The sequence below is a fragment of the Roseomonas nitratireducens genome, from assembly GCF_017813355.1.
Lineage (GTDB): Bacteria > Pseudomonadota > Alphaproteobacteria > Acetobacterales > Acetobacteraceae > Neoroseomonas > Neoroseomonas nitratireducens.
In genome coordinates this window covers 1-42,564 of the sequence record NZ_JAGIYZ010000030.1, presented here as the reverse complement: position 1 = coordinate 42,564, position 42,564 = coordinate 1, and the positions used below count along the sequence as shown (strand labels likewise).

The window sequence follows — 42,564 nt, the reverse complement described above, 5'->3', positions numbered from 1 at the left end:
CCATCGCCGCCGCCCCCGGCACCGGCCCGGAGCTGGTCGCGCGCGGCCCCGCCGCCGCGCTGCGCCTTGCCGCCGCGCATCCGCGCGCCGAGGTGCAGGTGGACAGCGCCGCCCTGGCGGCCGCATGGCGCGGGGCGCTCGGCGCGCGGCTGCGGGTCGTGCCGGCGCCCGCCTTCGAGGATGCGCTGGAAATGGAATTCGACACGCTGGCCGGGCCGGAGGTGCCGCTGCCCGGCGGCGGGCGGCTGCTGATCCACCCGACGCCGGCGCTGGCGGCCATCGACATGGATGCCGGCAGTTCCGCCGGCGCGCGCGGCCCGGGCGCGGTCGCGGCGATGAACGCGGCGGCGCTGCCGGAACTCGCCCGGCAGATCCGGCTGCGCAATCTGGGCGGGGCCATCCTGGTGGATTTCGCGGGTCTTTCCCCGAAGCGCCGCGCGGCGCTGGAAGGCCCGCTGCGCGCGGCGCTGGCGCCCGACAGGCTCGCGCGGCTGGTGGGCTTCACGGGGCTGGGCATGGCCGAGATCGTGCGCGACCGCGTGCATGCGCCGCTGCATGAGGTGGTGGGCTGGCCGCCATCCCCCCTCACCCGTGGGCTCGCGGCGCTGCGCCAGGCGGTGCGGGATGCGGCGGCGCGGCCGGGGGCGCGATTCGCGCTGCGCGCGACGCCCGCCGTGATCGCGGCGCTGGAAGGCCTGCCCGGCGCGCTGGAGGAAGCCGGCGCGGCGATCGGCCGGCCGCTGCTGATGCGCCCCGACTCGCTGGCGGGCGAGGCCCTGGTGGAGGAGGTTCCGCGCGATGGCGCAGAAGGATAGGCCGCGCCGCTGCCCGATCTGCGGGCGCGCCGCGAGCTTGGAGGCGAAGCCCTTCTGTTCCCCGCGCTGCGCGCAGGTGGATCTGGGCCGCTGGCTGACCGGCGCCTACGCGATCCCGGCGACGGAGGAGGAGCCGGGCAGCGCGGAGGATGACGAGGAGGCGCGCTGAGGCGGCTGGACAGGGGGCGCGGGCTCGGCTATCTCCCGCCCCCTCTCCGGCGGCCTTCGGGCCGCGCATGGGCCCAGGTAGCTCAGTTGGTAGAGCATGCGACTGAAAATCGCAGTGTCGCTGGTTCGATTCCGGCCCTGGGCACCATCTTCCTTCAAGGCGCTGCGGCCGGACCGGGCGCTCCATACGAAGCATCGCTGAAGGTGCCGCGAGGATGCGGATCCTCGGCGGATTCATGTGGCGTCGAAGGCGCGGAAGGCCGGTGCGTATCGCGGGCGCGGCGGCGCCCTGCCGGAACGCCCCGTCGCGGCGCGTTCCGGCCCTCGCGGGGTCAGGCCCGGATGGTCACTCCGGCTGGATGCGCGTGATCTTCGAGCCGTTGATCGACAGCGACGCCATCAGCCCCTGCTGGCTGAAGCTGATCGCGTAGACAGGCGCCGTCAGCGTCGTCGAGGTGATGTTGGCCTGCATCCCCTGGTCGACGGCCACGACGGTGGGGCCGGTGCCGATCTCCCAGCCGCTCGCGGCATCGAGCGCCGCGCGGGCCGCATCCGTCATGAAGAACATGGCGAGGCCCGCGACCTGCGCGCCGATGGTGAAGCCGAAGGACGCGCCGGCGATGTTGTAGTAGCCGAGCGTCCGTTCGCCCGCGATCAGCGCGCCCTGGCCGTACTGGCCGCCGACGATGAAGCCGCCGCTGAGGATGCGCGGGAAGACCAGGACGGACTTCGCCCCGGCGAAAAGGGGGCGCGTATTCTCCTGCGCGCGCAGGGTGCGCAGCGCGTTCGCGACCTCTCCGTCGATCTCCGCGCGCGTCGCGGCCCGCGCCTGGCGCGACGAGACGGCGAGGATGGAAGGCGCGATCGCGATCGCCGCACCCAGGGGAAGCAACTGGCGTCGGGTAGCCTCGGTCATGATGGCCTCCTCACATGTGGCGCGGGGCGCCACGCGATGGGCGGGGGACAGCCCCGCCTTCCCGCCGACAACGCGCGGGGACCGCGGGAGTTTCGTCCGCGCGCGGCTTCGACATCCGGGCAGCGGGCCATGGCCGCGCGCGATCGCGGCGCGACGCGGAGGACGGCGCCCGTCCCGCGTGCCCGCTCAGCGGAAGCCCAGCGCTCCCAGGATGAACAGCACGATGACCACCGCGCCGACGATGTAGACGATGTTGTTCATGACCGCTCCCTCCGCACCGGCATCGGCGCGATGGCCTCGATGGCGACCGGACGGGTCGCGACCCGCCGCGGAGCCGGCGCCGAAATCCTCCGGCCGCGTGACTCCGCCACCATCAACGCGCGGGCGCCGGCTTGGTTGCGCACCGCGCCGGTCGCCGCCGGAAAAGAAGTTTCCGCGGGCGGGAAACCGCCCTGCCATCGGCGCGTTGAACGCCGGATGCAACGACGCATCGGGCGGGGCAAAGGATTGAAGGCCATGGCCAAGCCGACCGACGTGCCTGGCGCCGCCTCCGCTGATCCGGCCCGCGAATGCGCTGACCGCGTGGGCCTGCGCAGCGCGCTGCCCTTCCGCCTGGAAAGCCTCGGCACCGTGCTGCCGGGTCCCTCCGTCGCGCAGGGAGAACAGGCGCGGCGAGTTGACCCGGCGAAGGCGTCGCGCGCCGCCGACGCCACGGCCGATGCCGGGCACAGGCATACCCTGAACGCCGTCGATACCCATGTCGGCGCGCGCATCCGCCTCCGGCGCCATCTTCTGGGGCTCAGCCAGACCATGCTGGCCAAGGAACTCGGGGTCACGTTCCAGCAACTGCAGAAATACGAGCGAGGCCTCAACCGGATCTCCGCGAGCCGGCTGCACGATCTCGGCCGCGCGCTCGACACGTCGATCTCGTACTTCTTCCACGACATGCCGTCGGGGATCGGCGAGACGTCGGCGGTGCCGCTCGAAACCGGCGATGCCGGAGAGCTGGACAATCCGGAACTCGACAGGCTGCACCGGCGCGAGACGCTGAACCTGGTGCGCGCCTACTACACGCTCGAGGACCCCGAGGTGCGCCGCCACATCCTGGACCTGGTGGGAAGCCTTGGATCGCCGACCTAGGACCATGGCCGGGCCGCACATGCGGGCGCAGCGCGCGAGGCCAGGCTTGCCCGAAGGGCCGCGAAGGTGGCGCGGCTGACAGCCCCTGCCCTGCTGCGCGACGCGGCGCATCGGCGCCTGCGCGGCACGCCCCCGTGCCGGAAACGGCGTCAGGCGGCGGTGGGTGTCCCGGCGGCGTCCGCGATGGCGAGCGCCAGTTCCGCCTCGTCGAACGGCTTCGCGAGCACGACGCGTCCGCGCGTGCCGGCCTGGATTGGCGCGCCGCTCATGAAGATGTGCGGCACATGGCGGGTCCGCAGCACTTCCTCGACCGCCGCGATTCCGCTGCCTTGGCCCAGCGCCACGTCCACGATCATCAGGTCGGGGCGGTACCGCGCGGCGGCCGCCACGGCGTCGTCCTGGGTCGTCTCCACGGCGCAGATCTCGTGGCCCATGGACGTCAGCGTCCGCGCCAGCAGCATGCCGATCACGGCATTGTCGTCGACCACCAGGATGCGGAGCGGCTTCACCGTCCGTCGGCCTTCGGGGCCGTCGCGTCGTTGCGCGCTTGCGCCTGTCGGATGTTCAAGCAGCCTCCGTTGCGCCCCCGACGGGGCGAATGCGACGCTTGCGATGCGGGGCCTGCGCCCCGGACGCGGTGGCCCGTGCCGATGGGTCGGTACGGAAGCGGCCCCGACCAGCGCCAGCAGTATATGGCGGCGCGCATGTAGTCCCTATAGCCTTCCGATCCCGGCGGGGGGATGCGGAACGATCGCGCGCTTGCGCGTTTGCTTCCCCCGCCACCACCATGCGCGCCCTTGTTCGTCCGTGCGATCGAGGTCCAAGGCGGTGCGCGCGGCAGGCCGCGATGCGCGGAGAGTTGCGAGGATGACCTGAAGAAGCGCCCCAGCACCGCGGCCGGCACGCAGACCTACCCGAAGCCGCGCGCACGCGGCCGCGCCGCCGCGCCCGAGCCCGCGCCGGGCATGGGCGACGACATCCTTGTCGTGGGCATCGGCGCTTCGGCCGGCGGCCTCGATGCCTGCCGCCGGATGATCGAGGCGATCGCGGACGGCAGCGGCATGGCGCTGATCCTCGTCCAGCATCTCGATCCCGACCACGAGAGCATGCTGGTGGACCTGCTCGCGACGCATACCGGGCTGACCGTGTGCCAGGTCGTGGACGGCATGCCGATCGAACGCGGCCATCTCTATGTGATCCCGCCGGGCACCTATCTCTCGGTCGGCAAGGGCGCGCTGCACCTGACCGAACCCGCGGCGCGCCACGGCGCGCGGCTGCCCTTCGACTTCCTGCTCCACTCGCTTGCCGAGGAGATGGGACCGCGGGCCGCCTGCGTCGTCCTCTCGGGGACGGGCTCGGATGGCAGCCTGGGGCTGCAGGCCCTGAAGCAGAAGGGCGGCCTGGTCATCGCGCAGGACCCGGACGAAGCCGCCTATGACGGCATGCCGCGCAGCGCGATCGCGACCGGCGCGGTCGATCTCGTGCTGCCCGCCGCCGGCATCCCGGCCGGACTCGCGGACCATGTCCGGCGGAAGGGCCTTTCCTCCGGCGCCGCGGTCGAAGCCCCGCCCGTCGGCGACATGCTTCCGGCCATCGTCGATCTCCTGCATGCGACCACGAGCCAGGACTTCAGGCTCTACAAGCCCGGCACGCTGCGCCGGCGGATCGAACGGCGCATGTCGGCCGTGGCCATCGCGGCGGCGGACATGCACCTGTATCTCGAGAAGCTGCGGCACGACCCCGTCGAGGTCGAGACGCTCGCCAAGGATCTCCTGATCCATGTGACGAGCTTCTTCCGCGACGCGGAGGTCTTCGACCTTCTCGCCGAGACCGTCATCCCGGAACTGGTCGAAGCGGCCGAGCCGGGCCGCCCGCTGCGCGTCTGGGTGCCCGGCTGCAGCACGGGCGAGGAAGCCTATTCCCTCGCCATCCTGTTCCAGGAGCGGATCGCGGCGACGGGGCGCGACGTGAAGCTGCAGATCTTCGGATCGGACGTCGATCCGGACGCCGTCGCCGCGGCGCGGGACGGGCTCTATCCGCCGGCGATCAGGGCGGATGTGACGCCCGAACGCCTTGCGCGATTCTTCACGCAGGAGACCCAGGGCTACCGCGTCTCCTCCGACCTGCGCGCCAGCGTCGTCTTCACCGTGCAGGACGTGCTGAACGACGCGCCCTTCTCGCGGCTCGACATGGTGTCGTGCCGCAACCTCCTCATCTACCTGAGCCCGGAGGCGCAAGCGAAGGTCATCGCGCTGTTCCACTTCGCGCTGCGCCCGGGCGGCATCCTGCTGCTGGGCGGGGCGGAGACGATCGGCAGCGCGCCCGGCCGCTTCGAGGTGATCTCGAAGCCGGGCCGCATCTACCGCCATATCGGCCGCAGCCGGCCCGGCGAACTCGGCCTGATCTTCGGCGCCGGCACCATCGAGCGTGCGGGCCGGCCGCCGGCCAGGGCCACCAGCGCCGCCCGCGCGAACGCCTATGGCGAATTGTGCCGGCGGCTCGTGATGGAACGCTTCGCGCCCGCCGCCGTGCTGGTCGACCAGAAGCAGGAATGCCTCTACTCGCTGGGCCCGACGGACCGGTTCCTCCGCGTGCCGCCGGGGGCGCCGACGCAGGACCTGCTCGCCATGGCGCCGCGCAGCGTGCGCAACAAGCTGCGCGCGGCGATCCAGCGGGCGATCCAGGAGAACGGGCGGGTATCCCAGCCCGGCGGGCTGATCCGGCAGGATGGCCGGACCCTGTCCTTCTCCATCGACGTGCAGCCGATCCTCAGCGAGGGCGAGAGGCTGCTTCTCGTCTGCTTCGTGGAGGACAGGGCGCCGGACGCGCCGGCGATCCGCACCACCGTGCCGCGCGACGTCCCGCGCATCGCCGAGCTGGAGCAGGAGCTGGAGGCGACGCGCACCGAGTTGCAGGGCGCGATCCACAACCTCGAGATCGCCAACGAGGAGCAGAAGGCGATCAGCGAGGAAGCGCTGTCCGCGAGCGAGGAATACCAGTCGACGAACGAGGAGCTGCTGACCTCCAAGGAGGAACTGCAATCGCTCAACGAGGAGCTGACGGCGCTCAACACCCAGCTGCAGGAAACGCTCGAGCGCCAGCGCACGACCGCAAACGACCTGCAGAACGTGCTCTACAGCACCGACGTCGCCACGCTCTTCCTCGATACGGAACTGAGGATCCGCTTCTTCACGCCGGCGACGAAGGATCTCGTCAGCGTCATCCCGGGCGATATCGGCCGCCCGCTGTCGGACCTCAACCTGCTCGCCTCGGACAGCGAGTTGCTGGCCGATGCGCGCACGGTCCTGCGCACGCGCAAGCCCATCGAGCGGGAGATCATGACGCGCGGGACCACCTGGTATTCCCGCCGCATCCTGCCCTACCGCACCCAGGACGACGGGGTGGAAGGCGTCGTCATCACCTTCGTCGACATCACCGAGCGCCGCCTGGCCGGGCGGAGGCTCGAGGAAGCGAAGCGCCAGGCGGAATACGCCAACGGCGTGAAGTCCCGCTTCCTGGCGGCGGCGAGCCACGACCTGCGGCAGCCGCTGCAGACGCTGACGCTGCTGCAGGGGCTGCTGGCTAAATCCGCGAAGGGCGAGAAGACGCACGATCTCGTCAAGCGGCTCGGCGAGACGCTCGGCGCCATGTCGGGCATGCTCAACACGCTGCTCGACATCAACCAGATCGAGGCCGGCACCATCCGGCCCGAGATCGTCCGCTTTCCGGTCGACGACCTGCTGGAACGCCTGCGGGGCGAGTTCACCTATCATGCCGAGGCGCAGCGGCTCGGCTTCCACGTCGTGCCCTGCGGGCTCGCGATCGAGAGCGACCCCCGGTTGCTCGAGCAGATCCTGCGGAACCTGCTGTCGAACGCGCTGAAATACACCCGCCGCGGCAAGGTGCTGCTCGGCTGCCGCCGGCACGGCGGGCAGTTGCGCATCGAGGTGTGGGACACCGGCATCGGCATTCCCGACAGCGAGCGGCAGGCGGTGTTCGAGGAATACCACCAGCTCGACAATCCGGCGCGCGAGCGCGGCCGCGGCCTCGGGCTGGGCCTGTCGATCGCGCGCCGCATGGCGGAGCTGCTGGGCCATCGCATCTCGGTCCGTTCCTGGCCCGGCAAGGGGTCGGTCTTCGCGGTCGAGATGGCGCTGCCATCCGGCGCGGCCGCAGCAGCGCCCGGCCGCGTGGCCGAGGCGACGCCGGAGGCGCCCGCCGCGCCCGCCGGCCGCCATGGCGCCATCCTGGTCATCGAGGACGATCCCGACCTGCGCGACGCGCTCAGGATCTTCGTCGAGGACGAGGGCCATCGCGCCGTCTCGGCGGCGGATGGCGTCGCCGCGCTCGAGATGGTGGCGCAGGGGGTGATCCGCCCCGACCTGATTCTCGCCGACTACAACCTGCCGCGCGGCATGACCGGCGTGGAGGTCGCGAGGACGCTGCGGAAGCGGCTGCGCCACGAGATCCCGGCCATCATCCTCACCGGCGACATCTCGACCGCCACGCTGCGCGACATCGCGCTGCCGCGGTCATTGCAACTGCACAAGCCGGTGCGGCTCCAGGACCTCGCGCGCAGCATCCTCGATCTCCTGGCCGCGCAGGATGAAGGCCCCGCGCGGGGCCGATGAGCGGTCAGCGCCCATAGCCTTCGCGCAGCAGGTCGACGACGGGCAGAGGCTGGGCGCGCGGCGCCATCGCGGCCTGGCGCCTTGCATGGACCTCATGCAGCAGCACTTCGCCATCGGCGGCGCGCGTCAGCGTCAGCCGCCGACTGAAGTTCCCCGCCGATCCCGGATGGCGCCCGATCAGGACGATGCCGGAGCCCGGCAGCCGTTCCACCAGCAGCCCGAGCATGAGATCGGCCACGGCCGGTTCGAGCGCATCCGTCGCGTCGCCCAGCACGATCCAGTCGGGACGCAGCAGGAGAAGCCGCGCGAAGGACAGGCACTGCAACTCCGCCGCGCTCAGGCTGCGGCCCCAATCGGCGGGCTCGTCCAGCCGATCCACGAGGTAACCCAGGCCGACGCTGTCGAGCGCGGCCCGCAGGTCCGCATGCGAATGCGGCGCCGACTGTTCGGAAAAGGCGATGGCGCGGCGCAGCGAGCCTTCCGGCAGGAAGGGCCGCTGGCCGACCGCGACCATGTCCGCATCGGCGGGCAGGTCCACGCGCCCTCGCCCCCAGGGCCAGATCCCGGCAAGGACGCGGAACAGCGCGGACGCGGCCTCGGGATCGCCATCGACCAGCACGTGCTCGCCGGGCGAGACCTCGAGCGTCAGGCCCGACAGCATCGCGGTGCCGTCCGGCGCGGCGACCCAGAGGTCCCGCACGCCGAGCTGCGACGTCGAGGCGCGGTCGAGGTTGATCGCCGTCTCCCCCGTGCGGGCGGCCTCGAGGGCGACGACGCGGATCGCCTCGTCCAGCAGCAGGACCCGTTCCACCGAGGCGCGCCATTCGGCGATGCGCGCGAGGTTGTCGACGGGCCAGGACAGCGCCGCCGTGACCTGCTGGAAGGCGAGCCCCGACTGCATCAGCCGGCCGAGCGACAGCGCGCCTTCGAGGAAGCGCGGCGTGCCGACCAGGATGGGCAGCACGGCGGCCAGCGCGACATAGCCGGAGGAGAAGGCGAGAAGCCGCGCGAGCCCCATGGACTGGTCGCGCCAGGACTGGGCGATCGCCTCGAAGGTGGTCGCGAGGCGCCGGCGCTCCATCCCCTCCCCGCGCGCGATGGCGATGGGTTCGGCGTTCTCGTGCGCGCGCACCAGCCCGAAGCGGAAATTCGCTTCCCGTGTCTGGCGCGTGTCGGTGGCGCGGACCAGCGGGCGGCCGAGGAAGAAGGCGATGACCGCGCCCATGCCGGCATAGCCGAAGGCCAGCGCGACGAGATGCCCGGGCAGGCCGACATCCATCACGCGGATCCAGCCCGACAGGGACCACAGGATGCCGACGAAGGTGATCAGCAGCAGCACGCAGTAGAACAGGCTGGTGGCGAGCTCGATCGAGGCTTCCGTCGCGATGCGGATGTCCTCGGCGATGCGCCCGTCGGGGTTCGCGTGGTCGCCGGGGATGAGGTTGGCCTGGTAGTGCCGCGCATCCTCCATCCAGTCGCCGATGACCCGGGCCGTGAGCCATCGTCGCCAGTCGAGCTGCAGGTGGCGATGGATGACCATGTGCGCGGTGTTGGCCGACATGACGCCGAGGATGATCAGCGCGAAGATGCCGATCTGCGCCATGGCGCTGTCGGTCGAGCGCCGTTCCAGCGCGTCGAACAGGTCCGCGGTCCAGACGTTGAGGCGGATCGCGAGCGCCACCTGGCCGATGCCGATGATGGCGAGCGAGAGCGTCATCAGCCGCGGCCGCCACTGCGCCCTGCCCGACCAGTAGGGGCCGGACAGGGCGACGAAGTTGCGAAAGAAGCGCTGCGGGTGGCTCGGTCCTGCCGTGCGGCTCATCGTCGTCCCTCTTCGCGCATCAGGCTCGCCGCCAGAGACGCCGCTTCATGGCCGGCCGCGGGAACACGTGTCGGCTCGCTACAGGCAGCGCGTCACAAGATCGTGCCGAACATCATCCCGATGCCCGCGGTGACGGCCATTGCAAGCGCCCCCCAGAAGGTAACACGCACGGTCGCGCGCAACACCTGCGCACCGCCGGCCCGGGCGGCGATGGCGCCGAGCACCGCGAGGAAGACGAGCGATGCGGCGGAGACGACGAACGCCAGCGAACCGGGCGGCGAGACGATGACCATGAGCAAGGGCATTGCCGCGCCGACCGCGAAGGTCGCCGCCGACGTCACGGCGGCCTGGATCGGCCGTGCCGTCGTCATCTCCGATATGCCGAGTTCGTCGCGCGCATGGGCGCCGAGCGCATCATGCGTCATCAATTGCCGGGCGACCTCCCGCGCCAGGGACGGATCGACGCCGCGCCTCGCGTAGATCGCGGCAAGTTCGTCGAGCTCCGCATCCGCGCTGGCCCCGAGTTCCCGACGCTCGCGCGCGAGATCGGCCTGCTCGGTATCGGATTGGGAACTGACCGAAACGTACTCGCCCGCGGCCATGGACATGGCGCCGGCGACCAGGCCCGCGATACCGGCGATCAACACGTCGCTGCGTGCCGCCGCCGCCGCCGCGACGCCGACGATCAGGCTCGCCGTGGAGACGATGCCGTCATTGGCGCCGAGAACGGCGGCCCGCAGCCAACCGATACGGTCCACGAGATGGCGTTCGGGATGCACGCGAAGTCGGCTCATGCGATGGACCTTCCGCGACCCCCGGCACGGGCCGGGTCGCGCTCCTGGACGCCGCTATCTCTCCTGGATCGAGACACCGCGTCCGCCGATGGTGATGTCGACGCCCGAGCGGTGCCGCTCCTGGTAGAACCAGTAGCCGAGCGCCCCGGCGCCGATGCCGAGCACGCCGACCACGATGATGATCAGGTTGCGATTCATGGTCGTTGTCGCCTTCAGCTGGGGGGCACGGGCGCGATGCGCGTCCGGGCGGCCCGATGGTCCTTCGGTCGGTGCGCCATGCGCGGCGGCCGCGCGCCTGCGGTCAGAGCCGCCCCATCAGCACGAGAATCAGGACGACGATCAGCACCGTCCCCAGCACACCGACGCCGCCATGGCCGAAGCCGTAGCCATAGCCGCCGACGACGCCGGTGAAACCGCCGAGCAGCGCGATGACGAGGATGATGAGCAGGATCATTCCGAGCGACATGAGGTCTTCTCCTTGATGCACGTTCGTGCCGGCGATCGGCCCGCGGCCGTTCCGCGATGCCGGTCCGTCGCCGCGCCGCCGTCGCGGCGCGGGCGCGGTCGTCAGTAGTAAGGCTGCCGCGAGCGCTGCGACTGGTCGTAGAGGTAGCCGCCGACGCCGCCGACGCCGGCGCCGAGCAGCGCGCCCATCCCGGCATTGCCGCTGAAGGATCCGGCGATGCCGCCGAGGGCCGCACCGCCCAGGGCGCCGATGCCGACGCTCCGCTGCGTGGGCGTCATCTCGGCGCAGGCGGACAGGCCGAGGCCGGCCAGGAGCATGAGGGCAAGTCGCGTCGAGCGCATGGTCGTCTCCCGAATCTCAGCGCGTGCTGCGCGGGTTGCGGGCGGGCGCGCCCGCCGGGCATGGGAAGCTCGCCTGGGCCCAGCGCAGCAGGCCGTCGAGCGCCGGCTCGTTGCCATGGCGCGGGTTCTCCCGGGCCCAGGCGGCGAAGGCGAGGCCGGATTGCGCGACCGTCGGGCCGGGCACCGGCACGCAGAACAGCGGCCTGGCCGGCCCGCCGCGCGGATACAGCAGCGTGTGATACTGGCCGAAGCTGGTGAGGAAGCCCTGGCAATAGGCGATGGCCTCGAGCCGCGGTACGCCGCCCCAGGCGGGATCGCAGATGGCCGCCAGGTCGTTGGCCGTCTGCGCCTGGGTGACGATGGCCGTGCCGGCGGGCGCCGAGGCGGGCTGCGCCATGGCGCGCGGCGCCAGCACGGCTGTGCCCGACAGCGCCACGGCCAGTGCGAAGGCAGTCCCTGCTCGCATGATCATCTCCTCCGGTGATGCGGGGATCGGAGGCCTCGCCCGGCCCCGGTCCCGCGTTGTGGCCGTGGTGGCGTGCCATCGACCGATGGCGCCCGCCGCGACCAGCGATCCGCACGCGCTGGCGTCGTGGCGGTCAGAAATTCCGGCGATTGTCGTGGCCGGGACGGTTGTGGCGGTTGCGCTCATTGCCGTGGCCCGGGGGCGGGTAGCCGCGTGGCCACGACCCTTGCGACTGGCGGTAGACATAGGGCGTATAGCCGCGCGGATAGGCGTAGGGCGCGGTGAAGCCCGCATTGCCGGCGTAGGTGCCATAGGGCTGCTGGTAGGACCCGTCGCCCACCGGGACGCAGGCCGACAGGCCGAGTATCGCGAAGCCCGCCACGGTCGTCCGGACCATGCCGCGCGACACCCGAAACCACGCCACGGTTCGCACCTGCATCGGTGAATTCCTTCCGCCCTGGCGTCCGAGGCATCGCCCGAGGGCCGTGCCGCGCAACGCCTGCCGCACTGGAACGCCCGCGGCGGCGGGCGGTTGCACGAGGTTGCGGAAAATCCTCGCCGGGCCCGGCGCACCGCCCGCATGCGATGCGCCGTACGCCCGTCACCAGGCCCGTGCGATCACCTCGGCTGGAGTTGCGAGTACTCGAAGGCCGTGCGGGTCTGGAGCATCTCCTTGGTCACGCCGGGCAGGACGATATGCTCGTTCCCGGCGTTCCAGCGGAGGTCGGCCAGCGGCACGGTGATCAGCCGCCCACCCATGCCGAGAAAGCCGCCGACCTGCACGACGGCCAGCGGATAGGCCGAGGCGGGTATCGCCGCCGTCGCCGCGGCGCGCGCAGGCGCCGCGGACGCGGGCGGGCTCGCAGGCGGCGTCGTGGTCGGGGCCGCGGCGGACTGGGACGCGGTCGGCGCCGGCGGTGCCGCCGTCATCATCGGCGGCGCGGCGACGGAGGGAAACAGCAGGATGTCCTCCACCTCGCCGATCTTCTCCTCGCGATCGTTGTAGATCGTGCTGCCGATCAGCTGGCTCAGCCGCGGCCGCAGCATGACGGTCGAACCCGCCGTCGCGGTGAACAGGGGAACGAGCGTCGGCCGCGTCGCCGCGGCTCCGGCGGCAGGCGGGGCAGCCGGCGCGCTGCTGGTCTGCGCCATGGCGAGCATCGGCACGACGATGAGCCCGGCGGCGAGCGCCATCGGGACCACGGGCAGCCGGAAGTCATGGAGGGCGTTCATGGCCGATTCCTTGTTGTGCATGGCGGGGGGGTGGGGGAGCGCTCCGGGAGGATGCGCGGTGCCATTCACAACAACGGCCGACGGGGTCCGAAGTTGCATCTGCGTCGGTCCGCGCGATGCGGTCGGCTGGGCGCTGAGGCGGGATCAGTGCATCCAGCCGCGGTCGGCGATCAGCGTGACGAGGAAGAAGACGAGGAAGACCACGAACAGGATCTTCGCGATCCCACTCGCGGCGGAGGAGATCCCGCCGAAGCCCAGCACGCCCGCCACGAGTGCGACGACCAGGAAGACCAGGGTCCAGTAGAGCATGATGGCATCCTCCTGCCGCACGACGCGCCGGAACCGGCCGGACGTGCATGGTTGCCCGGACAGCGAAGCGCCGCCGGGGCGGACCCCGGCGGCGTGTTCAGGTCAGGATGACAGGCCCTTCTCCCAGGCCTTCACCTGATCTTCCGCATGCTCCTTCGCGACGCCGTAGCGCTCCTGGATGCGGCCGATCAGCTGGTCGCGCTTGCCTTCGACGACAGCCAGGTCGTCGTCGGTCAGCTTGCCCCACTTCTCGCGGACCTTTCCGTTCATCTGCTTCCAGTTGCCGGCGATCTGGTCCCAGTTCATCGCGATCTCCTTGTGCGGATGGCGCGCCCACCGGGCGGCACGGGAGAAACGCGCGACGGGCCCGCGGGTTGCCTTCCCCTACCGGATGGGTAGCCGGCCGGCGGTGATGGCCTGGTAGGTGGCGACAGCCAGCGCCAACGGATCGAAGGGCTTGGTGATGAGGAAGGCGGGTTCCGGTCGCTCGGCCGTCAGCAGCCTCTCGGGATAGGCGGTGACGAAGATGACCGGCACGGGCATCGTCCGCGCGATGCGCGTGACGGCGGAAATGCCGTCGCCGCCGCGGCCGAGGTTGATGTCCGCGACGATCAATCCCGGCGGGTGCCGTTCCGACAGCGCGACGGCGGCCGCCTCGCTCGCCGCCACGCCCACGACGCGATGGCCGCAGGCCTCGACCAGGCGGCGGATGTCCATCGCGATGACGGGCTCGTCCTCGATCACGATGACATCGGTGATCGAGGCTGCGCGGAGCGCGGCGCGCGCCACCTCGATCTCGAAGCCGGCTTCCTCAGCGCCGAGGCCGACGACCACGGCGGCTTCGTTCAACCGGAGGTCCTCGAGCGCCGTCAGCAGCAGCAGCTGCCGCTGGCGCGCGGTGAGAAGCGAGGTGTCGTGCGGTTCCGGTGCCGCCCGGGTGATCGCGGCATAGAGCGCAAGGCGCGGCGGCATGTCGGGAAGGCCGGCGCGCAGCACCTCCGCGACCAGCGCATCGCCATCCGCCTGCGTGCCCGTCAATGCGCGCGCGTACCGTCGCGCATAGGGCAGCGCATGCAGCAGCTCCGAATTGGCATGGTCGGTCACCGTGTCGTCCCCCTATGGTTGCCCGCCAATGTCCCGCCGGGTGAATCCCATGTGCCGGCGCATCGCATGACGGGCTCGCCCGTCGACTTCCGGAAGGCCCTGGCCGGGCTGCTGCCGCAGCTGCGCGCGTTCGCGAGGTTCCTGGCCAGGGACGCGGCGCGCGCCGACGACCTGGTGCAGGACGCCATCCTGCGGGCGATGACGGAGGAGGCGCAATGGGAACCGGGCACCGACCTGCGCGCCTGGGTGTTCCGCATCCTGCGCAACGCCTTCCTCGGGCAGCTGCGCCGCGGCGGCGCGGAACGCCGGGCGCTGGAACGCCTCGATGCCGGCGCGTCCTCGGCGCCGGCGCAGCTCGCATCGGCGGAGCTGCGCGAACTCGACCGCGCGCTCGACCGCCTGTCGGTCGTCCAGCGGGAAGCGCTGGTGCTCGTCGCCGCCCTCGGCTTTTCGATCGACGAAGCGGCGGCGATCTGCGGCGTGCCCGCCGGCACGGTGAAGGCGCGCGTGTCCCGCGCGCGGGCGGCGCTGGCGAAACGGTTCGGCGACGGCGCCTGAACGGCGCTCCTGGCCAGGGTTCGGTTGCGTTGCATCGGGATTGAATGCCCGAACCCGGCCGGCGGTTGCATGTCGTTCCGCATGCGGCGCCCGATGGCTGCCGTGCAACCATCCGGGCCCTTCGCGCGTTGGGTTCGCATGCCGCTCGATGATGCCGCCCGCGCACCCGCAACTGGCCGTGCCATCGCCGCCGAGGCGGAGCCATGCGCGTCCTTCAGCGACGGCCTCGTCGCGCTGCTGCCGCGCCTTCGCGTCCAGGCGCTGGCGCTGACGCGCAACCGCGCCGATGCCGACGACCTCGTGCAGGCGGCGGTCACCAACGCGCTGGCGGCGAAGGCGCACTTCACGCCCGGCTCGAATCTCGGCGCCTGGCTCTACCGCATCCTGCGCAACCGCTTCCTGTCGGACCGAAGGCGGGCCAGGGACACGGTCGAGCTCGACGACGCGCCCGCGGCGGCGCTGTCGCGCCCCGCGAGCCAGGAGGACCATCTCGCCCTTGGCGAACTGCGCAGGCATCTCGCGCGCCTGCCGCCCGACCAGCGCGCCGCGCTGATCATGGTGTCCGTCCAGGGCCTCAGCTACCAGGACGTGGCGGACGCGATGGGCTGCCCGGTCGGAACCGCGAAATGCCGCGTGTTCCGGGCGCGGCGGCAGCTCGAGGCCTGGCTGCTCGGCACCGAGGAACGCGGTCGCGGCAAGGCCGCGGCGGTTGCGTCTGGTGCCGGGACGACCGCGGCGGCTAGGCTGAAGCCGCTCGCGGGCAGTCGCCTGCGCGCGGCAACGTAGGACGCGATGGCAGACCGCGACGACCCCGACCCGCACCCCGAGGCGAAGATGCCGGATGCCGCCGCGCGCGACCGCAAGCGCAGGAAGGTGGCGCCGGATGTCGCCTTCGACATCTGGCTGCGCCGGGGGCTGCACGAGATGTTCGACGAGGTCGCGCGCGAGCCCATCCCCGAGGAGCTGATCCGCCTGATCGAAGCGGACCGGCGCAAATGACGCCGGGCGGCCCCGTGGAGGCCGCCAGCCTGCCCGCCTTGCGACGCCTGATGACGGGCGTGCGCGGACGGCTCCTGATCCTGGTCGGCGCGGCGATGATACCGGTCATCGGCATCGCCGGCGGGCAGGCGTGGCACGACCATGCGCAGGACCTCGCGACGGCCAGGCGCGCGGCGCAGGCCGTGCAGGAACAGGCCGTCGCCTATCATCGCGCGGAGTTCGACCTGATCGAGGAGATGCTGCTCTCCCTCGCCACCGAGCTCCCTCGCCTGCCGCCCGAGGCCTGCGACGCGACGCTGCGCGCCGCCCAGGCCCTGTTCCCGCGACGGCTTGCGGATGTGTGGCTGGTCGATCGCGACGGGCAGCTGCGCTGCGGCGCGCTGCCGGCGGCGCAACGCGGAGGACCCGGCTATGGTCCGCCGCCCCCGCACCCCCAAGGCCGGCTCACGCTCGGCGGTTTCGCGGCGGCTGCCGCGCCGGGCGATGCCGTGGTCCCGGCGGTCATTCCCCTCCCCGCGGAGGATGGCACGCCGCGCGCGGCGATCGGTGCCGCCATCAGGCTTGCCAACGCCGTCCCGGTCGAGACCGCGCCGCCGGGCGGCGGCCGGCATCATGCCTGGCTGATCGATCGCGACGGCGCGGCCGTTGCGCTGACCGCGGCGGGCGAGGCGGACCTGCCGCGCGGCGCGCCGCCGCGCGACGACGTCCGGTCCTTCGAGGGCGCCGCGCGGTCCGGCGGAACCCAGGCATGGTCGATCGGGACCGTTCGCCCCGGCCTGCGCCTGATGGTCGCCGTGCCGATGGACGAGGCGCGCAGCGCCGCGCGGGCGGCGCTGCGTTGGCGGCTGGTGGAGATCGCAGGCTTCGTCCTAGCCTGCCTCGGCGCCGTGGTGCTCGGCGTGGAGCTCAGCGTCGCGCGGCCCTTGCGGCGCCTCGCGGACCAGGTGCGCGGCTGGTCCCCCAGCGCGCCCTACGCCGCCATCCAGGACAGCCACGACCCGCGGGAGATGAAGGACCTCGACAACGCGCTGCTCGCGGCCAGCGGCGCGCTCGCGCAGCGCGAGGTCGCGCTGCAGGCGGCGCTGAAGCAGCGCGACCTCGCGATCGAGGAGATGAACCACCGGGTCCACAACAACCTCCAGATCGTCGCCTCGCTGCTCAGCATGCAGGCGGAGAACTCGCCGCAGGCCGAGGTGAAGGCGGAACTGGCGCTGACGCGAAGCAGGGTCCGCGCGCTCGCGACGCTGTATCGCCACCTGTCGCGCGCTTCGCGGCAGGGACGGATCCGCCTGCGGCCCTTCATCGCGGAACTCTGCCAGCAACTCGGCGAGCATGCCGGCGTCGCGCGGAACGGCCAGGTGCGGATGGCCGTCGAGGTCGAGGACATGGAGCTGGACGCCGACCATGCGGACTCGCTCACGCTGCTGGTAACGGAGGCGGTCAGCAACGCGGTCCAGCATGCCTTCCCGAAAGGCAGGCCGGGCACGATCACGGTGACCCTGCGGTCCGACGGCGAGAACGCCGTGCTGATCGTCGCCGATGACGGCATCGGCATGCCGCAGGGCGCCGACCGCGCCGATGCGCTGGGGCTGAACCTGATCCGCGGCTTCGCGTCGCATCTCGGCGGTGCCGCCGCGATCAGCGGCGACGACGGCACGCGGGTCAGCGTGACCTTCCCGCTTCGGCGCGACTAGCGCGGGGCGGCCGGGGCAGCTTCGCGGATCGCGGCCTGGCCTGCCGTGCCGCCGGTCACAAGGGTGCGACGGCGTTCACCCCACCAGCCGCTTCTTCCACCTCTCCCACCGCGTCGTCCGCACATTGAGGCCGGGGAACAGCGCCCGCGCATCCGACAGCGCGCCGATGGGCGTCAGCCCCGCCGCCGCCGCTTCCTCCCCCGCCGGGACGCAGAGCGCGTTGAGGTCGCCCGCGCCGCCATAGCCGGGGTCCGGCGCGCCACGAAAATTGTCGGGCCGCCAGCCGCGGGACGGGTGCCAGAAGGGGCGGTAGCCCATCTCCCGCACCAGGGCGACCAGCGCCTCACCGCCCGGATGGTCGTTCACCTCCAGGTACAGGAAGGGGCGATGCCGCGCGATCAGCGCCCGCGCGCCGGCGATCACGCTGCGCTCCATCCCCTCCACATCCGCCTTGATCAGGCGCAGCGAGGGCTCCTCGGCGAGCATGGCGTCGAGGGTGACGACCGGCACCGTCTCCGCGGGCGCGGCATCGCTCGCCAACACGGGCGTGCCGGCGAGGCTGAGGGCGGCGCCGAGCGCCTCCCGCCCGTAATCGACCTCCGGCACCGCGATCCGGCCGGGGGCTTCGCCCAGGGCGGCCAGATGCGCGCGCAGCGCATCCGCGCCGTTCAGCACGGCATTGGCCGAGAGCAGCCCATGGATGACCCGTTGCGGCTCGAAGGCGTGCACCCGCCCGGTCGGCCCGACGGCGCGCGCGAAGGGGATGGCATGCAGGCCGATATTCGCCCCCGCATCCACCACCCGGTCGCCCGGGCGCAGCAGCGGCAGCAGCAGTTCGAGTTCCGCCTCCGCCCATTCGCCCAGGGCATCGAGGAAGCGCCCGAGCATGTCGTTGCGGCTGTAGAGGAACAGGCCGCGGCGCAGCCCCGCGAGCACGATCCGCCGCGCATCCTGCACCTCCACCGCGAGCGGCCGTGCCCCGTCCATGCGCCAGCTTCCTCTTGTTCGGAACGATACGGGAATGGTTCCATGCCGGGCGGGCGGGGGGCAAGGGGCGAAACCCCTTCGCCGCCGGACCGCCTTGCCCTATGTCGGGCGGGTCTGGGGGAAGAAGGGGAAGCCCGTGGCCTATGCGCTGCAGCAGCTGATCAACGGCATCAGCCTCGGCATGATCTACGGGCTGATCGCCGTGGGCTACACGATGGTCTACGGCATCATCGGCATGATCAACTTCGCCCATGGCGACGTCTTCATGATCGGCGCCTTCATCGCGCTGATCTCGATCGTCATGCTGGTCTCGGGCGGGATCATGGAGGGGCCGGCGGCCATCCTCATCGTCCTGCTTGTCTCCATGTGCGTCACGGCGCTGTATGGCTGGACGGTGGAGCGCGTGGCCTACCGCCCGCTGCGCGGGTCCTTCCGGCTCGCGCCGCTGATCAGCGCCATCGGCATGTCGATCGTGCTGCAGAACTACGTGCAGGTGGCGCAGGGCGCGCGCGTGAAGCCGATCGAGCCCCTGCTGCCCGGCGGCGTCGAGGTGATGCGCGCCGACGCCTTCGTCGTGCAGTTCTCCTACATGCAGATGCTGATCATCGCGGTCACGCTCGCCGTGCTCGGCATCTTCACCTGGCTGGTGACGCGAACGCCGCTGGGCCGCGCCATGCGCGCCTGCGAGCAGGACCGCAAGATGGCGAGCCTTCTCGGCATCGACACCGACCGCACCATCAGCCTGACCTTCGTGATCGGCGCGGCACTCGCCGCCGTGGCGGGGTCGATGTACCTGCTGCGCTACGGGGTGATCGACTTCTACATCGGCTTCCTCGCCGGCGTGAAAGCCTTCACCGCCGCCGTGCTGGGCGGCATCGGATCGCTGCCCGGCGCCGTGCTGGGCGGGCTGCTGATCGGGCTGATCGAAACCTTCTGGTCCGCCTATTTCAGCGTGCAGTACAAGGATGTCGCCGCCTTCGCGATCCTGGTGCTGGTGCTGATCTTCATGCCGACGGGCCTGCTCGGGCGGGCGGAGGTCGAGAAGGTATGAGTGGCGAGGCCGCCGCCATCCCCCTGCCCGCCCGCCCGAAGCTCGCGGCCACGGCGGTGAAGGATGCCGCGATCACGGCGCTGGTCGCCCTCGGCCTGTTCATCCCGATCGTCGGGCTGCGCACGGACGTTTCCTCGGCCGGCACGCTCCATCTGCGCGCGCGCTGGGGCGATGTCGCGATCCTCGTCGCGCTGGCCTTCGCCGGGCGGCTCGCGCTGCTCACCTGGCGCGGGCTGCGGGGGGAAGCGAAGCCGGCCACCGCCGCGCGCACCGCGATGCTCGCCAGGGCCGGGACCTTCGTGGCGCCGCTACTGCTCGGCCTCGCCGTGGTGCTGCCCTTCATGCCGGGGACCGGGCGCTACGAGCTCGACCTCGGCATCCTCGTGCTGACCTATGTGATGCTGGGCTGGGGGCTCAACATCGTGGTCGGGCTCGCGGGGCTGCTCGACCTCGGCTACGTCGCCTTCTACGCGGTCGGCGCCTATTCCTACGCGCTGCTGGCGACCACCTTCGGCTGGTCCTTCTGGATCTGCCTGCCGCTGGCCGGCATCCTCGCCGCCTTCTGGGGCGTGCTGCTGGGCTTCCCGGTGCTGCGGCTGCGGGGGGACTACCTGGCCATCGTGACGCTCGCCTTCGGCGAGATCATCCGCGTCGTGCTGATCAACTGGGTCAGCCTGACCGGCGGGCCGAACGGCATCACCGGCATCCCGCGTCCCTCATTTTTCGGCCTGCCCTTCAGCGCCGGCGGCGGCCCGGGCTCCTTCGCCGATTTCTTCGGCATCGAGCCATCGCCGGTCCATCGCGTAATCTTCCTGTACTACCTGATCCTCATCCTCGCGCTGCTGACCAACTGGGTGAGCATCCGGCTGCGCCGCCAGCCGCTGGGCCGCGCCTGGGAAGCGCTGCGGGAGGACGAGATCGCCTGCCGGGCGCTCGGCATCAACATCACCAACACAAAGCTGACCGCCTTCGCGATCGGGGCGATGTTCGGCGGCTTCGCCGGAGCCTTCTTCGCCACGCGCCAGGGCTTCATCAGCCCGGAATCCTTCACCTTCATCGAAAGCGCGATCATCCTCGCCATCGTCGTGCTGGGGGGCATGGGCAGCCAGATCGGCATCGCGCTCGCCGCCATCGTCATGATCGGCGGGTTCGAGGTATTCCGCGACCTCGACGAATGGCGGATGCTGGTCTTCGGCGGGGCGATGGTGCTGATCATGGTGGTCCGCCCGCGCGGGCTGGTGGGCAGCCGGACGCCCACCATCGCCCTGGGCACGCGGCGCGCCATCGGCGCGGAGCATGTCGGCGAAGGGCGCGGCTGAACCGATGACGGCGCCGATCCTGCAGGCCGAGGGCCTGACCATGCGCTTCGGCGGCCTCACCGCCGTCGATGCCGTGTCCTTCACCGCCATGCAGGGCGACATCACCGCCATCATCGGCCCGAACGGCGCGGGCAAGACGACGATGTTCAACTGCATCACCGGCTTCTACCGGCCGACGGAAGGCGCGCTGCGCCTGATGCGGGACGGCGCGCCGGTGGAATTGCAGCGCCTGCCCGGCCACCGCATCGCCCGCGCGGGCGTCGCGCGCACCTTCCAGAACATCCGCCTGTTCCAGGGCATGACGGCGCTCGAGAACCTGCTCGTCGCGCAGCACAACACGCTGATGGCCGCGACCGGCTTCGGCATCGGCGCGCTGCTGGGTGCCCCCGGCTATCGCCGGGCGGAAAAGCTCGCCATCGCGAAGGCGGTGCATTGGCTGGAAGCGACCGGCCTGATCGACCGCGCGGACGACCCGGCGGGCGCCCTGCCCTATGGCCAGCAGAGGCGGCTGGAGATCGCGCGGGCCATGTGCACGGACCCGGTCCTGCTCTGCCTGGACGAGCCCGCGGCGGGGCTCAACCCCCGCGAATCCGAGGAACTCGCCACGCTTCTGCGCGCCATCCGCGACGGCGGCTGCTCCATCCTGCTGATCGAGCACGACATGGGCGTGGTGATGGGCATCTCCGACCGCGTCGTCGTGCTCGACCACGGCCGCAAGATCGCCGACGGCCCGCCGGCCGAGATACGCGCCGACGCCAAGGTCATCGCCGCCTATCTGGGCGAAGGGGACGACGCATGAGCGCGCCCATGCTCGCCGTCGACGCGGTCTCGACCGCCTACGGTGCCGTGCAGGCGCTGCGCGACGTCTCGATCGAGGTCGCGACGGGGGAGATCGTCACCCTCGTCGGCGCCAACGGCGCGGGTAAGTCCACGCTGCTGATGACGATCTGCGGCGACCCGCGCGCCCGCGCCGGCCGCGTGGTGTTCGAAGGACGCGACATCACCGCGCTGCCGACGCATGAGATCATGCGCCTGGGCATCGCGCAGGTGCCCGAGGGCCGCCGCGTCTTCCCGCGCATGTCGGTGATGGAGAACCTGCTGATGGGCGCGCAGGTGGCCGGGCACGATCCCGCGCCGCTGCTCGCCCAGGTCTTCGCGCTGTTCCCGCGCCTGCAGGAACGCCAGGCGCAGCGCGGCGGCACGCTTTCGGGCGGCGAGCAGCAGATGCTCGCCATCGGCCGGGCGCTGATGTCCAGGCCGCGGCTGCTGCTGCTGGACGAGCCCTCGCTCGGCCTCGCGCCGCTGATCGTGCGGCAGATCTTCGCGGCCATCCGCGACCTGAACGAGAAGGAAGGCCTGACCGTGCTGCTGGTGGAGCAGAACGCCAACCAGGCGCTGCGCCTCGCCCATCGGGGCTATGTGCTGGTGAACGGGCGCATCACGCTGCGCGGCACGGGGCGGGAGTTGCTCGCGATGCCGGAGGTGCGCGACGCCTATCTCGGCGGCGGGCATTGACCATGCTGCGGCTGATCGACCTGAAGCTGCCGCTCGACCATGCGGAAGGCGCGATCGAGGCGGCGCTGCTTGCGCGGCTCGGCCTGCAGCCCGGAGAACTGCGCAGCTTCAAGGTCGCGCGCCGGGCCTGGGACGCGCGGCGGAAATCCGACATCCACCTGGTCTATTCCATCGACTTCGAGGTGGCGGACGAAGCCGCCCTGCTGCGCCGCGCCGCGGGCGACCCGACGCTGGCGCGCACCCTCGCGCCGCAGCCCGAACAGGACTACCGCCACGTCGCGCGCGCGCCCGGGGCGGGCTGGAAGCGGCCGGTCGTCATCGGCACCGGGCCCTGCGGCATCTTCGCCGCCCTGATCCTGGCCGAGATGGGCTTCCGCCCCATCATCCTCGACCGCGGCAAGGTGGTGCGCGAACGCACCAAGGACACCTGGGCGCTGTGGCGGCGCGGCGTGCTGACGCCCGAGAGCAACGTGCAGTTCGGCGAGGGCGGCGCGGGCACCTTCTCCGACGGCAAGCTCTATTCCGGCATCAAGGCGCCGGAGGCGATGTCGCGGAAGGTGCTGACCGAATTCGTCGCCGCCGGCGCGCCGGAGGAGATCCTGTTCGTCGCCAAGCCCCATATCGGCACCTTCCGCCTGGTGACGATGGTGGAATCGCTGCGGGAGAAGATCATCGCCCTGGGCGGCGAATACCGCTTCGGGACCAAGGTGACGGATTTCGTCATCGAGACGGGCCGCGACGGCACGCGCGCCATCCGCGGCGTGGTGACGCACGCGGGCGAGACGATCGAGACCGACCACGTCGTGCTTGCCATCGGCCATTCGGCGCGCGACACCTTCCACACCCTGTTCGACCGCGGCGTCTTCGTCGAGCCGAAGCCCTTTTCCATCGGCGTGCGCATCGAACACCCGCAATCGATGATCGACCGCGCCCGCTTCGGGGATTTCGCCAAGCACCCGATCCTGGGCGCGGCCGACTACAAGCTGGTGCACCATGGCGCGAACGCGCGCAGCGTCTATTCCTTCTGCATGTGCCCCGGCGGCACGGTCGTCGCCGCCACCAGCGAGGAGGGCCGCGTCGTGACCAACGGCATGAGCCAGTATTCGCGCGCCGAGCGGAACGCCAATTCCGGCATCGTCGTGGGCATCGAGCCGGCGCGCGACTATCCCGGCCATCCGCTCGCCGGCATCGCCTTCCAGCGGCATTGGGAAGAACGCGCCTTCGCCGCCGGCGGGGGCGACTACCGCGCGCCGGCGCAGCTGGTGGGGGATTTCCTCGCCGGGCGGCCTTCCACCGCGCTCGGCGCCGTCATCCCGTCCTACAAGCCGGGGGTGACGCCGACCGACCTCTCGCTCTGCCTGCCGGATTTCGCCGTCGCCGCGATCCGGGAAGCGCTGCCCGCCTTCGCGCGCCAGATCCGCGGCTACGACCTGGCGGATGCGGTGATGACGGGGGTGGAGACGCGCACCTCCTCCCCCATCCGCATCCGGCGCGGGGCGGACTGCCAGTCGGTCAACACGCGCGGGCTGTTCCCCGCGGGCGAGGGCGCGGGCTATGCTGGCGGGATCTATTCCGCCGGCGTGGACGGCATCCGCGTGGCCGAGGCGGTCGGCCGCGCCATGGCAGGGCTGGCGGTCGCGGCATGACCCATTTCGATGTCGTCGTCCTGGGCGCCGGCGCGGCGGGGATGTACTGCGCCATGCGCGCGGGGCAGCGCGGGCGGCGCGTGCTGCTGATCGACCATGCCGAGGAAGCGGGGAAGAAGATCCTCATCTCCGGCGGCGGGCGCTGCAACTTCACCAATACGGGCTGCGTGCCGGAACGCTTCCTGTCGGCCAATCCGCATTTCGCGCGCTCGGCGCTGTCGCGCCACACCCAGCACGACTTCATCGCGCTGGTGCAGAAGCACCGCATCGCCTTCCACGAGAAGACGCTCGGGCAGTTGTTCTGCGACGGGCCGGCGCGGCAGGTCGTCGCCATGCTGCTGGCCGAATGCGGCGCGGCGGGCGTGGAACTGCGCCTGGGCACGCGCGTCACGGGCATCACGCGCGCGGACCGCTTCAACATCTCGACCGACCGCGGCGGCGTCACGGCGGAAAGCCTGGTGCTCGCGACCGGCGGACTGTCCATTCCGAAGATGGGCGCGACGGGCTTCGCGCATGACGTGGCGCGGCGCTTCGGCCTGCCCCTGGTGGCCCCGCGGCCGGGCCTGGTGCCGCTGATGTTCGCGGGCGAGGACCTCGAGCTGATGCGCCCGCTGGCGGGCGTCGCACTGCCCACCGTCGCGCGCTGCGGCCGCGGCACCTTCGCCGAGGCCATGCTGTTCACCCATCGCGGCCTGTCGGGTCCGGCGATCCTGCAGGCGTCCTCCTATTGGCGGGAGGGCGAGCCGATCCTGCTCGACCTGCTGCCCGGGCGCGATGCGACGGCGGAATTGCTGGCCGCCAAGCGCGCGCGGCCAAAGGCGGAATCGCGCACCATCCTGTCGGAGATGCTGCCGCAGCGGCTCGCCCAGGTGATGGCGGAGACGCAGTTGCCGCCGCGCATCATGGGAGAGGTCGGCGACGCGCCGCTCAAGGCGCTCGGCACGCTGCTCAAGGGCTGGCAGTTGATGCCCGCCGGCACGGAAGGCTACGCCAAGGCCGAGGTGACGCTGGGCGGCGTCGCGACCGATGCGCTGTCGCAGCAGACCATGGCGGCGAAGGCGGTGCCGGGGCTTTTCGTCATCGGCGAAGCGGTGGACGTCACCGGCTGGCTCGGCGGCTACAATTTCCAATGGGCGTGGTCGAGCGGCTGGGCGGCGGGCGAAGCGGCCTAGATTCCGCCGCCATCGCGCACCATCCTTCCGTGATGCGCGCGATCCCCCTCCTCGGCCTGCTGGCGCTGGCCGCCTGCGCCACCACGGCCGGCTTCGACGCCCGCATGCAGGCGCTTGTGGGCGCGAGCGAGGGCGACCTGGTGCAGGCCGTCGGCATCCCGGAAGCCGACTTCACCACGCCCGACGGGCGGCGCTTCCTGCAATACGAACGGCTCGGCAGCCGCAGCCCGCAGCCGGCGCCGTCCATCGGCTTCGGGGTCGGCGGCTTCGGCTGGCGCGGCGGGGTCGGCACGGGCATCGGGATCGGCACGACCTTCCCGGCCTATACGCCGCCGCCGGAATGCCGCGTGACCTTCGAGATGCGCGGCGGGCGGGTCGCCACCTATTCGCGCAGCGGCACGGGCTGCGTCGCCGTGCCGCCGGACTGATCGGGCAGCGTGGCTTCGAGCGCCGCCGCCGCGCGCACGACGCCGCGGAACCACGCCGCCGCCTGGTCGTCGCGCGCCGCTGCCGGCCAGAGCATCGTCACCCGCCAGGTCGCCACCGCGACCGGCAGGCGGAAAACCGCCAGTCCCATCGCAGGCGCAAGCCGCGCCGCCACGCGCGCCGGCACCGTGCCCACGAGGTCCGACTGCGCCACCACGGCGAGCAACGCGAGCATGTGCGGCACCGTCAGCGCGATTCGTCGCGCGCGCCCCTGCGCAGCCAGCACGGCGTCGATCTCTCCCACCCGGTCGCGCCGGGTCGTCACGAGCACATGCGCGGCCGTGCAGAAGGCCGGCAGGCTCATGGCACCGTCGACCACCGCCGGGTGCGCTGCCCGCGCGACGCCGACGAAGGTCTCGGCGAACAGCGGTGTCGCCACCGCCGATCCCGGCGGGTCGGGAAACACGCCAAGCGCTGCATCGAGCGTCCCGCCCGCGAGCAGCGCCGGCACGTCGTCCTTGGCGTAGCCGAGCACCTGCAGCCTGGCCTCCGGCGCTGCGCGCGCCATCGCCGCCGCCACCGCCGGCAGCAGCACCAGCGAGGTATAGTCCGTGCTGGCCAGCGCGAAGCGCCGCGTCGTGACCGCGGGATCGAAGCGCGCCACGGGTGCCAGCGTCCGGCGCAGTTCGGCCAGCGCCGCGGCGATGCCCGGCGCGATCTCGACCGCGCGCGGCGTGGGCCGCATGCCATCCGGCGCGCGCAGGAACAGCCGGTCGTTGAGCAGGACGCGCAGCCGCGCCAGCGCCGCGCTGGTCGCCGGCTGGCCGATGCCAAGCCGCCGCGCCGCCCGGGTGACGCTGCGTTCCGCCAGAAGCGCCTCGAAGGCGAGCAGAAGATTGAGGTCGAAGTCGGCCAGTCGCATCACCACGGACGATAGCGCAAAGCATCGCCATCGATTTGAACAATCCGCGGTCGCGCCCTTATGGGTGCCATGAACCACCACCCGCCACGCTGCAGCGTCATCGGCTTCGGCCCCGGACTCGGCCACGCGATCGCGCGCCGCTTCGCCGGCGAGGGCTTCGCGGTGTTGGGGCTCGCGCGCGATCCTGCGCGCCATGCCGCCCTCGCGGCGGAGCGCATCACCCTTGCCGCGGCCGATGCCGGCGATCCGGACTCGCTCGCGGCGGCGCTGGCCGACGGGACGGATGTGCTGGTCTACAACGCCTATCGCGCCACCATGGCCGCGCCGTCCGAGATCGACCCCGCGGCGCTGGTCGCGGATTTTCGCGTCAACGTCGCCGGCGCGCTTGCCGCCGTGCAGTCCGTGCTGCCGCGGATGCGCGCGCAGGGCCGCGGCAGCCTGATCTTCACGGGCGGCGGCCTCGCGCTCGACCCTACCGGATGGCTGCCGGCGGCCTCGCTTGCGATCGGCAAGGCCGGGTTGCGCAGCCTCGCGCAGACGCTGCACGCGGAACTCGCGCCGCTCGGCATCCATGCCGGCACGGTCACGGTCGCCGGCGCCGTCGCGCCGGGCACCGCCTTCGACCCGGACCGCATCGCCGAGGCCTTCCTCGACCTGCACCGAGACCCACCCGGCGCCTTCCGCGCCGAGATCATCTTCCGCGGCTGAACCCTCCCCAGGAGCCTGCCCATGACCGACCCCCTCGCCACCGTGCGCCGCTTCGTCGAGGACTTTCTCGGCCGCGCCGACCTCGCCGCGGCGGACGCCACGGCGCATCCGCGCATCCAGGGCATAACCGGCCTGAAGCCGATGGGGCCGATCGACGGGCTCGATGAATACAAGGGCATCATCCAGGCCTTCGTCGCCGCCTTCCCCGCCGAGGCGCCGGTGCGCATCATCGACCAGTTCGCGTCGTCGGACGGCACGCGCGTGGTGACGCGCTTCCACTCCCGTCAGCGCCACGCCGCGGATTTCTTCGGCGTCGCCGCCACCGGCCGCGTCATCCTGTTCGACGAGACGCATGTGGCGCGCCTGCGCGACGGCCTCATTGTCGAGAACATCGTCAGCGCGACGAACCTCGAGTTCGAGATGCTGATGGCACCGGTCCTGGCGCCGATGATCCTTCGTTGACCGCGCCCTAGCGCTGAACCTGGCCCAGCGCGAAGGACCGCAGGTCGCGCTGCGCGGCGCGGAACACCGCGTTCTGCTGGTGCCCCTTCTCCCGCGCCAATTGCGGCACGCGGCGCATCACCCATTCGCCCAGTGCCAACGCCGTCACGCGCCCTTCGGCATCCACCGCCGCGCGCCCGCGCAGCCCTTCCATCAGCGCATAGGCGAAGACGCCGTTGCGGTCGTCGTAGGAATCGAGCGCCTCCTGCACCGAGGATGACGCGGCGAGCAGGAAGCGCCCGGTGTCGTTGCCGATCGCGGCCAGCTGGTCGATGTCGATCTGCCCGGCGTAGCAGGTGTCGATCATGATGAAGGCGTCGCGCGCGCGGATGCGCGCCAGGGCGGCGACCAGCGTGCCGTCGTCGATCCCCTGCTGCCGCACCGACGCCATGCTGCTCATGTCGCGGATGTCCGAGGGCAGGAACAGGAAGCGGTTGCCCGGCTGCGCCACCACGCCGTGCCCGGCGATGTACAGGATGAAGGTGTCCGCCGGCGCCGTGTCCCGCGCCGCGGCGGCGAGCGCGTCGAGGATGCCGCGCCGCGTCGCCCGCGCATCGGGCAGGGTGCGCACCTCCACCTCCCGGAACAGCCCGTTGCCGCCGGCGCGCAGCGCATCGCCCACGGCATTCGCGTCCGGCACCGCGAAGCGCAGGTTCAGCTCCGCCAGCGCATGCTGGTTCACCCCGATCGCGAGCACGAGCAGCCGGCCCGCGCCGGGCGGCGCCTCGGGTTCCCCGGGCCGGCGCAGCAGCAGCGCGGGGCCTTCGGCGAACAGCGCGCCGTCGCTGGCGTAGAGCCGCGTCGCGATGCGGTTGGTGCCGCCATCGAGCGGGACCTCGACGCTGGACTCCCCGGCCGAGGGCTCGGCACGGGCGGCGATGCGGTCGTTCACCAGCACGTCGAGCGGCCCGAAGCCGAGGCCGCGGTCGGTCGCCGTGAAGGCCATGCGCAGCGCGCGCGCGCCGTCGGGCAGGTTGCGCGCGTCCAAGGCCAGCGGCTGGCATTCCTCCCCCACCACGGCGCAGAGGCTGCCGGCGGCGAGCGTCGGCAGGCGGCCGATGCGACTGCGCACCTCGCCCAGCTGCGTCAGGCGTTCGCGTGCCGGGGCGAAATCCCCCGCGATCCGCCCGCGCACCGCGCGCGGGGCATAGAGCGCGCGATAGGCCTGCTGGAAGGATGCCCATTCGGGCGTCTGGTTGCGCCCGCCATTGAGGTGCACGCCGACCAGTTCCTGCCCGCCATTGGGCGCGTGGTCGAACAGCCCTTCCGGCGTCCAGAGCGCCCAGCGCAGCGTCTCGGCATGGACGAACAGGGCCGCGACCTCGCGCAGCGCGCCGGCCTCGAAGCGGTACCAGCGGATGGTGCCGTCGCCGAGCGCCGCGATGCCGGTATCCCCCGCGACGGTCACGCCCCAGACGGTGCCCGGCGTCTCGACGGAATCGATGAGCCGCCCGGCGGCGTCGAAGAGCCGGAGATGGGTGTCGGTGCCGAGGAGGAAGCCGTCCTCCCGCACCAGGATGGCGAGGCTGCGGGCGAATTCGCCCTCCCCCAGCCGCAGCGGCACGTTGCCCAGGCGCGGGCGGTTCGATCCCTGCCAGTCGAGCACGCGGATGCGCGCCGTCTCGGTCCGCGCCGGGGCGAAGCCGCCATCGCCCTGCCAGGCGGAGAGCGTGCCGCCGAGCGGGTCGAACACAAGCGGCGTGCCGCCCGCGCGCAGGGTGAAGCGCGCCTTGGTGCCATCCGCCGAGACGGCGAGCGTCACGCCCGTGTTGCGGAAATCCCCGCCCGGCGGGCGCGGCGCGATCGCCACCGCGCCATCGGGGGCGAGCCGCCCCCAACCCGGATCGGCCGCGGCATAGACAAGCCCGCCCTGCGGCAGCGGCAGCAGGTGGGATATCGCGTCGCGCGCCGCGGGGATGTCGGTGGCGGCGCCCAGGCCGAAATCGCCCCAGCGGCGGATGACGAATTCGCGCGGCGCCTCGGGTGCGGCGGCGGCCGAGGGCGGCGGCGGCGCGGCCTGCTGCGGCGCGGCGTTCGTCGACGGCGCCGGCGGCGGCTGCTGTTCGCGGACGTTGATGCCGCGCCCGCCCTGGCTTGGCGCGGCCGGGGCGCGGGAGGTCGCGCCCCCCTGCGGCACGGCGGGCGCGGGCCCGACCGGGCCGCCCCGCGCATGCCTGGCGTAGCCCGCCGCGTGCAACTGCACGCCGCCCTGCCCGTCATGCGCCCAGGCGATGGCGGGAAGCCCTTCCCCCGTGAGCCCCGTCACGTCGGGCGCAAACAGGGTCCGCAGGTCGGCGGTGGACAGGATCTCCACGCGCAGCCGGTTCTCGAAGCCCACCGCGAGCAGCGCCGCGTCGGGGGAGAAGGCGATGCCGAAGGGCCGCCCGCCCTGGACCGGCACGCGGTTGGCGAGTTGCCGGTGGTCGGCGCCGTACAGGCGCACCGTGCCGTCCGCGGCGCTCGCGGCGAGCCGCCCGGCGCGGTCGAAGGCGACCATGCGGACGGGGCCGGTGAAGCCGCGATCCTCGAACAGGACGCGGCCGTTCGTCGCGTCCCACACCTTCACGCCCGCGCGGCCCGACAGCCCGGCCGCGATGCGCCGCCCATCGGGGGAGAAGGCGATGTGGTTCGCCGGCGCGTCGAGCCCCATCAGCCGGGCGAACAGCCGCCCCGTGCGGGCATCGTAGATGTACAGGCCGAAGGAATTGTCCCAGCTGCGCGCCGTGAAGCCGCCGACGACGAGCCGCGCCCCGTCCGGCGACAGCGCCGCGGCGTAGAGTTCCCCTTCCGGCCCGGGCCCGATCGGCGGGCGGATGACCAGGCGCTGGGAGCCTTCGGGCAGGTTCCAGATGCGGACGGTCTTGTCGTCCGACACGGTGGCGAGGGTGGTGCCTGCCGCGTCGGTGGCGAGCCGCGCGACGTTGGCGATATGCGCCTCGGCCTCGATGCGGAGGAAAGGCTGCTGCGGCGGTTCGCTCGGCGGCGCCTGCGCCAGCGCAATCCCCGCCGTCAGCGCGATCGCGATGCCCGCGACGAGCCGGCGCCAAACGGAAGGCGGGTGCAGGGGACCCTTGTCCCCTGCCGGGGGAGTTCGAGGGGGCAGCGCCCCCTCGATTGCAGCCCGCGTGTCCTGAGGAGGCGACGCCCCCTCAGCCCTCGTCATGGCCGATCAGCCCGCCAGCTCGAAGCCCTGGCCCTGGGCCAGCCGGTCGGCGTTCTGCACGCTCTCGGCGAAGTTGTCGCGCCGGGCGATGTTGGTCGCCGCGAGCTGGCGGAACTCGCCATCCTGCCCGCGCCCGCCGCCGACCGCCGCCGTCGGGCTGCCCAGCCCGCGCACGCCGACCGCCGAGGCGGGGACATAGCCGCGCACGCCGGAGGATGTCTCGACCAGGGCGAAGTTGCCTTCCGCCGGGCGAACGGTGACCTGTTCCTGCGGGTTCAGCTGGCCGATCTGCGGCGAGTTGCCTTCCGGGCGGATGCGGATGGGCGCCGAGACGCGCGCCGAGACCGGCTGCGGCTGGCTCACGCGCGCGCCGGTGACGGCCTGCTTGGTGCCGGGCGCGATGGTCTCGATCGCGGTGTCGAACTCGGCGCCGCGGGTGCCGATCTTCTCGTTGATGCTGCGCGCCAGCGCGACGTCGCGGCGCATCAGGTCGCGCTGGTAGGACAGCAGCGAGAGCCCCTGGTCGCGGGACAGGCGCCCGCCGCGGACGTCGTTGCGGATGCGCTGGGCCTGCAGCACGCGGCAATCGACCAGCTGGTTGAAGGCGAGCTGGGTGCGGTCGAGTTGCGCGTTCTCGGCGCGAAGGTCGCCGCCCACGGCCATCATCAGCCCGGCCTGGTCCTGCGCCTGGCGCTGGCGGGCCTGGATGTAGCCGGCGGTGCCGCCGATGATGCCGCCCGCGACGGCGCCGATCGCGGCCCCCGCAAGGATGTCGCTGCCGCGCCGCCCGGTGGCGGCGGCGAGCAGCCCGCCCGCGATGGCACCCGTGCCGGCGCCGATGGCGGCCCCGCGCAGGATGTCCTCGCCGAAGAAGTCGCCGGTGCTGTCGAGCGCGACGACCTGGGCGCGGCAGGCGTCCCGCCCGTCGTCGACGCCGATGCGCGACGCCTGGGTTGAGACGCAGCCCGCGAGCATGGCGGCGGCGGTGACGCTGGCGACGGTGCGACGGAGCTTGGCGCGCATCAAAAATACTCCAAGGCGCTGGGCAACGAGACACGGTAACAGTCCCCGCCGCGCCGATCCAGAGCGCTTCGCGCGGCCCGCGCCCGAAGCGTGCGAAGGATCACTCCCGCGCCCCGGCCGCCCCGCCGAACAGGGCTGGTGCCAGGCGCCGCGGAACTGGCGTAACCTCCGCCGGTCCGCGTCCCGCCGCGCCATTCCGGCGCGCAGGCGGCCGCACAACGAACAGGGGGACAGAACGCGCATGCTGACCACACGCAGGCTCATCCTCGGCGCAGGCCTCTCGACCTTCGCGATCGGGCGCGGCGCCCTGGCGCAGGGCACTGGCCCGATCCGCATCGCGACCGCCGGGCCCATGACCGGCCAGTACGCCGCCTTCGGCACGCAGATGCGCGAAGGCGCGACCCAGGCGGTCACCGACATCAACGCGGCCGGCGGCGTGCTCGGCCGGCAACTGGCGCTCGAGGTCGGCGACGATGCCTGCGATCCGCGCCAGGCGGTGAGCGTGGCGAACCAGCTCGCCTCGCGGCGCGTGAGCTTCGTCGCCGGCCATTTCTGCTCCGGCTCCTCGATCCCCGCGCGCGACGTCTATGCCGAGGAAGGCGTGCTGCAGATGTCGCCGGCCTCGACCAACCCGCGCTTCACCGACGAAGGCAAGTGGAACACCTTCCGCGTCTGCGGCCGCGACGACCAGCAGGGCCAGGTGGCGGGCCGCTACATCCTGCAGAACATGCGCCAGCGGCGCGTCGCGATCCTCCATGACAACTCGGCCTACGGGAAGGGCCTGGCGGACGAGACCAAGAAGGCGCTGAACGCGGGCGGGATGCAGGAGGCGATGTACGCCGCCTACACGCCGGGCGAGCGCGACTACAACGCGCTGGTCAGCCGCATGAAGGCGGCGAACATCGATGTCATCTACCTCGGCGGCTACCACACGGAAGGCGGGCTCATCATCCGCCAGGCCAAGGAGCAGGGGATGAACGTCACGCTCATCGGCGGCGACGCGCTGGTGACGAACGAGTTCTGGCAGATCTCGGGCCCGGCCGGCGAAGGCACGCTGATGACCTTCTCCTCCGACCCGCGCCGGCGGCCGACGGCGGCGCAGGTGGTCGCGCGCTTCCGCGCCCGCAACGTCGATCCGGAAGGCTATGTGCTCTACACCTACGCGGCGATCCAGATCTTCGCGGAAGCCGCGCGTCGCACCAACGGCGTCGATCCGCGCCGGCTCGCCGCGGCGCTGAAGGCGCAGGGGCCGTGGCCGTCGGTGCTGGGCGACATCTCCTTCGACCAGAAGGGCGACGTGACCGTGCCGGACTACGTCTTCTACATCTGGCGCAACGGCTCCTACGCCGAGATCTCCTGATTCCGGTTGCGGCGCGGCGGCGATGCGGTGCAGCATCGCGGCGTCAACAAACGAAAGGAGGTGATCCGGTGTCTCATCGCTTCATTCGGGCAGTCGCGCCCGTGGCCCGGATCACTGCCGGCCTCTGAACCGGCAGGTCACCAGGGTTTCGCGGGCCGCACGACCGGCCACGCGATGGGAAGGCTCCGGGGGGAAACCTCCGGGGCCTTCTGCGTTTCGGGGCAGGGTCCTAGGCTGCGCGCGGGGAACGCCAGGGGCCGCGCATGACCATCCGCAACGTGCTCTACATCATGTGCGACCAGCTGCGCTGGGATCACCTCGGCTGCGCGGGGCATCCCTTCCTGCGCACGCCGAACATCGACGCGCTGGCGGCGCGCGGGGTGCGCTTCGCGCAGGCCTATGTGCAGTCGGGCATCTGCGGGCCTTCGCGCATGAGCGCCTATACGGGGCGCTACGTCTCCTCCCACGGTGCGACGCACAACCGGGTGCCGCTGTCCGTCGGCGAGGTCACGCTGGGCTGGCACCTGCGGGAGAGCGGGCGGACGCTGGCCCTGGCCGGCAAGACGCACATGCTGCCCGATGCGCGCGGGATGAAGCGCCTGCTGCTTGATGGCCAGGACGAGCTGGCCGTGCTGCTGCGCGAAGGCTGGTTCAGCCTGGTCGACCGGCATGACGGCCACCATGCCGAGACCGACAGCGCCTATGCCGACTGGCTGCGCGCCAAGGGCTACGACTGCCGCGATCCCTGGTCCGACTACGTCATCGCCGTGACGGACGAGCAGGGCCGCACGCAGAACGGCTGGAAGATGCGCAACGCCCGCCTGCCCGCCCGGGTGCGGGAGGAGCACAGCGAGACCGCCTACACCACCGACCGCGCCATCGACTTCATCACCGCGCAGGGCGACACGCCCTGGGTGCTGCATTTGTCCTATGTGAAGCCGCACTGGCCCTACATCGCGCCCGCGCCCTGGCACGCCATGTATTCACCGGACCAGTGCCTGCCCGTCGCGCGCGACGCGGCCGAACGCGGCAACGACATCCACCCGGTGCTGCGCGAATTCCAGAACGAGGAAGTCGCGCGATCCTTCCAGAACGACGACTGCATCGCCGCTGTCCGCCCCGCCTATCAGGGGCTGATCGCGCAGCTCGACCATCACCTGGGGCGGGTGTGGGAAACGCTGGAACGGCTCGGGCGGTGGGACGACACGCTGGTGGTCTTCACCTCCGACCATGGCGACTACCTCGGCGACCATTGGCTGGGGGAGAAGGAGCTGTTCCACGACTGCATCCAGCGCGTGCCGATGATCCTGTTCGATCCCTCGGCCGAGGCAGGGGCCACGCGCGGCACGGTCGACCAGCGCTTCGTCGAGGCGATCGACGTGGCGCCGACGATCCTCGATGCCCTGGGGCTCGACCCGGCGGAGCACCTGATGGAAGGGCGTTCGCTGCTGCCGCTGACGCGTGGCGGGGCGGGGCGCTGGCGGGACGCGGTCTTCAGCGAGCTCGACTGGACCTTCCGCGGCGCGCGGCGGCGGCTCGGCCTGCCGACCGGGCACCACCATGCCTGGATGGTGCGCACCAATCGCTGGAAATATGTGCATTGGACGGACGGGCTGCGGCCGATGCTGTTCGACCTGGTGGCCGACCCGGAGGAATTCCACGACCGGGGCGCCGATCCCGCGCTCGACGGCGTGCGGGAGGCGATGCGCGAGCGGCTGCTCGGCTGGTTCGCCGGGCTCAAGCGCCGGACGACGCTGACCTGGGCGGAAGCCGAGTTCCGCACCGACCGCCACAAGGCGGCCGGCGTCTTCTACGGGGAGTGGTAGCCGGTCGCGCTCAGCGCGCGATCCAGCTGTCCGGCCCCTCGCCGGAATCCTCCGGCAGGTCGGCGGCGACATCCTGCACCATCGCCGACACCCATTCCGCCGCGGTGGTGCCGAGCGCCGCGGCGCGCCGCGCGATCTCCTCCGCCACCTCGTCCGGAAGTTCGACTCTGACCTCGGCCATTGGCCCGCTCCTGGTTGCGATCACGTTGAAGGATACACTCACAAGGCTTTACGGCGCCTTTGCGTCCTCAACATGGGTGGCGTGTGGAATGCGGGATTCGTGCCAGCGATTCACCCCGCGCCGATCGGGTGGTAGTCGCGGCTGAACCAGATCAGCCCGCGGGAGGCCGCGCCCTGGCGGACCGCCTCGACCTCGGCGAAGACCACGCTGTGCGTGCCGCGCTCGATCACCTCGGCGATGCGGCAGTCGAAGGACACGGTCGCGCCGTCCAGCACCGGGGAACCGGTGGACAGCAGGCCCCAATGGGCGTGGGAGAAGCGCTCGACCATGTCCGCCTCGGCGCTGCGGCCGGCGAAGCGCGTCGACAGCGCTTCCTGCCCCGGCGCGAGGCTGTTCACGCAGAGCACGCCGTTGTCCTTGAACAGACGGTTCTGCGGGCTGCCGCGGTTGAGGCAGACGAGCAGCGTCGGCGGGTCGTCCGTGACGGAGCAGACGGCGCTGACCGTCAGCCCGCCGAGGCCCGCCGGGCCGTCCGTGGTCACGATGTTCACCGCGGCGCCGAGCCTGGCCATGGCGTCGCGGAATTCCTGGCGGGTGACGGCGGGCATGCTTGGTCCTTCCTGGCCGCGGGCGATCCGCCCGGCTGCGGCATCCTGGGATTTCACGAACGCTGCGGGCAGGGTCCGAAGCGGATGGCCTCGACGCGCGCCTCGATCCGCGCGCGGGTGTCGTCGACATCGGTGCCGATGGCGATCTTCTCGACCGGCGGCGGCTGCCCGCCGAAGGATTGGCGCCAGAGCGCGCCGAGGTCGATCCGTTCCTCGACCCAGGTGCCGCGCGGCGCGGTCGCCGCCCGCAGCACGAAGACGCGGCCGAGCCCGGCCATGTAGGGGCTGTCGAAGCCCTGCGGCTCCTCCCCCGTCCCGCCCCAGACGAAGGTGAGGGCGGAGCGCGGCAGCGGCCGGCCGCCGGCCTGGCTCTGCGCCAGCGCGTGCTGGGTGCGCTGCCAGGCGCTGACGCTGCCGGGCCAGCTGGCGAAGCCGATGGTGATGGCGATGGCGCGGTCATCCCCGCCCCTGCGGTCGAGCCGCGTCGCCGGCGGCCCTTCATCCACGCGCCAGCGCCAGGACAGGCACTCGGCCGCGCGGCGTTCCCAGCGCCAGACGAAGCTGCCTTCCCCCCGCCCATGGATGGACACGCCGCCATTCGCCAGGCGCTCGAAGCGCGCGGGGCGGATGCCGGACCAGCTGCCGTCCTGCCAGCCCTGCTGCGGGTCCGCGGGCTGCGGCGCGCCGGCGCCGCCCGCGACCAGCGCGCCGAGGATCAGGACGAGGCGGTGCGCCGAGGCACGGGGCATGGGCATCGCATCCGAGATGACGGGCCGCGAACGGGTGCAGGCGCTCGCCGCCGGGTCGGCCGGCCCCGCGGGATGCGGAGGCCCGGCGCCCGGCCAGCAAGTTCCGTGCTCGGATGAAAATGAGGCCGGCCGGCGGGCGCCGCAAGATGCGACGCGACCGCCGCGTCAGCGCTTGACCACGCCGCCGCCGCCGCCGGTCAGGTTGCCGCCGCCGCCGCCGAGATTCCCCCCGGTGAGGCCGCCGCCGCCCGTCAGGTTCCCGCCGGTCCCGCCGCCGCTGAGGCCACCGCCGGGCGGCCCGCCCGGCACGCCCGCGCCCGGGCCGGCGCGGCCGCGGAAGGCGGTCGTCACGCTGTCGACCAGCCGCGCGCTGTCGTTCGACTGGTCGGTCACCCAGGCGAAGACCACCGCGACGCCATGGGCGGCGAGGCACTGGACGGTCAGCGATTCCTCCCCGCGCCAGCCGAACACCGTCTGGCGGCTGTCGGAGATGCTGGCGGTGAAGCCGACGGCCTGGACGGCGCGCAGGCCGACCGCCAGGCATTCCTCCTGGTTGCCCTGGGTGACGCGGGCCCAGGCGGTCGAGACCGAGGACGCGCCGGCGGGCAGCGCCGCGAAGCCGAGCGCGCCAGCCAGGATCAGTGCGGGGATGCGGGACACGGGAGCCTCCTGCCGGGTCTGCATTCTGTAGGGGATCATCCTGAAACACATGGTTGCCGCATGCCAGCGCCGCGCGCCATGAATCGCATCACGTCGCGCGCCGGCGCCCGGTTCAGCCGGGCGGCGCCGCGATGCGGTACAGCAAATGCCGCCGCAGCGGGTGGTCCTCCGGCAGCCGCGGATGGTCGAATTCCCCCGCCGCCGCCATGCCCAGCCGCTCCATCAGCCGCCAGGATGCCGCATTGCCGGGCACGGTGAAGGCGACGACCTCGGCCAGGCGCAGCGTGCCGAAGGCGAAGCCGAGCGCCATCCGTGCCGCCTCCCTGGCGAAGCCGCGGCGGCGATGGGCGGGGTGGATGCGCCAGCCGATCTCGACCGCGGGGGTGAAGGGGGCCTCCCAGGGGATGTGCATCAGCCCCACCACGCCGAGGAAGGGCGCGCCGCCCGTCTCCTCCACCACCCAGAAGCCCCAGCCATGCTGCTCGAAATGCGTCTGAAGGCGCTCGGCCCAGGCGTCGCTCTGGGCCCGCGTCATCACCGAGGCGAAGTGGCGCATGCTCTCCGCATCGCCGTTGATGGCGAAGAGCGGGTCGAGATCCTCCCGCCGCCAGGGGCGAAGGCTGATCCGCGTTCCTTGCAGGGTGACCGGGCGCATGGGTCGCGGCATGCTAGGGGCCTGCCCGGGCGATGACGAGTGATCCCGGTCACGGAGGACCCGCCATGCACCTTGCCGATGCGGATGCGCTCGCCGCCCTGATCCCGGACGGGGCGCTCGTCGCCATGCCGCCCGACAATTCCCTGCCCTCGGTCGCGATCGCGAAGGCACTCGTGCGGCGGGGGGCGAAGGGGCTGCGGCTGCTCGGCGTGCCGGTCTCGGGCTTCGCGACCGACGTGCTGATCGGCGCGGGCTGCGTGGCCGAGGTCGAGACCAGCGCCGTCTCGCTCGGGGAAGCGGGCTTCGCGCCGCGCTTCACCGCCGCGCTGAAGGCGGGGCGCATCGTCGTGCGCGACGCCACCTGCCCGGCCATCCACACCATGCTGCAGGCATCGGAGAAGGGCGTGCCCTTCATGCCGCTGCGCGGGCTGATCGGCAGCGACATCCTCGCCAACCGGCCGGACTGGAAGGTGGTGCCGAACCCCTTCGCGGACGCCGGCGAGGACCCGATCGTGCTGCTGCCAGCCAGGCAGCCGGACTTCGCCGTCTTCCACGCGGCCATGGCGGATGCCGAGGGCAATGTCTGGCTCGGCCGCCGCCGCGAATGCGCGACCATCGCACATGCATCGAAGGCCGCGCTGGTGACGGTGGAGCGCGTGGTGGAGGGCAATTTCCTGGAGGATGAGCGGCTCGCCTCCGGCGCCATCTCCGCCACCTACATCACCGCGACGGCGATCGCGGAACGGGGGGCGCGGCCGGCCGCGCTGCTCGACGAATACGGCTTCGACCAGGCCTATGTCAGCGACTACGCCCGCGCGGCCAAGACGGATGAAGGCTTCCGCGCCTGGCTCGACCGGGAGGTGTTCGCCGCCGCCGCCAAGGTCGCCGCGGAATGAGCGCGCCCGCGATCATGCCGGAGGAACGGCTCGCCGCGACGCTGGCGCGGCTCATCCTCGACCCCGCGGCGCCGCCGGCGCGGCACATCGCGGTGGGCGCAGCATCCCCCATCCCTGCCGCCGCCTGCTGGCTGGTGAAGCTGCTGGGGCATCCGGTGCGGCTTTCGCTGCTGCATCGGCGCAGCGGCAATCCCTTCACGGAAGGCACACGCGAGCTGTTCGACCTGACCGGCCAGGGGCGTATCGACCTGTTCTTCCTGGGCGGCGGGCAGATCGACGGGCGGGCGAACCTGAACCTGGTGGGCACCGGCGAATGGCCCGGCACGGGCGTGCGCTTCCCCGGATCCTTCGGGTCCGCCTTCATGTACTTCATGACGCCGCGCACCATCCTGTTCCGGGAGGAACACTCCCCGCGCGTGCTGGTGGACAAGGTGGACAACATCAGCGCACCGGGCGTCTCGCCGCCGGGCGTCTTCCGCCGCGGCACGGCGCAGGCGCTGGTCACCGGCAAATGCGTGTTCCGCTTCCATCCGGACCAGGCGCGCTTCTCGCTCGAAAGCCTGCATCCGGGGGAAAGCGTGGACAGCGTGCGGGAAGCGACCGGCTTCGGCTTCGACGCGCCCGATGTCGTGCCCGCCACGCCCGACCCGAGCGAGGCGGAGCTCGCCTTGCTGCGCGGCCGGGTGTGCGACGAGATGGCCGAGACCTATCCGGAATTCTGCGCGCGGGTCTGGGGGCGCGGGCGGGCGGCGTGAGCGCCGGCCTCTTCCTGTTCCTCTTCTCCGCGGCGCTGGCGCTGCTCGCGCTCGGCCAGGTGCTGGGCGCCCTGCGGCACCGGCGCTGGCCGCTCGCGCGGCTGACCGTGGAGAGCGTCGAGCATCGGCGCGGTAAGCGCGGGGTCTTCCTGCATTGCCGCGCCGTGGACGAGAGCGGCTACGACTGGACGCATGTGGAGCATCGCCTGACCGCCACGCGCGAGACGATGCCCAGCCCCGGCGACACCTTCGAGATGCGCTTCGACCCGCAGAACCGGGAACGGCTGGCGCCGGCAAGCCCCACCGCCGCGCTGATCATCGCGGCCTTCATGCTCGGCGCGGCGGCGCTGCCCTGGATCGCGCGCGCCTTCTCCGGTCCGGCGGCGTTCTGATGCCCGGCCTCTGGTTTCGCTCGCGGCCGACCCACCAGCCCGGCGCGCCATAGCCTTCGCACAAGGGCCAGGCCCTTGCGCTCCGGGTATGAGCGGCCGGCGGCGCCTCGACAGCCCCACCCCGCCCGGCGCATATCCATCCCCATCATCGCAGGAGGAAACCCATGGACGGCGCGATCTCGGGACAGAAGGGACTGGCGGCCTCGGCCGGCGCGCTCGCCGGGCTGCGGGTGGTCGACCTCACGCGCGTCCTCGGCGGCCCCTACTGCACCATGGTGCTGTCGGACCACGGGGCGGAGGTCATCAAGCTCGAACCCCCGCAGGGCGACGAGGTGCGCGACTGGGGCCCGCCCTTCAACGAGGATGGCGACGCCTCCTACTTCGTCGGCGTGAACCGCAACAAGCGCAGCGTCGGGCTCGACCTGTCCAAGCCCGCGGGGCGGGAGGTGCTGCTGCGCCTGCTCGAAGGCGCGGACGTGCTGATCGAGAACTTCAAGCCGGGCTCGATGGAGAAATGGGGCCTCGGCTACGAGGCGGTGCTGTCGAAGAAATTCCCGCGCCTGATCCATTGCCGCGTCTCGGGCTTCGGCGGCGAAGGGCCGCTCGGCGGCTTCCCCGGCTACGACGCCGTGCTGCAGGCGATGGTCGGCCTGATGTCGATCAACGGCACGGAGGATTCCGGCCCGACGCGGCTGGGCAACCCGATCGTGGACATCGCCACCGGCCTGTTCAGCACCATCGCCATCCTGATGGCGCTGCATGAGCGGGAGAAATCCGGCCGCGGCCAGTATTGCGACATGACGCTGCACGATTGCGGCATGGCGCTGCTGCACCCGCACGCGGCCAATTTCTTCCTGTCCGGCAAGCGCCCGAAGGCGACCGGCAACCCGCACCCGAATCTCGCGCCATACTCAAAATTCCGCACCGCGACCTGCGAGATCTTCGTCGCCGCCGGCAACGACCCGGCATTTCGAAAATTCTGCGAGTTCCTCGGCATCCCCGAGGTCGCGAAGGACGAACGCTTCGCGACCAACGGCCAGCGCGTGATCAACAAGGCCGCGCTGACCGAGGTGCTGGAGAAGCGCTTCGCCTCGGAGGACGGCCACGACCTGACGCGCCGGATGCTCGCGGCGGGATTGCCGGCGGGCCCCGTGCTGCATGTGGACGAGGCGATGGCCGCCGAGCACACCGCCTTCCGCAACATGGTCGCCGAGATCGGCAACTTCCGCGCGCTGAACACGCCGATCAAGCTGTCCCGCACGCCGGGCGGGGCGCGCTCGGCGCCGCCGCGCTTCAACCAGCATGGGCGGGAAGTGCTCGCCGCGCGCGGCTTCACCGAAGCCGAGATCGCGGCGCTGGAGCAGGACGGCGTGCTGGTGCCAGCGCGGCGGAAGTAGTCTCCGCCGGACCATGACCGAAACGACCTGACAAGGTCGGCTTTGTCGGCATGGTCCGGCTGGTAACCTGCGAGGCTCACGCGACCGTTATTTGAGGACCTCCCATTTTGGAGAGGTCCTCATGCCCCGCATCGCCCGTCCGCTCCTCGCCATCGCCCTTGCCGGCGCCGCCGCCCTGCCCGCCGCGGCCCAGGAAACCAGGCTCGACGGCTTCTACCTCGGCATCTTCGGTGGCATCGCGGTGCTCGATTCCACCGTCGTCATCCCCGCCGCCGAGGGCCGCGCGGCGGCGAAGTTCGTCGACCAGGGCGGCGACGGCGCCGTCATCGGCCTGCGCGGCGGCTGGGGGCGGATGATCAGCCGCCACGGCTATGCGGGCATCGAGGGCGAGTTCCTGCTGCCCATCGACGTCACCAGCCGCCTCAACGCGCTCGGCGTCGAATACCGCGACAGGCTGCGCAACGAGTTCGGCGTCTATGGCCGCATCGGCTGGTCGCCGGAACGCAACAGCCTGTTCTTCCTGCGCGCCGGGATGACCATTCCGCGCCAGTCCTTCGATTCCGTCCCCGGCGGGTCGCGTGAGACCTGGTCCGTCGCGCCGGCCATCGGGCTCGGCGCGGAGACGCATGTCACGCGCCACGTCGCCGCGCGCATCGACGCCACCTATTCCTGGCCGACGGGCGACAACCGGATGGAATCCTACCGCATGACGGCGGGGCTGGCCTGGCGCTTCTGACCGCGGCGGGTCAGGACGGCGCCGGCAGCAGCCGGTAGCCGAGGTTGCGCACGGCGCGGATCGGCCCGAATTCCGGATCGAGCCCGAGTTTCCGTCGCAGCCCGAGCACCAGGTTGTCCACCGTCCGGTCCGCATAGGCCCAGGGCCGGCCGAGCACCTCGATCGAGATGCGCTCCCGGCTCACCCCCTGCCCGCGCGCCTGGACCAGCAGCGTCAGCAGCTGCGCCTCGGTGCGCGTCAGCGCGATGGCGCCGCCTTCTGCCCGGCGGGCGGATTGCCATCCGGGGGCGAAGGTGAGTCCCGGGCGCAGCGTGACGGGCGCGCCGTCCTCCTGCGCGAAGGCGGCCTGCGCCTCGACGAAGCCGAGCGCGCCGACCCGCGCGCCGCCGGCCTGCCGCGCGCGCAGGCTGGCGCGAAGCAGCGCGGCGGCGAGCGCGGGCGGCAGCGGCCGCGGCAGGCA

48 protein-coding genes and 1 tRNA gene are annotated in these 42,564 nt (G+C 72.1%); 25 read left to right on the top strand and 24 right to left on the bottom strand.

Annotated features, from left to right (window positions below):
* The 3 genes from J5Y09_RS21655 to J5Y09_RS21645 all read left to right on the top strand — a co-directional run.
* Positions 1 to 815 (top strand): ribonuclease E/G (locus J5Y09_RS21655; RefSeq protein WP_209353944.1); only part of this gene is annotated, 815 nt, incomplete at its 5' end.
* Positions 799 to 984, top strand: a complete 186-nt coding sequence (locus tag J5Y09_RS21650) for a DNA gyrase inhibitor YacG (protein WP_209353943.1) — start codon at positions 799 to 801, stop codon at positions 982 to 984. The genes J5Y09_RS21655 and J5Y09_RS21650, both read left to right, overlap by 17 nt.
* 71 nt (positions 985 to 1,055) lie before the next feature.
* Positions 1,056 to 1,131 (top strand) — tRNA-Phe (locus J5Y09_RS21645).
* Between the two features lie 198 nt (positions 1,132 to 1,329).
* On the opposite strand, the gene J5Y09_RS21640 is transcribed toward J5Y09_RS21645, so the two are convergent.
* A complete protein-coding gene (locus tag J5Y09_RS21640; RefSeq protein ID WP_209353942.1) occupies positions 1,330 to 1,899 on the bottom strand; it encodes a lipid-binding SYLF domain-containing protein in 570 nt (189 codons plus the stop codon).
* Positions 1,900 to 2,085: 186 nt separating this feature from the next.
* Complete coding sequence (locus J5Y09_RS21635) at positions 2,086 to 2,382, bottom strand: hypothetical protein (RefSeq protein ID WP_209353941.1); 297 nt, start codon at positions 2,380 to 2,382, stop codon at positions 2,086 to 2,088.
* A 33-nt stretch (positions 2,383 to 2,415) separates the two neighbouring features.
* On the opposite strand from J5Y09_RS21635, the gene J5Y09_RS21630 reads away from it, so the two are divergent.
* Positions 2,416 to 3,039 carry a helix-turn-helix domain-containing protein gene (locus tag J5Y09_RS21630; protein WP_209353940.1) on the top strand — a complete coding sequence of 208 codons (624 nt, stop codon included), beginning with the start codon at positions 2,416 to 2,418 and terminating at the stop codon, positions 3,037 to 3,039.
* Between the two features lie 149 nt (positions 3,040 to 3,188).
* Here J5Y09_RS21630 and J5Y09_RS21625 read toward each other — a convergent pair whose 3' ends face one another.
* Positions 3,189 to 3,548 (bottom strand): response regulator, encoded by a 360-nt coding sequence (locus tag J5Y09_RS21625; protein WP_342451527.1) that lies wholly within the window; start codon positions 3,546 to 3,548, stop codon positions 3,189 to 3,191.
* 456 nt (positions 3,549 to 4,004) lie between these two features.
* Here J5Y09_RS21625 and J5Y09_RS21620 point away from each other — a divergent pair, with 456 nt between their 5' ends.
* The gene (locus J5Y09_RS21620) at positions 4,005 to 7,670 is read left to right on the top strand and encodes a chemotaxis protein CheB (protein WP_209353939.1); all 3,666 of its coding nucleotides are present in this window, start codon (positions 4,005 to 4,007) and stop codon (positions 7,668 to 7,670) included.
* A gap of 4 nt (positions 7,671 to 7,674) precedes the next feature.
* On the opposite strand, the gene J5Y09_RS21615 is transcribed toward J5Y09_RS21620, so the two are convergent.
* The 11 genes from J5Y09_RS21615 to J5Y09_RS21565 all read right to left on the bottom strand — a co-directional run bounded on the left by J5Y09_RS21615 (position 7,675) and on the right by J5Y09_RS21565 (position 14,205).
* On the bottom strand, positions 7,675 to 9,492 hold the full coding sequence (locus tag J5Y09_RS21615) for an ABC transporter ATP-binding protein/permease (protein WP_209353938.1): 1,818 nt from the start codon (positions 9,490 to 9,492) through the stop codon (positions 7,675 to 7,677).
* 92 nt (positions 9,493 to 9,584) lie between these two features.
* Positions 9,585 to 10,286, bottom strand: coding sequence for a VIT1/CCC1 transporter family protein (locus tag J5Y09_RS21610; RefSeq protein ID WP_209353937.1), 702 nt, complete (start codon positions 10,284 to 10,286; stop codon positions 9,585 to 9,587).
* 54 nt (positions 10,287 to 10,340) lie between these two features.
* A complete protein-coding gene (locus tag J5Y09_RS21605; RefSeq protein ID WP_209353936.1) occupies positions 10,341 to 10,484 on the bottom strand; it encodes a hypothetical protein in 144 nt (47 codons plus the stop codon).
* A gap of 103 nt (positions 10,485 to 10,587) precedes the next feature.
* Entirely contained in the window at positions 10,588 to 10,752 is a 165-nt protein-coding gene (locus J5Y09_RS21600) for a DUF3309 family protein (RefSeq protein WP_209353935.1), read from the bottom strand.
* Between the two features lie 101 nt (positions 10,753 to 10,853).
* Positions 10,854 to 11,093 (bottom strand): YMGG-like glycine zipper-containing protein, encoded by a 240-nt coding sequence (locus J5Y09_RS21595; protein WP_209353934.1) that lies wholly within the window; start codon positions 11,091 to 11,093, stop codon positions 10,854 to 10,856.
* Between the two features lie 16 nt (positions 11,094 to 11,109).
* On the bottom strand, positions 11,110 to 11,559 hold the full coding sequence (locus J5Y09_RS21590; RefSeq protein WP_209353933.1) for a Rap1a/Tai family immunity protein: 450 nt from the start codon (positions 11,557 to 11,559) through the stop codon (positions 11,110 to 11,112).
* A gap of 133 nt (positions 11,560 to 11,692) precedes the next feature.
* Entirely contained in the window at positions 11,693 to 11,956 is a 264-nt protein-coding gene (locus tag J5Y09_RS21585; protein WP_209353932.1) for a hypothetical protein, read from the bottom strand.
* Positions 11,957 to 12,177: 221 nt separating this feature from the next.
* Complete coding sequence (locus J5Y09_RS21580) at positions 12,178 to 12,792, bottom strand: PRC-barrel domain-containing protein (protein WP_209353931.1); 615 nt, start codon at positions 12,790 to 12,792, stop codon at positions 12,178 to 12,180.
* 144 nt (positions 12,793 to 12,936) lie between these two features.
* Positions 12,937 to 13,101, bottom strand: coding sequence for a DUF1328 domain-containing protein (locus tag J5Y09_RS21575; RefSeq protein ID WP_209353930.1), 165 nt, complete (start codon positions 13,099 to 13,101; stop codon positions 12,937 to 12,939).
* A 102-nt stretch (positions 13,102 to 13,203) separates the two neighbouring features.
* On the bottom strand, positions 13,204 to 13,407 hold the full coding sequence (locus J5Y09_RS21570; RefSeq protein ID WP_209353929.1) for a CsbD family protein: 204 nt from the start codon (positions 13,405 to 13,407) through the stop codon (positions 13,204 to 13,206).
* Positions 13,408 to 13,485: 78 nt separating this feature from the next.
* Positions 13,486 to 14,205 carry a PhyR family response regulator anti-anti-sigma factor gene (locus tag J5Y09_RS21565; RefSeq protein WP_209353928.1) on the bottom strand — a complete coding sequence of 240 codons (720 nt, stop codon included), beginning with the start codon at positions 14,203 to 14,205 and terminating at the stop codon, positions 13,486 to 13,488.
* Between the two features lie 66 nt (positions 14,206 to 14,271).
* On the opposite strand from J5Y09_RS21565, the gene J5Y09_RS21560 reads away from it, so the two are divergent.
* The 4 genes from J5Y09_RS21560 (at position 14,272) to J5Y09_RS24835 (ending at position 17,456) form a co-directional block, all read left to right on the top strand.
* Complete coding sequence (locus J5Y09_RS21560) at positions 14,272 to 14,763, top strand: sigma-70 family RNA polymerase sigma factor (protein WP_209353927.1); 492 nt, start codon at positions 14,272 to 14,274, stop codon at positions 14,761 to 14,763.
* Between the two features lie 138 nt (positions 14,764 to 14,901).
* A complete protein-coding gene (locus tag J5Y09_RS21555; RefSeq protein ID WP_209353926.1) occupies positions 14,902 to 15,549 on the top strand; it encodes a sigma-70 family RNA polymerase sigma factor in 648 nt (215 codons plus the stop codon).
* 6 nt (positions 15,550 to 15,555) lie between these two features.
* Positions 15,556 to 15,762 (top strand): hypothetical protein, encoded by a 207-nt coding sequence (locus tag J5Y09_RS21550; RefSeq protein WP_209353925.1) that lies wholly within the window; start codon positions 15,556 to 15,558, stop codon positions 15,760 to 15,762.
* Between the two features lie 59 nt (positions 15,763 to 15,821).
* Positions 15,822 to 17,456, top strand: a complete 1,635-nt coding sequence (locus J5Y09_RS24835) for a sensor histidine kinase (RefSeq protein ID WP_209353924.1) — start codon at positions 15,822 to 15,824, stop codon at positions 17,454 to 17,456.
* A gap of 75 nt (positions 17,457 to 17,531) precedes the next feature.
* Here the strand turns inward: J5Y09_RS24835 and J5Y09_RS21540 are convergent, their stop codons facing one another.
* Positions 17,532 to 18,443 carry an FkbM family methyltransferase gene (locus J5Y09_RS21540; protein WP_209353923.1) on the bottom strand — a complete coding sequence of 304 codons (912 nt, stop codon included), beginning with the start codon at positions 18,441 to 18,443 and terminating at the stop codon, positions 17,532 to 17,534.
* Positions 18,444 to 18,579: 136 nt separating this feature from the next.
* On the opposite strand from J5Y09_RS21540, the gene J5Y09_RS21535 reads away from it, so the two are divergent.
* The 7 genes from J5Y09_RS21535 to J5Y09_RS21505 are packed head-to-tail and all read left to right on the top strand — an operon-like array spanning position 18,580 to position 25,574.
* On the top strand, positions 18,580 to 19,494 hold the full coding sequence (locus J5Y09_RS21535) for an ABC transporter permease subunit (protein ID WP_209353922.1): 915 nt from the start codon (positions 18,580 to 18,582) through the stop codon (positions 19,492 to 19,494).
* Positions 19,491 to 20,813, top strand: a complete 1,323-nt coding sequence (livM, locus tag J5Y09_RS21530; protein ID WP_209353921.1) for a high-affinity branched-chain amino acid ABC transporter permease LivM — start codon at positions 19,491 to 19,493, stop codon at positions 20,811 to 20,813. Before J5Y09_RS21535 ends, livM begins: the two co-directional genes overlap by 4 nt.
* Positions 20,814 to 20,817: 4 nt before the next feature.
* Positions 20,818 to 21,612: an ABC transporter ATP-binding protein gene (locus J5Y09_RS21525; RefSeq protein WP_209353920.1), complete on the top strand. Its 795-nt coding sequence runs from the start codon at positions 20,818 to 20,820 to the stop codon at positions 21,610 to 21,612.
* The gene (locus tag J5Y09_RS21520; RefSeq protein WP_408904080.1) at positions 21,609 to 22,328 is read left to right on the top strand and encodes an ABC transporter ATP-binding protein; all 720 of its coding nucleotides are present in this window, start codon (positions 21,609 to 21,611) and stop codon (positions 22,326 to 22,328) included. The genes J5Y09_RS21525 and J5Y09_RS21520 overlap by 4 nt, the downstream gene beginning before the upstream one ends.
* 2 nt (positions 22,329 to 22,330) lie before the next feature.
* Positions 22,331 to 23,974 carry an NAD(P)/FAD-dependent oxidoreductase gene (locus tag J5Y09_RS21515; RefSeq protein WP_209353919.1) on the top strand — a complete coding sequence of 548 codons (1,644 nt, stop codon included), beginning with the start codon at positions 22,331 to 22,333 and terminating at the stop codon, positions 23,972 to 23,974.
* Positions 23,971 to 25,146 (top strand): BaiN/RdsA family NAD(P)/FAD-dependent oxidoreductase, encoded by a 1,176-nt coding sequence (locus tag J5Y09_RS21510; protein WP_209353918.1) that lies wholly within the window; start codon positions 23,971 to 23,973, stop codon positions 25,144 to 25,146. Before J5Y09_RS21515 ends, J5Y09_RS21510 begins: the two co-directional genes overlap by 4 nt.
* 32 nt (positions 25,147 to 25,178) lie before the next feature.
* Positions 25,179 to 25,574 carry a hypothetical protein gene (locus J5Y09_RS21505; RefSeq protein WP_209353917.1) on the top strand — a complete coding sequence of 132 codons (396 nt, stop codon included), beginning with the start codon at positions 25,179 to 25,181 and terminating at the stop codon, positions 25,572 to 25,574.
* Here the strand turns inward: J5Y09_RS21505 and J5Y09_RS21500 are convergent.
* Complete coding sequence (locus tag J5Y09_RS21500) at positions 25,529 to 26,494, bottom strand: LysR family transcriptional regulator (RefSeq protein ID WP_245217317.1); 966 nt, start codon at positions 26,492 to 26,494, stop codon at positions 25,529 to 25,531. The two genes, J5Y09_RS21505 and J5Y09_RS21500, sit on opposite strands and share 46 nt — an antisense overlap.
* A 69-nt stretch (positions 26,495 to 26,563) precedes the next feature.
* Between J5Y09_RS21500 and J5Y09_RS21495 the strand changes: the two genes are divergently transcribed.
* Both J5Y09_RS21495 and J5Y09_RS21490 read left to right on the top strand, forming a co-directional pair.
* The gene (locus J5Y09_RS21495; protein ID WP_209353915.1) at positions 26,564 to 27,202 is read left to right on the top strand and encodes an SDR family oxidoreductase; all 639 of its coding nucleotides are present in this window, start codon (positions 26,564 to 26,566) and stop codon (positions 27,200 to 27,202) included.
* Positions 27,203 to 27,223: 21 nt separating this feature from the next.
* Positions 27,224 to 27,664, top strand: coding sequence for an ester cyclase (locus J5Y09_RS21490; protein ID WP_209353914.1), 441 nt, complete (start codon positions 27,224 to 27,226; stop codon positions 27,662 to 27,664).
* Between the two features lie 7 nt (positions 27,665 to 27,671).
* Here J5Y09_RS21490 and J5Y09_RS21485 read toward each other — a convergent pair whose 3' ends face one another.
* Positions 27,672 to 30,866, bottom strand: a complete 3,195-nt coding sequence (locus J5Y09_RS21485; protein ID WP_209353913.1) for a caspase family protein — start codon at positions 30,864 to 30,866, stop codon at positions 27,672 to 27,674.
* A 6-nt stretch (positions 30,867 to 30,872) separates the two neighbouring features.
* Positions 30,873 to 31,889 carry an SH3 domain-containing protein gene (locus J5Y09_RS21480; RefSeq protein WP_209353912.1) on the bottom strand — a complete coding sequence of 339 codons (1,017 nt, stop codon included), beginning with the start codon at positions 31,887 to 31,889 and terminating at the stop codon, positions 30,873 to 30,875.
* 241 nt (positions 31,890 to 32,130) lie between these two features.
* On the opposite strand from J5Y09_RS21480, the gene J5Y09_RS21475 reads away from it, so the two are divergent.
* Together J5Y09_RS21475 and J5Y09_RS21470 are read left to right on the top strand one after the other, a co-directional pair.
* The gene (locus tag J5Y09_RS21475; RefSeq protein ID WP_209353911.1) at positions 32,131 to 33,249 is read left to right on the top strand and encodes a branched-chain amino acid ABC transporter substrate-binding protein; all 1,119 of its coding nucleotides are present in this window, start codon (positions 32,131 to 32,133) and stop codon (positions 33,247 to 33,249) included.
* A gap of 263 nt (positions 33,250 to 33,512) precedes the next feature.
* The gene (locus J5Y09_RS21470; protein ID WP_209353910.1) at positions 33,513 to 35,075 is read left to right on the top strand and encodes a sulfatase-like hydrolase/transferase; all 1,563 of its coding nucleotides are present in this window, start codon (positions 33,513 to 33,515) and stop codon (positions 35,073 to 35,075) included.
* 10 nt (positions 35,076 to 35,085) lie between these two features.
* On the opposite strand, the gene J5Y09_RS21465 is transcribed toward J5Y09_RS21470, so the two are convergent.
* The 5 genes from J5Y09_RS21465 to J5Y09_RS21445 all read right to left on the bottom strand — a co-directional run bounded on the left by J5Y09_RS21465 (position 35,086) and on the right by J5Y09_RS21445 (position 37,928).
* Complete coding sequence (locus tag J5Y09_RS21465; protein WP_209353909.1) at positions 35,086 to 35,256, bottom strand: hypothetical protein; 171 nt, start codon at positions 35,254 to 35,256, stop codon at positions 35,086 to 35,088.
* Between the two features lie 110 nt (positions 35,257 to 35,366).
* Positions 35,367 to 35,864, bottom strand: a complete 498-nt coding sequence (locus J5Y09_RS21460; protein WP_209353908.1) for a flavin reductase — start codon at positions 35,862 to 35,864, stop codon at positions 35,367 to 35,369.
* A 53-nt stretch (positions 35,865 to 35,917) separates the two neighbouring features.
* Positions 35,918 to 36,613 (bottom strand): DUF3047 domain-containing protein, encoded by a 696-nt coding sequence (locus J5Y09_RS21455; RefSeq protein ID WP_209353907.1) that lies wholly within the window; start codon positions 36,611 to 36,613, stop codon positions 35,918 to 35,920.
* A gap of 165 nt (positions 36,614 to 36,778) precedes the next feature.
* On the bottom strand, positions 36,779 to 37,273 hold the full coding sequence (locus J5Y09_RS21450; protein WP_209353906.1) for a hypothetical protein: 495 nt from the start codon (positions 37,271 to 37,273) through the stop codon (positions 36,779 to 36,781).
* A 112-nt stretch (positions 37,274 to 37,385) separates the two neighbouring features.
* Positions 37,386 to 37,928 (bottom strand): GNAT family N-acetyltransferase, encoded by a 543-nt coding sequence (locus tag J5Y09_RS21445; protein WP_245217316.1) that lies wholly within the window; start codon positions 37,926 to 37,928, stop codon positions 37,386 to 37,388.
* A 65-nt stretch (positions 37,929 to 37,993) separates the two neighbouring features.
* Between J5Y09_RS21445 and J5Y09_RS21440 the strand changes: the two genes are divergently transcribed.
* The 5 genes from J5Y09_RS21440 to J5Y09_RS21420 all read left to right on the top strand — a co-directional run bounded on the left by J5Y09_RS21440 (position 37,994) and on the right by J5Y09_RS21420 (position 42,104).
* Positions 37,994 to 38,824 (top strand): CoA transferase subunit A, encoded by an 831-nt coding sequence (locus J5Y09_RS21440; RefSeq protein ID WP_209353904.1) that lies wholly within the window; start codon positions 37,994 to 37,996, stop codon positions 38,822 to 38,824.
* Positions 38,821 to 39,579: a CoA-transferase gene (locus tag J5Y09_RS21435; protein WP_209353903.1), complete on the top strand. Its 759-nt coding sequence runs from the start codon at positions 38,821 to 38,823 to the stop codon at positions 39,577 to 39,579. The genes J5Y09_RS21440 and J5Y09_RS21435 overlap by 4 nt, the downstream gene beginning before the upstream one ends.
* A complete protein-coding gene (locus J5Y09_RS21430) occupies positions 39,576 to 39,971 on the top strand; it encodes a DUF3592 domain-containing protein (RefSeq protein WP_209353902.1) in 396 nt (131 codons plus the stop codon). Before J5Y09_RS21435 ends, J5Y09_RS21430 begins: the two co-directional genes overlap by 4 nt.
* Positions 39,972 to 40,135: 164 nt before the next feature.
* Entirely contained in the window at positions 40,136 to 41,368 is a 1,233-nt protein-coding gene (locus tag J5Y09_RS21425; RefSeq protein WP_209353901.1) for a CaiB/BaiF CoA transferase family protein, read from the top strand.
* 121 nt (positions 41,369 to 41,489) lie between these two features.
* Positions 41,490 to 42,104, top strand: a complete 615-nt coding sequence (locus J5Y09_RS21420; RefSeq protein WP_209353900.1) for an outer membrane beta-barrel protein — start codon at positions 41,490 to 41,492, stop codon at positions 42,102 to 42,104.
* A 10-nt stretch (positions 42,105 to 42,114) separates the two neighbouring features.
* Here the strand turns inward: J5Y09_RS21420 and J5Y09_RS21415 are convergent.
* A partial coding sequence (locus J5Y09_RS21415) for a winged helix-turn-helix domain-containing protein (protein WP_209353899.1) occupies positions 42,115 to 42,564 on the bottom strand: 450 nt, incomplete at its 5' end.

Coding starts and splice junctions, on each gene's coding strand:
- J5Y09_RS21445 (WP_245217316.1), bottom strand. CDS start 37,928: ATGCGCCCGGTCACCCTGCAAGGAACGCGGATCAGCCTTCGCCCCTGG.
- J5Y09_RS21555 (WP_209353926.1), top strand. CDS start 14,902: ATGCCGCTCGATGATGCCGCCCGCGCACCCGCAACTGGCCGTGCCATC.
- J5Y09_RS21490 (WP_209353914.1), top strand. CDS start 27,224: ATGACCGACCCCCTCGCCACCGTGCGCCGCTTCGTCGAGGACTTTCTC.
- J5Y09_RS21505 (WP_209353917.1), top strand. CDS start 25,179: ATGCGCGCGATCCCCCTCCTCGGCCTGCTGGCGCTGGCCGCCTGCGCC.
- J5Y09_RS21550 (WP_209353925.1), top strand. CDS start 15,556: ATGGCAGACCGCGACGACCCCGACCCGCACCCCGAGGCGAAGATGCCG.
- J5Y09_RS21525 (WP_209353920.1), top strand. CDS start 20,818: ATGACGGCGCCGATCCTGCAGGCCGAGGGCCTGACCATGCGCTTCGGC.
- livM (WP_209353921.1), top strand. CDS start 19,491: ATGAGTGGCGAGGCCGCCGCCATCCCCCTGCCCGCCCGCCCGAAGCTC.
- J5Y09_RS21620 (WP_209353939.1), top strand. CDS start 4,005: ATGGGCGACGACATCCTTGTCGTGGGCATCGGCGCTTCGGCCGGCGGC.
- J5Y09_RS21425 (WP_209353901.1), top strand. CDS start 40,136: ATGGACGGCGCGATCTCGGGACAGAAGGGACTGGCGGCCTCGGCCGGC.
- J5Y09_RS21590 (WP_209353933.1), bottom strand. CDS start 11,559: ATGCGAGCAGGGACTGCCTTCGCACTGGCCGTGGCGCTGTCGGGCACA.
- J5Y09_RS21540 (WP_209353923.1), bottom strand. CDS start 18,443: ATGGACGGGGCACGGCCGCTCGCGGTGGAGGTGCAGGATGCGCGGCGG.
- J5Y09_RS21585 (WP_209353932.1), bottom strand. CDS start 11,956: ATGGTCCGGACGACCGTGGCGGGCTTCGCGATACTCGGCCTGTCGGCC.
- J5Y09_RS21515 (WP_209353919.1), top strand. CDS start 22,331: ATGCTGCGGCTGATCGACCTGAAGCTGCCGCTCGACCATGCGGAAGGC.
- J5Y09_RS21440 (WP_209353904.1), top strand. CDS start 37,994: ATGCACCTTGCCGATGCGGATGCGCTCGCCGCCCTGATCCCGGACGGG.
- J5Y09_RS21465 (WP_209353909.1), bottom strand. CDS start 35,256: ATGGCCGAGGTCAGAGTCGAACTTCCGGACGAGGTGGCGGAGGAGATC.
- J5Y09_RS21640 (WP_209353942.1), bottom strand. CDS start 1,899: ATGACCGAGGCTACCCGACGCCAGTTGCTTCCCCTGGGTGCGGCGATC.
- J5Y09_RS21460 (WP_209353908.1), bottom strand. CDS start 35,864: ATGCCCGCCGTCACCCGCCAGGAATTCCGCGACGCCATGGCCAGGCTC.
- J5Y09_RS21420 (WP_209353900.1), top strand. CDS start 41,490: ATGCCCCGCATCGCCCGTCCGCTCCTCGCCATCGCCCTTGCCGGCGCC.
- J5Y09_RS21610 (WP_209353937.1), bottom strand. CDS start 10,286: ATGAGCCGACTTCGCGTGCATCCCGAACGCCATCTCGTGGACCGTATC.
- J5Y09_RS21510 (WP_209353918.1), top strand. CDS start 23,971: ATGACCCATTTCGATGTCGTCGTCCTGGGCGCCGGCGCGGCGGGGATG.
- J5Y09_RS21475 (WP_209353911.1), top strand. CDS start 32,131: ATGCTGACCACACGCAGGCTCATCCTCGGCGCAGGCCTCTCGACCTTC.
- J5Y09_RS21470 (WP_209353910.1), top strand. CDS start 33,513: ATGACCATCCGCAACGTGCTCTACATCATGTGCGACCAGCTGCGCTGG.
- J5Y09_RS21455 (WP_209353907.1), bottom strand. CDS start 36,613: ATGCCCCGTGCCTCGGCGCACCGCCTCGTCCTGATCCTCGGCGCGCTG.
- J5Y09_RS21560 (WP_209353927.1), top strand. CDS start 14,272: ATGACGGGCTCGCCCGTCGACTTCCGGAAGGCCCTGGCCGGGCTGCTG.
- J5Y09_RS21435 (WP_209353903.1), top strand. CDS start 38,821: ATGAGCGCGCCCGCGATCATGCCGGAGGAACGGCTCGCCGCGACGCTG.
- J5Y09_RS21650 (WP_209353943.1), top strand. CDS start 799: ATGGCGCAGAAGGATAGGCCGCGCCGCTGCCCGATCTGCGGGCGCGCC.
- J5Y09_RS21580 (WP_209353931.1), bottom strand. CDS start 12,792: ATGAACGCCCTCCATGACTTCCGGCTGCCCGTGGTCCCGATGGCGCTC.
- J5Y09_RS21615 (WP_209353938.1), bottom strand. CDS start 9,492: ATGAGCCGCACGGCAGGACCGAGCCACCCGCAGCGCTTCTTTCGCAAC.
- J5Y09_RS21575 (WP_209353930.1), bottom strand. CDS start 13,101: ATGCTCTACTGGACCCTGGTCTTCCTGGTCGTCGCACTCGTGGCGGGC.
- J5Y09_RS21595 (WP_209353934.1), bottom strand. CDS start 11,093: ATGCGCTCGACGCGACTTGCCCTCATGCTCCTGGCCGGCCTCGGCCTG.
- J5Y09_RS21600 (WP_209353935.1), bottom strand. CDS start 10,752: ATGTCGCTCGGAATGATCCTGCTCATCATCCTCGTCATCGCGCTGCTC.
- J5Y09_RS21500 (WP_245217317.1), bottom strand. CDS start 26,494: ATGCGACTGGCCGACTTCGACCTCAATCTTCTGCTCGCCTTCGAGGCG.
- J5Y09_RS21485 (WP_209353913.1), bottom strand. CDS start 30,866: ATGACGAGGGCTGAGGGGGCGTCGCCTCCTCAGGACACGCGGGCTGCA.
- J5Y09_RS21480 (WP_209353912.1), bottom strand. CDS start 31,889: ATGCGCGCCAAGCTCCGTCGCACCGTCGCCAGCGTCACCGCCGCCGCC.
- J5Y09_RS21495 (WP_209353915.1), top strand. CDS start 26,564: ATGAACCACCACCCGCCACGCTGCAGCGTCATCGGCTTCGGCCCCGGA.
- J5Y09_RS21605 (WP_209353936.1), bottom strand. CDS start 10,484: ATGAATCGCAACCTGATCATCATCGTGGTCGGCGTGCTCGGCATCGGC.
- J5Y09_RS21630 (WP_209353940.1), top strand. CDS start 2,416: ATGGCCAAGCCGACCGACGTGCCTGGCGCCGCCTCCGCTGATCCGGCC.
- J5Y09_RS21570 (WP_209353929.1), bottom strand. CDS start 13,407: ATGAACTGGGACCAGATCGCCGGCAACTGGAAGCAGATGAACGGAAAG.
- J5Y09_RS21520 (WP_408904080.1), top strand. CDS start 21,609: ATGAGCGCGCCCATGCTCGCCGTCGACGCGGTCTCGACCGCCTACGGT.